The organism is Hyalangium sp. (assembly GCF_045802625.1).
Lineage (GTDB): Bacteria > Myxococcota > Myxococcia > Myxococcales > Myxococcaceae > Hyalangium.
Genome location: NZ_JBJMQP010000009.1, coordinates 1 through 56,869 on the forward strand (window position 1 = coordinate 1; position 56,869 = coordinate 56,869).

Annotated in this window: 47 protein-coding genes and 2 tRNA genes (1 of these 49 cut by a window edge); 34 read left to right on the forward strand and 15 right to left on the reverse strand. The window is 68.6% G+C overall.

Features of this window, described 5'->3' with window-relative positions; genetic code table 11:
• From ACJ8AT_RS01695 to ACJ8AT_RS01710, 4 genes are all read left to right on the forward strand, one after another.
• Positions 1–505 (forward strand): UDP binding domain-containing protein (locus ACJ8AT_RS01695; protein WP_407735755.1); only part of this gene is annotated, 505 nt, incomplete at its 5' end.
• A gap of 98 nt (positions 506–603) precedes the next feature.
• Positions 604–1,560, forward strand: coding sequence for a GNAT family N-acetyltransferase (locus tag ACJ8AT_RS01700; RefSeq protein ID WP_407735756.1), 957 nt, complete (start codon positions 604–606; stop codon positions 1,558–1,560).
• 82 nt (positions 1,561–1,642) lie between these two features.
• Positions 1,643–2,593, forward strand: a complete 951-nt coding sequence (locus ACJ8AT_RS01705; RefSeq protein ID WP_407735757.1) for a GNAT family N-acetyltransferase — start codon at positions 1,643–1,645, stop codon at positions 2,591–2,593.
• 41 nt (positions 2,594–2,634) lie between these two features.
• Positions 2,635–3,282, forward strand: a complete 648-nt coding sequence (locus ACJ8AT_RS01710) for an acetyltransferase (protein WP_407735758.1) — start codon at positions 2,635–2,637, stop codon at positions 3,280–3,282.
• A gap of 56 nt (positions 3,283–3,338) precedes the next feature.
• Here ACJ8AT_RS01710 and ACJ8AT_RS01715 read toward each other — a convergent pair whose 3' ends face one another.
• A complete protein-coding gene (locus ACJ8AT_RS01715; RefSeq protein WP_407735759.1) occupies positions 3,339–5,408 on the reverse strand; it encodes a polysaccharide biosynthesis protein in 2,070 nt (689 codons plus the stop codon).
• Positions 5,409–5,685: 277 nt separating this feature from the next.
• Between ACJ8AT_RS01715 and ACJ8AT_RS01720 the strand changes: the two genes are divergently transcribed.
• A complete protein-coding gene (locus ACJ8AT_RS01720; RefSeq protein WP_407735760.1) occupies positions 5,686–6,972 on the forward strand; it encodes a hypothetical protein in 1,287 nt (428 codons plus the stop codon).
• An 18-nt stretch (positions 6,973–6,990) separates the two neighbouring features.
• Here ACJ8AT_RS01720 and ACJ8AT_RS01725 read toward each other — a convergent pair whose 3' ends face one another.
• Entirely contained in the window at positions 6,991–8,154 is a 1,164-nt protein-coding gene (locus tag ACJ8AT_RS01725; protein WP_407735761.1) for a lipid II:glycine glycyltransferase FemX, read from the reverse strand.
• 274 nt (positions 8,155–8,428) lie between these two features.
• Here ACJ8AT_RS01725 and ACJ8AT_RS01730 point away from each other — a divergent pair, with 274 nt between their 5' ends.
• The gene (locus ACJ8AT_RS01730) at positions 8,429–9,292 is read left to right on the forward strand and encodes a hypothetical protein (RefSeq protein ID WP_407735762.1); all 864 of its coding nucleotides are present in this window, start codon (positions 8,429–8,431) and stop codon (positions 9,290–9,292) included.
• A 121-nt stretch (positions 9,293–9,413) separates the two neighbouring features.
• On the opposite strand, the gene ACJ8AT_RS01735 is transcribed toward ACJ8AT_RS01730, so the two are convergent.
• Complete coding sequence (locus ACJ8AT_RS01735) at positions 9,414–10,631, reverse strand: serine/threonine-protein kinase (RefSeq protein WP_407735763.1); 1,218 nt, start codon at positions 10,629–10,631, stop codon at positions 9,414–9,416.
• Between the two features lie 179 nt (positions 10,632–10,810).
• Here ACJ8AT_RS01735 and ACJ8AT_RS01740 point away from each other — a divergent pair, with 179 nt between their 5' ends.
• Positions 10,811–12,151, forward strand: a complete 1,341-nt coding sequence (locus tag ACJ8AT_RS01740) for an MFS transporter (protein WP_407735764.1) — start codon at positions 10,811–10,813, stop codon at positions 12,149–12,151.
• 25 nt (positions 12,152–12,176) lie between these two features.
• Here ACJ8AT_RS01740 and rnhA read toward each other — a convergent pair whose 3' ends face one another.
• On the reverse strand, positions 12,177–12,644 hold the full coding sequence (gene rnhA / locus ACJ8AT_RS01745) for a ribonuclease HI (protein WP_407735765.1): 468 nt from the start codon (positions 12,642–12,644) through the stop codon (positions 12,177–12,179).
• A gap of 76 nt (positions 12,645–12,720) precedes the next feature.
• Here rnhA and ACJ8AT_RS01750 point away from each other — a divergent pair, with 76 nt between their 5' ends.
• Both ACJ8AT_RS01750 and miaA read left to right on the forward strand, forming a co-directional pair.
• Positions 12,721–15,288, forward strand: a complete 2,568-nt coding sequence (locus tag ACJ8AT_RS01750; RefSeq protein ID WP_407735766.1) for a hypothetical protein — start codon at positions 12,721–12,723, stop codon at positions 15,286–15,288.
• 23 nt (positions 15,289–15,311) lie between these two features.
• Positions 15,312–16,202, forward strand: a complete 891-nt coding sequence (gene miaA / locus ACJ8AT_RS01755; RefSeq protein ID WP_407735767.1) for a tRNA (adenosine(37)-N6)-dimethylallyltransferase MiaA — start codon at positions 15,312–15,314, stop codon at positions 16,200–16,202.
• Positions 16,203–16,223: 21 nt separating this feature from the next.
• Here the strand turns inward: miaA and ACJ8AT_RS01760 are convergent, their stop codons facing one another.
• From ACJ8AT_RS01760 to ACJ8AT_RS01775, 4 genes are all read right to left on the reverse strand, one after another.
• Positions 16,224–17,282, reverse strand: coding sequence for a lysylphosphatidylglycerol synthase domain-containing protein (locus tag ACJ8AT_RS01760; RefSeq protein ID WP_407735768.1), 1,059 nt, complete (start codon positions 17,280–17,282; stop codon positions 16,224–16,226).
• A 68-nt stretch (positions 17,283–17,350) separates the two neighbouring features.
• Positions 17,351–19,081: a two-component system response regulator gene (locus ACJ8AT_RS01765; RefSeq protein WP_407735769.1), complete on the reverse strand. Its 1,731-nt coding sequence runs from the start codon at positions 19,079–19,081 to the stop codon at positions 17,351–17,353.
• A gap of 47 nt (positions 19,082–19,128) precedes the next feature.
• Complete coding sequence (locus ACJ8AT_RS01770) at positions 19,129–20,094, reverse strand: diguanylate cyclase (RefSeq protein ID WP_407735770.1); 966 nt, start codon at positions 20,092–20,094, stop codon at positions 19,129–19,131.
• Between the two features lie 397 nt (positions 20,095–20,491).
• On the reverse strand, positions 20,492–21,238 hold the full coding sequence (locus tag ACJ8AT_RS01775) for a tetratricopeptide repeat protein (protein WP_407735771.1): 747 nt from the start codon (positions 21,236–21,238) through the stop codon (positions 20,492–20,494).
• 100 nt (positions 21,239–21,338) lie between these two features.
• On the opposite strand from ACJ8AT_RS01775, the gene ACJ8AT_RS01780 reads away from it, so the two are divergent.
• The 5 genes from ACJ8AT_RS01780 to ACJ8AT_RS01800 all read left to right on the forward strand — a co-directional run bounded on the left by ACJ8AT_RS01780 (position 21,339) and on the right by ACJ8AT_RS01800 (position 24,155).
• Positions 21,339–21,424, forward strand: a tRNA-Leu gene (locus tag ACJ8AT_RS01780).
• Positions 21,425–21,509: 85 nt separating this feature from the next.
• Complete coding sequence (locus tag ACJ8AT_RS01785) at positions 21,510–22,178, forward strand: response regulator (protein WP_407735772.1); 669 nt, start codon at positions 21,510–21,512, stop codon at positions 22,176–22,178.
• Between the two features lie 22 nt (positions 22,179–22,200).
• A complete protein-coding gene (locus tag ACJ8AT_RS01790; RefSeq protein ID WP_407735773.1) occupies positions 22,201–23,571 on the forward strand; it encodes an RsmB/NOP family class I SAM-dependent RNA methyltransferase in 1,371 nt (456 codons plus the stop codon).
• Positions 23,572–23,657: 86 nt separating this feature from the next.
• Complete coding sequence (locus ACJ8AT_RS01795) at positions 23,658–24,026, forward strand: hypothetical protein (protein WP_407735774.1); 369 nt, start codon at positions 23,658–23,660, stop codon at positions 24,024–24,026.
• 56 nt (positions 24,027–24,082) lie between these two features.
• Positions 24,083–24,155 (forward strand) — tRNA-Ala (locus ACJ8AT_RS01800).
• 98 nt (positions 24,156–24,253) lie between these two features.
• Here ACJ8AT_RS01800 and ACJ8AT_RS01805 read toward each other — a convergent pair.
• Together ACJ8AT_RS01805 and ACJ8AT_RS01810 are read right to left on the reverse strand one after the other, a co-directional pair.
• Positions 24,254–24,952, reverse strand: a complete 699-nt coding sequence (locus tag ACJ8AT_RS01805; protein ID WP_407735775.1) for a helix-turn-helix transcriptional regulator — start codon at positions 24,950–24,952, stop codon at positions 24,254–24,256.
• A 185-nt stretch (positions 24,953–25,137) separates the two neighbouring features.
• Positions 25,138–26,061: a class I fructose-bisphosphate aldolase gene (locus ACJ8AT_RS01810; RefSeq protein WP_407735776.1), complete on the reverse strand. Its 924-nt coding sequence runs from the start codon at positions 26,059–26,061 to the stop codon at positions 25,138–25,140.
• Between the two features lie 452 nt (positions 26,062–26,513).
• Here ACJ8AT_RS01810 and ACJ8AT_RS01815 point away from each other — a divergent pair, with 452 nt between their 5' ends.
• Entirely contained in the window at positions 26,514–28,136 is a 1,623-nt protein-coding gene (locus ACJ8AT_RS01815; protein ID WP_407735821.1) for a TolC family protein, read from the forward strand.
• Between the two features lie 59 nt (positions 28,137–28,195).
• Entirely contained in the window at positions 28,196–28,858 is a 663-nt protein-coding gene (locus ACJ8AT_RS01820; protein ID WP_407735777.1) for a phospholipid-binding protein MlaC, read from the forward strand.
• Between the two features lie 9 nt (positions 28,859–28,867).
• Here the strand turns inward: ACJ8AT_RS01820 and ACJ8AT_RS01825 are convergent, their stop codons facing one another.
• Positions 28,868–29,869, reverse strand: coding sequence for an NAD-dependent epimerase/dehydratase family protein (locus tag ACJ8AT_RS01825; protein ID WP_407735778.1), 1,002 nt, complete (start codon positions 29,867–29,869; stop codon positions 28,868–28,870).
• A 171-nt stretch (positions 29,870–30,040) separates the two neighbouring features.
• Between ACJ8AT_RS01825 and ACJ8AT_RS01830 the strand changes: the two genes are divergently transcribed.
• The gene (locus ACJ8AT_RS01830; protein ID WP_407735779.1) at positions 30,041–31,861 is read left to right on the forward strand and encodes an Ig-like domain-containing protein; all 1,821 of its coding nucleotides are present in this window, start codon (positions 30,041–30,043) and stop codon (positions 31,859–31,861) included.
• 8 nt (positions 31,862–31,869) lie between these two features.
• On the opposite strand, the gene ACJ8AT_RS01835 is transcribed toward ACJ8AT_RS01830, so the two are convergent.
• Both ACJ8AT_RS01835 and ACJ8AT_RS01840 read right to left on the reverse strand, forming a co-directional pair.
• Positions 31,870–33,048 (reverse strand): N-acetyltransferase, encoded by a 1,179-nt coding sequence (locus ACJ8AT_RS01835; protein WP_407735780.1) that lies wholly within the window; start codon positions 33,046–33,048, stop codon positions 31,870–31,872.
• A 9-nt stretch (positions 33,049–33,057) separates the two neighbouring features.
• A complete protein-coding gene (locus ACJ8AT_RS01840; protein ID WP_407735781.1) occupies positions 33,058–34,608 on the reverse strand; it encodes an aminotransferase class I/II-fold pyridoxal phosphate-dependent enzyme in 1,551 nt (516 codons plus the stop codon).
• A gap of 301 nt (positions 34,609–34,909) precedes the next feature.
• On the opposite strand from ACJ8AT_RS01840, the gene ACJ8AT_RS01845 reads away from it, so the two are divergent.
• From ACJ8AT_RS01845 to ACJ8AT_RS01880, 8 genes are all read left to right on the forward strand, one after another.
• Positions 34,910–37,414: an efflux RND transporter permease subunit gene (locus ACJ8AT_RS01845; protein WP_407735782.1), complete on the forward strand. Its 2,505-nt coding sequence runs from the start codon at positions 34,910–34,912 to the stop codon at positions 37,412–37,414.
• Entirely contained in the window at positions 37,411–38,367 is a 957-nt protein-coding gene (locus tag ACJ8AT_RS01850; protein ID WP_407735783.1) for a phosphatase PAP2 family protein, read from the forward strand. Before ACJ8AT_RS01845 ends, ACJ8AT_RS01850 begins: the two co-directional genes overlap by 4 nt.
• A gap of 45 nt (positions 38,368–38,412) precedes the next feature.
• Complete coding sequence (locus tag ACJ8AT_RS01855) at positions 38,413–39,606, forward strand: aminotransferase class I/II-fold pyridoxal phosphate-dependent enzyme (RefSeq protein WP_407735784.1); 1,194 nt, start codon at positions 38,413–38,415, stop codon at positions 39,604–39,606.
• A 55-nt stretch (positions 39,607–39,661) separates the two neighbouring features.
• A complete protein-coding gene (locus ACJ8AT_RS01860) occupies positions 39,662–41,545 on the forward strand; it encodes a methylmalonyl-CoA mutase (RefSeq protein ID WP_407735785.1) in 1,884 nt (627 codons plus the stop codon).
• Between the two features lie 29 nt (positions 41,546–41,574).
• Positions 41,575–42,303, forward strand: a complete 729-nt coding sequence (locus ACJ8AT_RS01865) for a class I SAM-dependent methyltransferase (RefSeq protein ID WP_407735786.1) — start codon at positions 41,575–41,577, stop codon at positions 42,301–42,303.
• Positions 42,296–42,700: a cobalamin B12-binding domain-containing protein gene (locus tag ACJ8AT_RS01870; protein WP_407735787.1), complete on the forward strand. Its 405-nt coding sequence runs from the start codon at positions 42,296–42,298 to the stop codon at positions 42,698–42,700. The genes ACJ8AT_RS01865 and ACJ8AT_RS01870 overlap by 8 nt, the downstream gene beginning before the upstream one ends.
• Before the next feature lie 5 nt (positions 42,701–42,705).
• Positions 42,706–43,644, forward strand: coding sequence for a hydroxymethylglutaryl-CoA lyase (locus tag ACJ8AT_RS01875; protein WP_407735788.1), 939 nt, complete (start codon positions 42,706–42,708; stop codon positions 43,642–43,644).
• A 73-nt stretch (positions 43,645–43,717) separates the two neighbouring features.
• Positions 43,718–46,144, forward strand: coding sequence for a collagen binding domain-containing protein (locus ACJ8AT_RS01880; protein WP_407735789.1), 2,427 nt, complete (start codon positions 43,718–43,720; stop codon positions 46,142–46,144).
• 10 nt (positions 46,145–46,154) lie between these two features.
• Here ACJ8AT_RS01880 and ACJ8AT_RS01885 read toward each other — a convergent pair whose 3' ends face one another.
• Entirely contained in the window at positions 46,155–48,098 is a 1,944-nt protein-coding gene (locus tag ACJ8AT_RS01885; protein WP_407735790.1) for a TIM44-like domain-containing protein, read from the reverse strand.
• Positions 48,099–48,200: 102 nt separating this feature from the next.
• On the opposite strand from ACJ8AT_RS01885, the gene ACJ8AT_RS01890 reads away from it, so the two are divergent.
• Complete coding sequence (locus ACJ8AT_RS01890) at positions 48,201–48,977, forward strand: enoyl-CoA hydratase-related protein (RefSeq protein WP_407735791.1); 777 nt, start codon at positions 48,201–48,203, stop codon at positions 48,975–48,977.
• Between the two features lie 70 nt (positions 48,978–49,047).
• On the opposite strand, the gene ACJ8AT_RS01895 is transcribed toward ACJ8AT_RS01890, so the two are convergent.
• Positions 49,048–49,392: a YtxH domain-containing protein gene (locus ACJ8AT_RS01895; protein ID WP_407735792.1), complete on the reverse strand. Its 345-nt coding sequence runs from the start codon at positions 49,390–49,392 to the stop codon at positions 49,048–49,050.
• 226 nt (positions 49,393–49,618) lie between these two features.
• Here ACJ8AT_RS01895 and ACJ8AT_RS01900 point away from each other — a divergent pair, with 226 nt between their 5' ends.
• The 8 genes from ACJ8AT_RS01900 to era all read left to right on the forward strand — a co-directional run.
• A complete protein-coding gene (locus tag ACJ8AT_RS01900) occupies positions 49,619–51,148 on the forward strand; it encodes an acyl-CoA carboxylase subunit beta (protein WP_407735793.1) in 1,530 nt (509 codons plus the stop codon).
• Between the two features lie 138 nt (positions 51,149–51,286).
• A complete protein-coding gene (locus tag ACJ8AT_RS01905) occupies positions 51,287–52,429 on the forward strand; it encodes an acyl-CoA dehydrogenase family protein (protein ID WP_407735794.1) in 1,143 nt (380 codons plus the stop codon).
• A 3-nt stretch (positions 52,430–52,432) separates the two neighbouring features.
• Positions 52,433–53,302: a hypothetical protein gene (locus ACJ8AT_RS01910; RefSeq protein ID WP_407735795.1), complete on the forward strand. Its 870-nt coding sequence runs from the start codon at positions 52,433–52,435 to the stop codon at positions 53,300–53,302.
• Between the two features lie 3 nt (positions 53,303–53,305).
• Positions 53,306–54,346, forward strand: a complete 1,041-nt coding sequence (meaB, locus tag ACJ8AT_RS01915; protein WP_407735796.1) for a methylmalonyl Co-A mutase-associated GTPase MeaB — start codon at positions 53,306–53,308, stop codon at positions 54,344–54,346.
• Between the two features lie 4 nt (positions 54,347–54,350).
• Positions 54,351–55,073 (forward strand): ribonuclease III, encoded by a 723-nt coding sequence (rnc, locus tag ACJ8AT_RS01920; protein WP_407735797.1) that lies wholly within the window; start codon positions 54,351–54,353, stop codon positions 55,071–55,073.
• Positions 55,074–55,125: 52 nt separating this feature from the next.
• Positions 55,126–55,791: a peptidylprolyl isomerase gene (locus ACJ8AT_RS01925; RefSeq protein WP_407735822.1), complete on the forward strand. Its 666-nt coding sequence runs from the start codon at positions 55,126–55,128 to the stop codon at positions 55,789–55,791.
• Positions 55,792–55,854: 63 nt separating this feature from the next.
• The gene (locus ACJ8AT_RS01930) at positions 55,855–56,409 is read left to right on the forward strand and encodes a peptidylprolyl isomerase (RefSeq protein WP_407735798.1); all 555 of its coding nucleotides are present in this window, start codon (positions 55,855–55,857) and stop codon (positions 56,407–56,409) included.
• A gap of 98 nt (positions 56,410–56,507) precedes the next feature.
• Positions 56,508–56,869 carry the 5' portion of a GTPase Era gene (era, locus tag ACJ8AT_RS01935; RefSeq protein ID WP_407735799.1) on the forward strand. The gene runs 586 nt beyond the window's last position, so only the first 362 of its 948 coding nucleotides appear in the window; the start codon lies at positions 56,508–56,510; the stop codon falls past the right edge of the window.

The window sequence follows — 56,869 nt, forward strand, 5'->3', positions numbered from 1 at the left end:
CTGCATCCCCATCGATCCGTTCTACCTGACGTGGAAGGCGCGCGAGTTCGAGTTCCACACCAAGTTCATCGAGCTGGCCGGCGAGGTGAACACGCAGATGCCGTACTACGTGGTGCAGCGCACCATGGAGGCGCTCAACCAGCACAAGAAGACGCTCAACGGCGCCAAGGTGCTGTGCCTGGGCGCGGCCTACAAGAAGGACATCGACGACATGCGCGAGAGCCCCAGCCTGCGGGTCATCTCATTGCTCAAGGAGCGAGGCGCGGAGGTCAGCTACCACGATCCGTACGTGCCCAAGCTGGAGAAGGGCCACGGCTTCCACCACGAGATGAGCTCGGTGCCGCTATCGCCGGAGACGCTGGGCCGGTACGACGCGGTGGTGATCCTCACGGACCACTCGTGCATCGACTACGCCATGGTGGTGCAGAAGTCCCAGTGTGTCATCGACACGCGCAACGCCACCAAGCGGGTGGGCCCGGGGCGCGAGAAGGTCACCAAGGCCTAGCCGTCGCAAGGCCCAGCCTGGGGCCGGGAGTGGAAGAGGGCAGGGGGCCGCAAACGCGGCAAAAGCCGGGGAATCTTGGACAGGGGGCGCTGACAGGCATGATGACGATGAAGCAGCCGAGGGCCGTTCTGGTTCCCGACGGGGGCAGCGCTGCCCTGTCGGAGGACTACTTCCGCTCCGCACACCACCTGCGGGCCGAGGGGGTAACCCACACGCTCGTCATCGACGGAGGAGCGGGAAGATCGCTGCGACTCCCGCTCGTCGTGCAGCCCATCGAGGGCACGCCCTACAGCGACGCCGTCTCTCCTTACGGCTACCCGGGCGGCATGTTGGAGGGGTTGAGCGAGCTGCCCAAGGAGTCGGTGGACTGGCGAGACACCGGGCTGGTCAGCGTCTTCGTGCGCGATCGCATCTGCAGCCCGTGTTGCTTCGCGGGCGCCACCGCGCGCAACGAGGTGTTCCTGATCGATCCCCGCCTGCCCATCAAGTTCCGCGCGGAGTCTCGCAGGCAGATGCGGCGCAACACGGAGCAGGGCTTCGTGAGCACCTACCGCCCGGCTCGAGGCAGCTCGCGCGAGGAGCGGGAGGGCTTCAAGGCCATCTACCGGCAGACCATGGTCCGCGACAAGGCCAAACCCCGGTACTTCTTCTCGGAGGCGTACTTCGAGGAGGTGTTCTCCTCTCCGGCCGTCTGGCTCGCCACGACACTCGCCCCGAATGGGGAGGTGGCCTCCTCGGCGCTCGGTGTCACCAGCGACGGCGTGCTGCACTACTACCTGGGCGGGACGGCGGATGCATACCTGTCTCGCTCGCCGGCCAAGAACGCCATCTTCGGGGCGCTGCTGGAGCTGTGCCAGCAGCTCGGGCTGCCCTTCAACCTGGGAGGAGGAATCCAGCCAGGAGACAGCCTCGAGTGGTTCAAGCGCGGTTTCGCCAACGCCAGCGCGCACCTCTATACCCACGAGATCGTCTGTGATCCGGCCGTGTACGCGAGCCTCTCGGCGGGCCGCGCACAAACGGACTACTTCCCGGCCTACCGTGCGCCGCGGTCCTGAGCCGCCACGGCCCATCCCCAGAGTCCAACATCCGGCCTACCCCGGAGTTTGAGCAAGAGAGCGCGAAAGAGGGGCAGCGGGCATGACAACGAAGCACCTGAGGGCCGTCCTCGTTCCGGACGAGGGCCGGCTCGCGATGTCGGAGGACTACTTCCGCTCCGCGCACCACCTGCGAGCCGAGGGCGTGACGCACTCCCTCGTGCTGGAGGGAAGCAACGGAAGCGCGCTGAGGCTGCCACTGCTGGTGCGCTCCATCGAGGGCACGCCGTACCGCGACGCCGTCTCCCCCTATGGCTTCCCCGGAGGAGTGCTGGACGGGCTGAGCGAGGTGCCCAAGGACGCGGTGGATTGGCGAGGCACCGAGCTGATCAGCATCTTCGTGCGCGACCGCGTCTCTGGTCCGCTCTGCTTCGCGGAGGCCACGGCGCGCAACGAGGTGTTCTTCATCGATCCCCGCCTGCCCATCAAGTACCGGGAAGTGCCCAGCCGGCAGATGCGGCGCAACCTCCGGTTGGGCTTCGTGAGCACCTACCGCCTGGCCAGAGAGAGCTCGCGCGAGGAGCGGGAGGGCTTCAAGGAGGCCTACCGGCAAACCATGGTCCGGGACGGGGCGAGATCCCGGTACTTCTTCCCGGAGGCGTACTTCGAGGAGGTGTTCTCCTCTCCCGCGGCCTGGATCGCGACGACGTGGGCTCCGGACGGCCAGGTGGCCTCCTCGGCGCTCGGCGTCATCAGTGATGGCGTGCTGCACTACTACCTGGGCGGGACGGCGGATGCATACCTGTCTCGCTCGCCGGCCAAGAACGCCATCTTCGGGGCCATGGTGGAGCTTTGCAGGCAGCTCGGGCTCCTGCTCAACCTGGGAGGAGGAATCCAACCGGGAGACAGCCTCGAGGCGTTCAAGCGGGGCTTCGCCAACGCCAGCTCGCGCCTCCACACCCACGAGATCATCTGTGATCCCGTGGCGTACTCCCGCCTGTCCGCGGGCAGCTCCGTCGGCGGCTACTTCCCGGCCTACCGTGGGTCTCGCTGAACGTCCCTCTCAAGCGGCCGCAGCCGATCTGGTGAATGCCCGTGGCACAAAAGAACACAACGCCCAAGCTGGTCATCTATGGCTGTGGCGGCCACGGGAAGGTGGTCGCCGACATCGCGCTGTGCCGCGGTCTGGCCGTGGCTGGCTTTGTCGATGACGGGGCGCCCGAGGGCGGCAGGGTGCTCGGCCTCCCCGTGCTCGGAGGGGCCGGCTGGCTCGAAGCGCATCGCTCCGAAGTCATCGTCGCGCTGGGAATCGGGGAGAAGCGCGCTCGGCATCGCGTCCATCAACTGTGCGCCGCACTGGGGCTGGATCCGGTCACCTTGATCCACCCAAACGCCACGGTGGCCGCCTCCGCCCGGATCGGAGCGGGTGTCGTCATCATGGCCCAGGCGGTCATCAATCCGGATGCGCGGATCGGAGACGGGGCCATCATCAACAGCGGCGCCGTCGTCGAGCACGACTGTGAGGTCGGCGCGTTCGCTCACCTCGCGCCCAACGCCACGCTCGGGGGCGCGGTGCGAATCGGCGCCCTCGCGCACGTGGGCCTTGGCGCCTCCGTCCTGCCAGGCAAAGCCGTCGGGCCCGACGCGATGGTGGGCGCCGGCGCGGTGGTCGTCACCGATGTGCCCCCGGGCGTGGTGGTGGTCGGGATTCCCGCGCGTCTCCACCGAAGCTCGCGCTCCTGAGTTGCCGGGAGGCGCATCGCCCGGCAGGCTGCCGGGCGCTCGCGGAGGGTGAGTCCTCAGACTGGCTTCTGGGCTCCTGCCGGCTCTGGGCTGGGGAGGCTTTCCGCCACGGGCTCGCCCGCCAGCAGCGGCAGCTCTCCCGTGCGCGTCCGCACCACGTTCCGGCTCCCGCTCCGGGTCCTCGGCGCGCTCACGGCCGCACGCGCCGGAGCCGCGAGGGGGAGCTTCGACGGCGTGTACGTCGGGATCAGGCCGCAGAGGCCGAGCTTCACGCCGAACGTGTCTCCGGCCTGCGCCGCCCGGCCAAGCCGCTCGATCCGGACGTGGAAGTCCTTGGGCGGGGCGGGGCTCTGGGCCACCTTGATGCGGTTGCGGACCTGCTGGGTGCGCTCCTCCTCCTCGCTGAACAGCGTCTCCTCGAGCTTCTCGCCCGGCCGCAGCCCTGTGTAGACGATGGAGATGTCCTTGCCCGGCACCAGGCCCGCCATGGTGATCATGTTCGCGGCCAGCTCCGCGATTCGCACAGGGGCGCCCATGTCCAGGATGCACAGCTCTCCGTAACCTCCCAGCCCCGCCAGCATCACGAGCCCCACCGCCTCGGGGATGGTCATGAAGTAGCGGGTGCAGTCCGGGTGCGTCACGGTGACGGGCCCGCCGCGCTGGATCTGCTGCTTGAACAGGGGCACCACGCTGCCCGCCGAGCCCAGCACGTTGCCGAAGCGCACGGCGGTGAAGGCGGTGCGCGAGTGGGCCGCGATGTCCCGGATGACCATCTCCGCGAGCCGCTTCGAGGCGCCCATGACGGAGGAGGGATGGACCGCCTTGTCGGTGGAGATGAGCACGAAGCGCTCCACGCCACAGGCGTCCGCCATGCGGGCCACGTTCCGGGTGCCGAAGACGTTGTTCTTGATGGCCTCCTCGGGCGAGTCCTCCATCAACGGCACGTGCTTGTGCGCGGCCGCGTGGAACACGTACTGCGGGGCGTGCTCCATGCCAATGCGCATCAGCCGGCCGACGTCCCGGATGTCCGCCACGATGGAGCTCACCGGCAGCTGCGGGTAGCGCTCCTGCAGCTGGCGCACGAGGAAGTAGAGCTCGTTCTCGTTGATGTCGAGCAGCACGAGCGACGCGGGCGAGTGCCCTGCCACCTGACGGGCGATCTCGCTGCCAATGGAGCCCGCGCCGCCGGTGACGAGGATGCGCCGGCCGGCGATGAGCCGGTGGATCTCCTCCTGATCGAACGAGATCGCGTCTCGAGGCAGCAGATCCTCCGGGCTGAGATCATGCAGCATCGCGGCGGTGATCTTCTGGTCCAGGTAGGCGAAGGAGGCCGGGATGATCTTGAAGCCGACGCTCTGGTGCTTGCACAGGCCGAGGATGTGCCGGATGCGATCGGGAGACAGGCGGGGGATGGCGATGAGCACCTGGCTCACGCGGTGCTTCGCCACCAGCTCCGGCAGGGCCTCGATGGCGCCGAGCACCGGCTTGCCGCTGAGGAACGTGCCGTGCTTGCCCGGATCGTCATCCACCAGCCCGATCACGTGCCACGGGCTGCCCGGGGTGCGCAGCAAGTCCCGCAGCAGGAGATCTCCCGCGCTGCCCGCTCCGACGATGATCGTCCGCCGCGAGCCTCGCGCCCGCGAGCGGCGCTGATCCAGGTACCACTGGTGCACCATCTGCGGGGCGAAGCGGTAGATGCCCATCATCGCGGTGGAGAAGAGGAACTCGATGGCGATCACGGAGCGGGGCAGGGGCTCGAAGAAGAAGAAGGAGCGGAGCGCCTCGAAGGCGACGGTGCCCACCGCGTTGGCCAGCGCGAGCCGGCCCGCCTCGCTCAGCCCGCAGCGGTAGAACGACCAGCGGTGCAGCCGGAACCAGAGCAGGGTGATCAACCGGACCGTGAGCAGCAGGGGGAGCCGGTGCTCAATGGCCGCCTCCCAGCGCTCGGGCAGGACTCCATCGAACCGCAGGAGCACCGCTCCGAAGAGCGCGCTCGCGGTGATCGCCGTGTCCAGCAGCAGCATGAGCAACGGGCGCAGCCGGAGCCAGGAACGCGGGCTCCCCTCCAGCGGCTCCATGGAACGCCCCACCCCGGAAAGAGCCTCTCCGCCCACTCCTCGCGACATCGACTCGCCTCCTCAGATGCGCGGACACTGTCCCCCCCCGCCCCGTGTCCCCCGCCCTCATCGGAAGAGAAACGCCGCGCAGCGCTCCCCCCGAGTCGCGGCGAGAGGGTGGGGCGTGCAGGCGTGGGTTCCAACTTGCCCTCAAGAGCATGGCCCTGGAGGCTGAACCCCTGATGGGCAGTGGGCATCTGGCTTGTCCCCCAAACCGTTGCCGGTGTCAGGAGTGGATCCCTAACTCCTCCGCCGCTGTCTCGGTCTGTCTGAAACAGGGGGAAACATGTCTGGGTTTCGTGGGATCCCGGGGCTGTTGAGTCTCGTGATGATGCTCGGCTTTGGACGGATCGCGGAGGCGCAAGGCTGTACGTACGCGGCCTGCAGCGCCGCCGTCCTGGTGGATCACACCTTCACCTCGGGGTCACGGTGGAAGTTCACTGTCCAGAACTGCCCGTGTGAGGGAATGGTCATCCATGTGGCCAGCTTCACGCCTCGGGGAGGCACGGCCCGGCTGGTGCTCAGTCAGGGGAACATCGCGGAGCTCCACGTCCCCTATATCGTGGGCACGCCGCGCTTCCTGGACGTCTCCGAGAACAGCGCCGGCCTGGGCGTCAACGCCATCCCGCTCAGCGCGGCGGAGTGCGCGGGGGGGACGCTGCTGGTCAACAACCTCATCTGCGAGAACCTCGAGGATCGCGGCTACGCCTGGAAGTATCAGGGCACCTTCCAGCACGGCGAGAGCCTCTCGGTGAGCATGGCCTCGCAGGCCGGCCTGTATACATACATCAACCGGTGGGAGTTCCATGACGACGGGAGCATCGAGCCGCGGCTGGGGATGACGGGGCGGCTCGCGCGGTACGCGACGGGCGCGGCCTATGCCCCCTATGGAACGCGTGTGGATTCCGAGGCGAACGCCACCCCGACCTACGCGCTCTCCCACCTGCACAACATCTACTACCGGTTGGACTTTGACATCGGGGGCGCGGCGAACGACGCGGTCGAGCGGTTGAGCTTCCAGCCGTCCACGACGACCTCTCCGGACAACTCCTGCGCCGTGCCGGGCATCTGCGGCGTCAACGTGGTGACGCCCATCCTCACCGAGACTGCCCAGGATGTGGTGCCGGAGGCCTATACGACGTGGCGCATCTACGACAAGAGCCTCACCAACAGTGACGGGCGGACCGTCGGCTACGAGCTCATCCCCGAGCTGGAGGGGCGCTGGAGTGGCCAGCTCTCCGCGGAGCCCTGGGCCACTCACGAGGTCTGGGTGACTCAGTACAGCCCCTGCGAGACGCTCGCGGTGGGCAACTACGCGCCTCACATCAGCCCGAGCTGCACCTCGGCGCCGCGGAACGTGAGCGCCATGGTCAACGGACAATCCGTGGACGGGCAGGACGTGGTGGTGTGGTACGTCAACCGGCACCTGCACACGCCACGGGATGAGGATGAGGTGAACATGCCCATCGAATGGCTGTCCTTTTCACTCAAGCCGAGGAGCTTCAACGCCAAGAGCCCACTCGAGCTCCGCGCCTCGGAGCCCGTCTCGGAGCCCGTCTCCGAGGCCCGGTAGGCGCCCGAGCCCGAGCTGTCAGCGCGCGAGCCGCGGCGTCCGGCGAAGGGAGGCGGTGGGCCCGAAGCGGGCTCCCGCCCTGGGAGCGGAAGCCATGGCGTGGCCAACCGGAGGGCTGCGGTATGCCGGGAAGAAGGGCTCGGGGAGCGCTGAGGCGTGGTAGCGCTGCCAGGCCTGGACCATGCGCGCATACACCTCGGGTTGGTGCACCTTCCTCCCGCTGTGGAACTCGAGCGTCCCCTCCGGGTTGAAGCGGTGCTTGAACTGGAAGAGCGAGTCCCGGCCCCGGTGGCCTCCGCCCAGGTGGAAGGCCCGGAGCCCCTGGCGCTTGGCCCACTGGGCGATCTGGTGGAACTGGAAGACGTTGGTGCCCAGGTGCAGCGCCGCCTTGTCGGAGGCTCCAAGGTGGTAGACGAGCGTGTCTCCCTCGCGCAGGCACAGGGCGGCCGAGAGCATCCTCCCCTCGAGGTACACCGCGCCGAGCACGGCGTTCGAGCCGAAGCGTGAGAACAGCCGCTCCAGGTACTCGGTGGAGAAGTAGAAGTAGGGGGCCGAGCCCACCTTGTCCATCGTCGCCCGGTAGAGGCGATAGAACATGTCGAGCTGCTGGAGCGACTCGTGCGCATCGAGCACACGGAACTCCAGGCCGTGCTTCAGTGCCTTGCGGAGGTTGCGCTGGTGGTGGGGGTGGCAGCGCGCGAAGAGCTCTTCCTCCGAGCAGCTCAGATCGATGAAGACGGTCTCCCGATCGCGGATGACGTCCATCGTCTCTTCCAGGAGCCGGTGGTTGCCCAGCAGGGGGTGGAAGCGGATGAACTCGCTGACGATGTTCGCGCCGCGGCAGTACGCCTCGAACTCGGCCCGGAACGCCCGGAGCACCGGCTCGTGAGGCTCGGCGCAGAGCGGGCCGCCGTAGCCATAGGTGGGGCTGATGATGTCGTACCAGTCACCCTCGAGCCCCGCGTCGCTGGCGAAGGGCAGCGCTTGGAGGGGCCTGCGGATGAAGGCGTAGCAGACCCTGTGTCCGGCGCCATCCTCGTACACGAAGAGGAAGGGATCGCCATCCCCCATGCAGTGACACAGCTCCGCATAGGCGTGGCGATAGTAGACATCCTGCCGTGAAGCCTGTGCGTAGGCGTGCTCCCAGCGCTCCGGCTCTGCGAACGAGATGAGCTGGTGCATCGGCAGTCCACTCCTCTCAGTGGTGATCGCTCGGCCTGCATGGCTTAGTGACCACACGCGGACGTCTGGGACCATCGCCCTCCGGTTCCGGGAGGCCATCGATAAATTCACAATCCGTTGCATCACTCCGATGGGGTGACGAAAAGAGTTCCGGATCGGCAACGATCCGCGCTGTGAGGTGCGGATCGCGCGCAAGCGCCACGGTATGAGGACGGCGCGAGGACATGCGGCTTGCCATTTCCAGCCGCTCCTCGCGGAAAGGTCTGAAATAGACATGTCAGATCCCCAGGTGCGTGACGCCTCAGAGGCGGCTTTCACGGTGCTCACGGAGAAGGAGCTCGCGGAGCGCCGGCGCAAAGAGGGCGCGCGCATCATCTGCCACGGCGGGCACTACTGGGAGCAGATCGGAGCCCCTGGCTTCTTCCAGCCCGTCCACCTCCTGGCGCGGTTGCGCCCGGCGGAGGCGACCCGGCCCACCCCCTTGAGCTGGGGATACCGAGCCGCCTTGAGGCCGGAGGACTCCGAGGCCGCGAACGGCACGGTCCCCGTGGTGCGGCTGCCAAACCTCGAGAGCTACGGCATGGACGGGCTCTCCGCGAACCGGCGGAACAAGCTCCGGAAGTGTCAACGGCTCGTCCGGATCGTGCAGCTCACGGGCCCCGAGCTGCTGGTGGAGCAGGGCTACGACACGGTGGTGGATGCGCTCTCGCGGACCCGGCACAAGAAGCTCCCCTCGCGCGAGAGCTACCTCCAGGAGGTGAAGAGATACTTCCAGTCAGACCACTGGTGCGTGCTCGCGGGGCTGGTTGACGGCAAGCTGGGAGGGTACATCGACGGCTATGTGGTGGATGGCATTGCGTATGGGTTCAACGCCTTCTACGCCACGTGGGCGCTGCCGACCAACCTCTCCACGGGGCTCATCTTCGAGTTCGCGCAGATCTGCCGCAGGATGAAGAACGTTCACACGTTCGTGGGCGGGCTGGATGCGCGAGAGGTGCCGCAACTGGGTCAGTTCAAGGATGACATGGGCTTCGTCGTGGACCGCGTCCCCATCAAATGGGACATGAATGTGCTCGCGCAGACCTTCATCCGTCTGAGCCGTCCGCACACGTATTACCGGCTGACGGGCGAGGCCTGAGGCTGACCGGGGGCCGCGAGCCTCGCATCACGCGGCGAGCTCGCTCTCCCAGGCCTCACCCCAGCGCTGGCGCGCCAGCTCCCGCGTGCGGGCGTTCTCGGGCACCCGCGTCAGGAAGCGCTCACGCGCGGCCGGGTCCATCACATCCTTGGCGCGCAGGTGCAGGTGGTGCTGAGCCTTGCGCAGGGCCTTCTCCGCCACCGAGTCCTCTCCCAGGGCCAGGGCTGCCTCGGCTCTCCAGCAGGAAGGTGGCCAGCAGCGAGCCCTCCGCCAGCAGGGTGGGCCGGGCCTTGTGGCTCCGAAGCTGCTGTTGCAGGGTGTCCAGCTGCTTGCGCAGGTGAGCCGGATCCTCTGGCTTCAGCGTGACGGTCTCGCCCAGCCGCGCCGAGGGAGTGGCGAGCAGCACGCTGACCAGGTGCTGCTCGGCTCGCGTCAGCCCGGAGGAGGGGGTGCCCGGCTCCCGCGTGGGAGGCGGCAGCTCCGACAAGCCATCCAGCTCCGTGAGGGTGCGCAGCAGGTGGGCCCCGTCCGGGATGCGCCGCTCGGGCTCCTTGGCCAACATCCGGTCCACCAGCACCTGGAGCGAGCCGGGCAGCTCGGGGCGGACGCTGCGGAGCGAGGGCGGCTCGGCGAAGAGGATCTTGGCCAGCACCGCCGCGATATGCGGGGCGCGGAACGGAGACTGTCCGGTGAGACACTCGTAGAGCACGCAGCCCAGGGAGAAGATGTCGGCGCTGGGGGAGAGATCGGGCCGGCTCGAGGCCTGCTCGGGGGCCATGTACCCGGGAGTGCCCACCACGATGGCGCTGCCGGTGAATGCCTGGGACGTCGCCGAGACGCGCGCCAGCCCGAAGTCCAGCAGCACCAGCTCCTCCACGCGCCCGCCGCGCAGGAAGAGGTTGGAGGGTTTGATGTCCCGGTGGACGATGCCGCGCGAGTGGGTTTCGGCGAGCACCTCCGCGACGCGGCGCAGCAAGAGCAGGGTGTCCGAGAGCGCCAGGGGCTGGCGCCCCATCCGCCGTGAGAGGTCCTCTCCTTCCAGCCACTCCATGGCGAGGAAGGGCTGGCGCTCATCGGTCAGCCCATGGGCGACGTACGAGACGATGCCCGGGTGGTGCAGCTGGGCGAGCAGCTCCGCCTCGCGGGCGAAGCGGCGAGCCGACTCCTCGTCGGCGACGGTCTGAAGGAGCTTGAGCGCGACGGCGCGGCCACTCGCGGTGTCGCGGGCCTGGTAGACGAACCCGATTCCGCCCTGGCCAGCGAGCCGCTGGATCGTGAACCGGCCGGCGATCATCGTCCCGGGGGCGAGCGAGCCGCGCGGAGGGGGGGCAGGGTGCATGGGGCGGGGGAAGATACCGGAAAAGTTCAGAGGCACGCGAGGGCGGAGCCCCACCAGGCGAGCGGTCAGACGGCGATGGGACGGACTCCTCCGCGCGCACTACGTTCCTGGGGGGTATGCTGCGCGAGCGGACCGGCAGTTGGAGGAGATTCGGCGCGTCGAAGGAAGGAGCAGGCACGGTGGCGGCACAGGGCGCCGATGAGCGGCAGAGCCGGGGTGGGTGGAGGTTCCTGCTCCGCGCGCTGAGCCACCGCAACTACCGGCTCTTCTTCCTGGGGCAGAGCGTGTCGCTGATCGGCACGTGGCTCACGCGCGTGGCGACGAGCTGGCTGGTGTACCGGCTCACGGGCTCGGCGATGTTGCTGGGCATCATCGGGTTCTGCGGGCAGATCCCCACCTTCCTGCTGGGCCCGTTCGCGGGGGTGCTGGTGGATCGCTGGAACCGGCACCGGCTCTTGGTGGTCACCCAGGTGCTGTCGATGCTCCAGTCGTTCGCGCTGGCGGTGCTGGCGCTCATGGGGATCATCACCGTCTGGGAGATCGCCTGGCTCATGGTGTTGCAGGGGCTCATCAACGCCTTCGACATCCCGGCGCGCCAGTCGTTCGTGGTGGAGATGGTGGAGGACCGGGCGGATCTGCCCAACGCCATCGCGCTCAACTCCTCCATGTTCAACGGGGCGAGGCTGCTGGGCCCCTCGGTGGCCGGAGCGCTCATCGCCGCGGCGGGGGAGGGCGGCTGCTTCCTCATCGATGGGTTCAGCTACGTGGCGGTGATCCTCTCGCTGCTGGCCATGCGCATCACCCTGCGCCCGCGCGAGCGCAAATCCCAGCATGTGCTCACCGAGCTGAAGGAGGGCTTCGACTACGCCTTCCGCTTCCCGCCGATCCGAGCCATCCTCGGACTGCTGGCGCTGGTGAGCCTGATGGGCATGCCCTTCACGGTGCTGATGCCGGTGATGGCCTCGGAGGTGCTGCACGGCGGCCCGAACACGCTGGGCTTCCTGATGGCGGCCTCGGGGCTGGGAGCGTTCTGCGGAGCCGGTTTCCTGGCGTCTCGGCGGACGGTGCGAGGCTTTGGCGTCGTCATCATCTCCACCGCGACGCTGTTCGGAGTGGGGTTGGTGGCCTTCGCCCTGTCGCGCCACGTGGCGCTGTCGCTGCTGACGATGGTGGTGGTGGGCTTCGGGATGATCGTGACGATGGCGGCGAGCAACACGGTGCTGCAGACCATTGTCGAGGAGCGCATGCGCGGGCGGCTGATGAGCTTCTACTCCATGGCCTTCATGGGGACGGCGCCGTTCGGCAGCCTGCTGGCGGGACTGCTGGCCACGCGGATCGGCGCGCCGACGACCATCGCCATCGGAGGGGGAGCCTGCCTGCTGGGAGCGGCATGGATGAGGCTGCGGCTGCCCGCGCTGCGCGAGGCGGTGCGGCCCATCTACGTGCGGCTGGGGATCCTGCCGGAGGTGGCCTCGGGGATGCAGTCCGCGTCCAACCAAACGGGCCCGGCGGAGAGCTGAGCCGGAGGCCGCCGCGGAGTGTGTCCTAGCGGCCCAGGTTCGCCGCCAGGGCCAGCCGGGCCGCCACGGCCAGCGCGTCGGCTCGCTCGTTCTCCTCGTGCCCGGAGTGGCCTCGCACCCAGTTCCAGCTCACCTGGTGCGTGCGCGCCTGCTCCAGGAGCGCCTGCCAGAGGTCCGCGTTCTGGACGGGCTGCTTGCTGGAGGTCTTCCACCCCGTGCGCTGCCACTTGTCGAGCCACTTCTCCTCGAAGGCATTGCGCACATACTGCGAGTCCGTGAAGAGCTGCACCCGGCATGGCGCCTTCAGCGCGCGCAGGGCCATGAGCGCCGCGGTCAGCTCCATGCGGTTGTTGGTGGTGTCAGGCTCTGCGCCGCTCAGCTCCTTGCGAAAGTTGCCATGCGCCGGGGAGATGAGGATGGAGCCCCAGCCACCGATGCCAGGGTTCGGCGAGCACGCGCCGTCGCAGTAGATGTGGACCAGGGGCAGGCTCATGGAGGCGCGCACATCCTACTCCCGCGGCTTTGGTATCTGTCATCATCCAGAGCGGGGCTCACCTCGGAGGGGGTTCATGCGGGCATGGCTTCAAGTCTTCAGTCTGGAGCGGGCGGTGCGGCTCAGCCGCAGGGTGTTGCTCATGGCCCTCGCGGCCGGCCTTGTTCTCGCGGGCGCGTCGATTGTCTGGCTGGCGAAGCTCCAGCGTGAGATGTCACCGGTCCAAATCAACGATCTCGAGTTCGCCTGGAGCGCCACCAGGCTCGAGCTGCTCCTCTCTCAGTGGGGGGCGCCACCTGCCGCGGATAAACTCGCGGCAGCCCGTCTGAGCTTCCGGGTGGACTTCCTGTTCATCGCGGCCTACGTGCTCCTGCTGGCCGTTGCCCTCATCTCTGCCTTCCGGACGCGCTCCGATCAGCAGGGCTTCGTCCGCGCGGGCCGCAAGCTCCTGGCGCTGCCCGTGCTGGCGGGAGGATTCGACTGCCTGGAGAACGGCGTCCTGCTCGGAATCCTCCACGGCGTGCTGCCTCCCTCCTGGGCGCCCATCGCCAGCACCGCCGCCGCGATCAAGTTCACCCTCGCCGCGGTGGTGATTGGCTACTGCCTGGTGCTCTGGCTGAGCTGGAGTGTCACCCGAGACCTGTTTCTGCTCTTGCGCTCCATCTGGCTCCACTTCGTGTTGTTGGGAATCATCGCCGCGGTGCTGATCTTCGTCCCCCAAGGGCAGGATGTCGTGCGCGCGGCGGGAGAGTCTCTCTCCTCGGATCTTCACGAGCGGTACGGCAGCAGCAGGGCGCCGGGAGAGGCCGTGGGCCTGGGGCTCACCACGGCCCTGTGGTCCTTCGCGATGTGGTACTGGATGCGGACGCTCCTGTCCTTCCAGTTCGAAGGGGATGAGCGGCTCGACGGGAAAGCCTGGGTGGATCGAGCGGAGCGATGGCTGCCCAGCGTGACGGGGGCGTGCGCATGGTGGGTCATTGGCCTGGCCTGCCTTCGGGCCTCGCAAGCCACGCACGGCCTCATCCACCCGTGGCAGCGGATCCTCGTCACCATGGGCCTGCTCTCCTTGAGCGCTGGAGTCCTCTTCGCCTGGGCCACCGAGCGCTACTTCTCTCTGCCAAAGGCCCTTCGCTTCCGCGCCTACAAGTCCGTCCGCCGGCGCAAGGGCCGGGAGGCGGAGAGCCTGCCCCAGCACGTCCAGGTCATCCTCACGATCGGCGTGTTGCTGGGGGTCGTGGTCTTCGTCGCCTTCAGCGTGATGCCCGTGAAGACCGGCCAATGGTTTGGCGCGGCGGCAACCCTCCTGCTGGCTGTCTGTGTTTGGATGCAGGCGGGAAACATCCTCATCTACTGTGGCCTGCGCTATCACTTCCCTGCCTTCCGCCTGCTGCTGGGGATGGTGGTGCTCTTCAGCCTCGTCAATGACAACCATGGCGTCCGCCTGCTCCCGGGCAAGCCGCACCACCTCTTCACCGTGGAAGAGCGCTTGCGCGACTGGCATTCCACCCTGCATGCCGAGCCCCACTCGCAGGGAGCCACCGAGGACGCTCATCCCCTGTACATCGTGGCCACGGAGGGAGGAGGGATCCGCGCGGCCTACTGGACGGCCGCGGTGCTGGGGCAGTTGGAGGACACGAGCGGCGGACAATTCTCACGTCACCTGTTCGCCATCAGCGGCGTCTCCGGAGGCAGCCTGGGCGCGGCGGTCTTCGCGTCGCAGCTGGCGGCGGGCCTGCCTGCCTACCGCAACCACGTGCAGCACGCTCGCAGTGTCCTGGGGAAGGACTTCCTCGCGCCGACCCTGGGGGCCTTGCTGTTCCCCGACATGGTTCAGCGTTTCCTGCCGTTCCCCCTGCGTGTGGATCGGGCCTGGGCGCTGGAGAGCTCGTGGGAGTACGCCTGGCTCGGAGATCCGGACACCAACCCCCTGAAGGAGGATTTCCAAGCGCTCTGGGAGGGCGAGCGGCGCCACCATGTTCCTTCGCTCCTGCTCAACGCGACGCTGGTCGAGAGTGGCGGCCGCTTCGTGACGAGCGATCTGGTCCTGGGATCCGATTTCCCGGATGTTGTCCAGGAGGAGAGCTGGTCGAGCTCCCACCTGCGGCTGAGCACCGCGGTGCATCTCAGCGCTCGCTTCCCGTACGTCAGTCCAGGGGCCACCCTCCCGAGTGGTTTCCACGTGGTGGACGGTGGCTACTTCGAAAACTCGGGCTGCGCGACGGCGGAGGATCTCCTCATCCAGGTCTCCGCCGCGGCGAAGAAGCTGGAAGAGGAGACCCATCACCGCTTCGTCCCCCAGCTCATCCTCATCACCAATGGCGAGACAGCGGACTCCGTGCCGTCACACCTCTTCAATGAGCTCCTGCTCCCTGTGCAGACGATCCTGTCGACGCGCAATGGGCGCGTGCACTACGCCCAGAGCTCCATCCTGCGAGAAGGGGGCCCGGCGGGCAGGGCTCTCTCCTGCTCCCGGTTCGGAATCGAGGACCCCGACACGGCCGAGCAGCGCGGTGTCCGCCTGCCCCTCGGGTGGATGCTGTCGAGGCTGGCGCAGGAGTACATGGAGAGCGAGGCAAAGGAGATCAACTACGCGATGCTCCAGAATGGCCGTGCCGCTTCCTGCCCCGCGTCGCCCCCTCGTTGACCGCTGATATCCCAGACACACTCGTGAAGCCGCCACTCACCGTCATCGCGGGACCGACCGCCTCGGGCAAGACGGGGCTCGCCGTGGAGCTCGCTCGCCGCGCGGGTGGGGAGATCGTCAACGCGGACTCGCAGCAGGTGTACCGCTTCTTCGACATCGGCACGGCCAAGCCGTCCGCGGAAGAGCTCGCCGCAGTGCCGCACCACCTGATCTCCGTGGTGGAGCCGCTCGATCCGTTCTCCGCGGCCGAGTACCAGCGCCGGGCGGACGCGGCGATTGAGGACATCTCCTCGCGTGGGCGGCCCGTGTTCGTCGTGGGCGGCACGGGCCTGTACCTCCGCATTCTGCTGCACGGAGTGGTCGAGGCGCCGGGAGCAAACCCCACGCTTCGGGCCGCGCTGGAGGCCCAGGCCGCCGCCGAGGGCCGGGAGGCCGTGCACCGCAAGCTCGCCGAGGTGGATCCGGAGACAGCGGCGAAGCTGCCGGCGCAGGACCTGGTTCGCATCATCCGCGCACTGGAGATCCACGCGCAGACCGGCATCCCCGCCTCCCAGTGGCGCCGGGAGCACGGCTTCGCGCCCGACCGGTATCCGTTCCGGATGTTCGTCCTGGAGCCGCCCCGCGAGCAGCTCTACGAGACGATCAACGCGCGCACACAGGCCATGTTCGCGAGAGGGCTCGTGGAGGAGACGCGGGAGCTCCTGGCCCGCGGCTACGCGGACGCGGCGCCCATGCGGAGCGTGGGTTACGTGCAGTCGCGAGCAGTGGTGGAGGGCCGGATGACACATGAGGAGGCCATCCAGGACACGGCACAGGAGACGCGTCGCTACGCCAAGCGCCAGCTCACCTGGTTCCGCAAGGAGGCAGGCGCGGTGCACGTGGCCCCGCCGTACGACGCGCTGAGGAAGCTGTGAACCCCCTCTGCGGGAGCACAGTCACCCCGTCGCCGATCGGGCCGCGATCACGCGCGGCTGCCGGGCCCGGCCATGGAGCAGCAGCGCGAAGCCCAGCCCCATCCAGAACAGCTCCCGCGCTCGCTTGAGCAGGGCGAAGGTGGCCGCCATCTCCAGCGAGGCTCCCTTGCCTCCGGCGCTCAAGAGCGCCACATAGCTGGCGTCCTGAATCCCCAGGCCCGCGGGCACGAAGAAGGCCGCCGAGCGCGCCACCGAGATGACGGCCTCGATCGCCATCGCGTCGAAGAAGCTCACCGGAAGCCCGAGCAGGCGCAGCATAAGGTAGCCCTCGACGCCCTCGGCCAGCCACATCAAGAGGTAGTACGGGGCGGCACGTCCTCCAGCTCGCCGCTCCAGGGCTCGTCCCAGGTGCGTGTCCGTCTGGGAGAAGGCCGCGCGCCGGCGCTCGAGCCAGGCCCGCAGGGCGCGCATGGGCAGCCGCTCCAGGAGCATGCCGAGCCGAGCCGCGGTGCCACCGCCGCTCAGGGCCTTCCCAGTGCCAGCCGCCACGAGCAACAGCACGACCGCCGTGCCGCCCAGGAACACGGGCAGCCCGGGGATGCCGAGCAGATCCTTCGAGCGCGCGGAGAGGAAGCCCCAGCCGAGCGCCGTGGAGATCGCGAGGAACACGCCATGGCCCTTCAGGGCGAGGCACTTGCGCGCGGCCAGGGAGCTGACGCCCTCGGTGACGGGCACATCGCAGCGCGACTGGAGGAACATGAGCCGGGCCCCATCCGAGAGCACGGCGCCTCCGGGAACGCTGAACGTGAGGGCCTCGGAGGCGAACCGGATGCTCACCAGCCGAAGAGTCTGCGCGCCTCGGCCCAGGGCCGCGAGGATCCTTCGCAGGCCCATGCCGTCGAACAGCACGGAGACGCCATAGGGCACCAGCACCCATGTCACCGCCGGGCCCAGTCGAGCCACCTCCGCCCAGACCTGCCGGAAGTCCACATCATGGAAGGCCCACGTGAGGCCCACTCCCGCGACCCCGAGCGCCGCGCCATACAGGAGGATCTGCTTCCTGGTCAGATGACCCGCCATCGCCGCCACCCCTTCCACCGTCACTCCAGGATTCGTGCTTCGAGGGCCAAGCCCTCATGGCTCCCGCTTCAGGAGGCGTAGCGGCCAGACTCCACGTCCGCGACCGGCTCGGAGACCCGCGCAGGGACCGCAGCCGGAGGCTGGACGTCATGGCCCATCAGCAGCCGCAGCAGCCGGCTCGGCTCCACGGGCTTGGGCAGGAAGGCCTCGGCGCCGGCATCCAGCGCCCGCTGCCGGACGTGCGGCCGGTTCAGCCCGCTCATCACCACCACCCGCGTGTTGCGAGTCAGCGGGTGCTGCTTGAGGCCCTCGCACAGCCGGAGCCCATCTACCCAGTGCAGCACCACGTCCAGCAGGATGGCGGTGGGCGGCCGCCGCGCCACCGCGCAGAACAGCGCCAGCTCGTCCGCGAAGGACACCACCGTCGCTCCCGTGGACTCCAGGAGCTGGGTCATCGCCTCGCGGGCATCCGGATCGTCATCCACGACGTAGTAGAGGTCCGGCTCCAGCATGGGAATCGTCGTCGGCACCGGCTCCACCGTCGTCCGCAGCCACGAGCCCAGCACCTCGCGCATGCCGGCCCACCGCGCCGAGGCCAGCAGCGCCAGCGGGGTAGGGGCCGCCAGCCCCAGCACTCCGCCGCTGTAGACGCCACCCACGGGGCCTCGTCTCCGAGCAGCCAGGAACGCCTCCGGGGCCCGGCGGCCCGCGCGCCGCAGCCACGCGATCGAGCGAGCCCCCGCCGCCGCGTCCTCCATCAGCTCCGAGAGCCCCTCGCGGACATACCGGCGCTCCAGCGCCGAGGGCTCCAGGCCCCCATCCAGCAGCCCCACCGCCGCGCGGCTGCACGTGGCCAGCGTCTCCGACAGCCCCAGTTGCAGCGGGTGGCCCAGCGCCGCCGGCCCCACGGCCACCTGCCCGGGCGCCACCAGCGAGCGGCCCGGCCCGAAGGGCAGCCGCGTCGTCTCCAGCGCCGTCAGCTCGAAGCCCTCCTCCACGAGCCCATCCCGCGCCGCCATCATCAGCGCCTGGCACAGGTCCGCCGGAGTCACCGCCGGCCCGAAGGCGAGCGCGTACACCGAGTGCGCGCCCGGCAGCAGGAACAGTCCATCCACCGTGGGCAAAGGAGCAATCCACAGCCGGGCCAGCGGCGAGAGCGTCAACCGCGAGGAGCAGTGGCGAAGCCGGGCCTGCACCGCGGCCACCGTGGGCGCCGGCCGGAACCCGGGGAAGAACGCATCCCCGAGCAACCCTCCCGCGCCCGTGGCCAGGGCCGCCGCGTGGAAGCGCTCGCCACTGCCCTGGGCGCGGACCACCAGCGGACCACTGTTGCGCACCGCGGCCGGAGCATCCGGAGCCGGAGGCTGGTTCTCCACGCGATCCACGTGCCGCTCCACGAACCGGGCCCCCTGAGCCGTCGCGGCGGTGACGAGCGCCTCGCGCACGATCGCCAGCCCGCCCTGGCCCTGCGGCCAGCCATCCACCACCCAGAGCCCCCCCGGAGGAGCAGGCAGCAGCTCCCTGCGGCCCTGGGCCAGGATCTCCACGCCGCGAAGCTCGTGGACGCGCCACTCCATGGGGACGCGGCAGCCGAGCGCGGCCAGGCGCGAGCGGCACTCGGGGGTCAACACCACCGGAGGCGGCACCCGCTCCGGATCCCCATCCGAGTACACCCGCACGTCCAGCGAGATCCCCCGAGCCCGTCCATTGAAGAGCAGGGAAGCGGCCAGCCCCGCGCCAGCAATGCCCCCGCCGATGACCGCCACCCTGGAACCGCCCACCAGCCTGCTTCCGCTCATCCGCGCCCCCGCTCGCCCTCGGTGCGTCTGCTTCTCAATGAATCGCCTCAGTGCCGCTGCGCCACCGCCGGAGGGGCAACCCCCATGGAAGCGCCGTACACCACCACCCGGTCCCGGCCCTCTCGCTTGGCCACGTAGAGCGCCGCGTCCGCCGCCTTCAGCAGCGCGTCCGTGTTCTCCCGCGGCGTGCCCTGCGAGTGATCCGCGATCCCCACGCTCACGCTCAGCCCGAAGGGGGCCGGCCGCCCATCACTGCGCTGCACCACCACGTTGCGCAGCCCGGCGCGGATGCGCTCGGCGAACGCCGCCGCCTCGATGGCCGTCTGGTGCGGCAGCAGGGCGACGAACTCGTCCCCGCCGAAGCGCGCCGCGAAGTCCGACTCGCGCAGGTTGCCCTTCAGGTGCGAGGCGAGCGCCAGGATCGCCCGGTTGCCCACGTCATGGCCCATCCCATCGTTGATGGCCTTGAGGTGGTCCAGATCGATCACGACGATGGACAGCGGGTACTGGTAGCGGTTGGCGCGGCGGAACTCCTCCTCCATCCGCAGCGTCAGCGCCCGGAAGTTGGCCAGCCCCGTGAGGGCGTCCGTCTGGGCGAGCACTCGGAGCCGGTGCTGGTGCTCGCTCTGGCGCAGCGCGCGATCGATCCGCGCCAAGAGCTCGCGAGCGCTGGCCGGCTTGTGGATGAAGTCCACCGCCCCGCGCTCCAGGCACCTCTCCAGGGTGGCCTCGTCCGTGTCGCCCGTGAGGAAGATGACAGGCACGGCGTCCGTGCGCACATCCCCCTGCAGGGTCTCCAGCACCGACAGCCCATCCCCGCTGGGCAGGAAGCGATCCAGGAGGATGAGATTGGGCCGATGCTCGCGGGCCAGCTCCACGCCGGCCTCCGCGTCGGCCGCCGCCAACACCTCGAACTTCGCCACCAGCAGGTCCGAGAGGCTGTCTCGAACACCGGCATCGTCCTCGATGATGAGGATGAGGGCCCGCTCACTGCCAGAGCCGCGCCGTTCCATGCAACGCTCCGTTGCGCACGCCTGCTCCGAAATGGCAGGCCGAAGATCTCGAGCGCCACGCCCCGCAGAGTGCTCCTGACGCCCATGCGCCCCTCGCGCTTCTGCCGCCACCGCACCGTACTCCGAGCACTCGCTGTCCTCCGCAACCTTCACCCGAGACCTCCGGCTGCCAAGTCCGCTCGTCGCTTTTCCGTACCGCCCCTCTGCGGAGGCGTGGTGGACGTGGGAGCAAGCCGCGTGCCCTGGGGGGAGCATGACGGCCGGAGTATTTTCAGGCGGTTGCGGTGACTGCTACACCGCAAGTCTTACCGATCTGGAAGACCTTCCAGGATAGGAAGTCGTGACGCGGTAGGAATTCCCGTGCGCCGGAGAACGATGGGCGACTGAAGGTGCAGGGCTAGCGTCGGTTAATGAACTGAACGCGGCGGCCGCCGCCCCCGCCCAGGGTCTGCGGAGGCGGGGCCTCGAGCCCGAACTGCCACCAGGTGGGCTCGTACGGCTTCATCTTCAGCCGCTTGTCGTTCTGCAGCTGGGTGAGGCTGGCCTTGAGCTTCTCGTCGGTGGGGTTGGTCTCCACGGCGCGCGCCAGCACCCGCAGGGCCTTGTCCTTTTCTTTGGTCTGCACCAGGCACCAGGCATACGCGGCCCAGATGATCGCGTCCTTCTTGCCGGCGTTCACCGCCTCCTCGAAGGAGGCCTCCATGGCGGTGAAGTTCTTGCGCTGGTAGTGCAGGGCGCCCTCCAGGGCCTTGGCCATGTAGTTGCGCGAGCCGCTCTTGGAGAAGTGGACCTGGGCGCCATCCAGATCCTTCACCATGTACTTGAGCATGCCGATCTGAGCGTGGAGCTCGGGGCCGACCATGAACTGCCACTTGTCGTAGGTCAGGCCCTGCTCGAGCATCTTCACCGCGCGCTCGACCTTCTGCTGAGCATCCTTCTGGGTGGTGGCCTGGGTGGCGAACTCCTTCTGGACGGAGTCCATGAGCGCCTGGATGCGCTGCGCCACACGGCGGGCCAGGAGGATGAAGGTGGCGACCAGGGCGAGGACGCCGGGGATGATGCCGGCCCAGAGGGAGAAGCCCGCCAGCTTGACGCCCAGGGTGATGGCGATCCCCACGGCCAGGGAGATGAGAAGGTTGTACATGTGCGGACCCTCTAGCCATTTGGCCGCGAGGCCGCAATCTCCGGGTGCATAGGAGCGTCAGCCGCGCTATACGTCAGCCCGGTTTTTTGGACCCAGGCAGGGCCCTCTGTCGAAATTGGTAGACGAGGCGGACTCAAAATCCGCTGCGGCTGACCCCGCGTCCCGGTTCGAGTCCGGGGAGGGCCATTTCGGAAGTCAGGCAGTGCGCGTCGCGCGGCCCTCCTGGGCGCGCCTGGGGGGTGGACAGGACGTCCCCTCGGGGAGGAGCCCGATGAAGGTGCTGGTGGCCGAGGACGACGCGAGCCTGCGCGAGGGTATCAGCGACGTCCTCTCCGAGCTGGCGGAGGTGCACTCGGCCGGCTCGGTGGACGCGGCCCTGGCGCTGCTCCAGCAGGAGCGCTTCGAGCTGGTGCTCACGGACTTGCGGCTCGCGGGGACGGGCAAGGGCGGCCGGTCCATTCTGGAAGCGGCCCGGCGCAGGCTCCAGGCGGTGGCCATCGTCAGCGCGGCGACACCAGAGGATCTCCAGCGGGCGTTGGAGCCCCTGGAGGCGGATGCCATCCTCGCCAAGCCCTTCCAGCTCGAGGACATGATCGCGCTCGTCGAGCGCTTCCTGGCGCTGAGAGGTGACTTGGAGCGGCTGTCGAAGGCCTGGCCTCCCGAGTCCGGCTGGACGGAAGTGGCCGCGGGAGCGCACCTCCAGCAGGTGCAGTCCCCGGAGCCCGAGGAGGATGCGACCTGGATCCGCCTGCAGCCGGGGACGAGCTACGCCTGGACGCACCACAGCGGGCGGGCAGGGGTGTTGGTGGTGGAGGGAGCGCTCGAAGTGGAGGGGGAGCGGCAGCCGGCGCCGCGGTATCTCTTCCTCTCCCGGGGGCAACCTCCCACCATGAGAACCGAGCAAGGGTGCTTGGTGCTCTCGCTGGCGCTGCGCGGCTGAAGGGCCCTGGGACAATCGACTCGTGAGCACGCTCTGGCCTACTCCCCTGGATCCGGCACGTCTGGGACGTCCCTCGCGGCGCGCGGCCACGGCCGCCATCGAGGCGCATGTGGCGGTGCTGCGGGGCGAGCCGTTGAAGGCCTCGCTCGCCACGGCGCTGCGGGAGGCGGAAGGGCTGGGAGGACAGGAGCGGCGCTTCGCGGCGCTGGCGGTGAGGGAGCTCTCGCGGCACCAGCGCTTGCTGGATCTGGCGGCCCGGCTGCTGGGCCATTCTCCGGGGAAGGTGGGGCTCACGGAGGATCAGGCGCTGGTGCGCTATGCGCTCTGGCGGCGGCTCTTCTGTGGAGAGGGCTGGAGCCGGATTGGCCCCGAGGTGAAGCTGCCAGGCCCGGTGCGGCCGCGGACCATCAAGGATGATCTGCTGGCCCGGGTGGTGGGGGATCCCCTGCCGGAGCCGCCGCTGCCCGAGACGGCCGCCGAGCGCTTGGCGATCCGCTACTCGTTCCCCACCTGGCTGGTGGATCGGCTGGCCGCGCTGCACTCGGAGCAGACGCTGGAGGCCCTGCTGGCCGCGCTCGATGAGGAGCCGGCGCTGCACTTCCGGGTCCGGCCCACGGGGACGCGGGCGGAGGTGCTGGCCCAGTTGATCGAGGAGGGCGTGGCCGCCGAGCCGGTGGATTTGGCCCCGGACGCGGTGCGGATCGTGGACTCGAGCCACCGTGTCTTCGAGACGAAGGTGATGAAGACGGGCCGGCTCCAAGTGCAGGACGTGGGCAGCCAGCTCATCGCCGAGGTGTGCCGCCCGCCCGAGGGCTCGCTGGAGGGCCAAACGGTGGCGGACGTCTGCGCTGGAGCGGGGGGAAAGACGCTGGCGCTGGCGGACATGGTGGGCGCGGCGGGCCGGGTGCTGGCGGGCGATCGCTCGAAGCGGCGGCTGGCCCAGGCGCGCGAGCGGGTGAGGGAGCTCTCGGTTCGCAACGTGTCCTTCCCGCACCCGCTGCCGCTGGGAGGCGTGGACGTGCTGCTGGTGGACGCGCCGTGCAGTGGAACGGGCTCGCTGGGGCGCGAGCCGGATCAGAAGTGGAAGCTCACCGCGAAGGCGATCACGGAGTTCCAAGCCACCCAGCTCTCCCTGCTGGACGAGGTGGCGAAGGAGGCCAGGCCCGGGGCGCTGATCGTCTACGCCACCTGCTCGCTGTTGCCGGAGGAGAACGACGAGGTGGTGCGAGGCTTCCTGGAGAAGCATCCGGACTTCACGCTGGAGCCGGTGGCGCCGGTGCTGGGGCCGGAGCGGGCGGCGGCGCTGTGCGACGGCCCATTCCTGAGGCCGCTCCCCCCGCGAGTCCCGGGCGGAGGCTTCTTCGCCGCGCGGCTGCGCAAGCTCCAGGGTTGACAGGGCCCAACGGCCCACGCTACGGACACTGCTGTCAGCTCTTCCGGGGGTAGCCCGTCTTGGCAGATGCGAAGCAGACCGAGGTCATGAAGCAGATCCAGCAGGCGTTCCAGACGGCCCAGGCCCAACTGGCGCAGCTTCGCGAGGCGGTGACTCACACGGCGGAGCTGGCCCGGTTGAACTCGCGGGGAAACTCGCTGCAGATGGAGAAGGAGAAGGCGCTGCGGGAGCTGGGCGAGGCGGTGTGGCGGCAGGTGCAGAAGGGCAGGCTGGAGCTTCCTTCCTTGCTGGCTCCTCAGGTGAAGGCGGTGGAAGCAGCCGAGCAGCGGGCGGCGGCGCACGCGGCGGAGATCACCGACATCCTTCAGGAAGGAGAGGCGGTGGCAGCGCGGTTGAAGGGAAAAAACGACGGCAGGGTGCAAACACCACTGGCGCCCAAGCCGAAAAGGAAGTAGAAGGTCGCCGCTTTCGACGGTGGCCGCTCCCCAGAGCGGCGGCAGCACGAAGTTTCGGGGCTATAGCTCAGCTGGGAGAGCGCTTGAATGGCATTCAAGAGGTCACCGGTTCGATCCCGGTTAGCTCCACAAAGAAGCCCTCCGAGGAGAAATCCTCGGGGGGCTTCGGCTTTTGCGGGCACTGAAATCACTCTTCTCGCTAAGGCGAGCGATGCGGGCCAGCTCCATCAGCGCTCGTTCTCGCCCTCATCCTCGGCGAGGATCCGGTAGAGCGCTCGGCGCGCCTCCGCGAGCACCTTGCGCGCCTCGGCGGCTTGCGTGGGAGTGCCTCCCGTGCCGATCTGCATCGCGGCCGTGCCGATGCTCCGCATGAGGTTCATGAAGTCGAGCACCCCTTCACCCGCCGCGTCGCTCATCGCCTCCCAGGGAGCCGCCACCTCTTCGTGGTGCTCCTTCACGTAGGCCTGGCCTTGCTCGGTGAGCATGAACACGCGGCCGCTGCCTGACTCCTGCACCCGCACCAACCCCTCGTCCTCGAGCTGCTGCAGGGCGGGGTAGACCGAGCCCGGGCTGGGGCGCCACATCCCGTTACTGCGCTGCTCCAACTCCTGCATGATCTGGTAGCCGTTGCGCGGCTGCTCCGAGAGCAGCGCGAGGATCCCCGCTCGCACGTCTCCGCGCCGAGCCCGCCCGCCCGGACGGAAGCGATCCCACGGGAAGCCCCGGCCGAACGGGCCTCCGAAGCCGAACGGGCCTCCTCGAGGGCCATGACCACCCGGTCCGCGGCCATGCCCGCGCCCGCCCATCGCCATCCGCTCGTCATGGGCATGGTGGTGGTGATCGTGGTGATGGTGCTCGAAGCCCGGAGGCCCGAAGGGGCCATGACCGGGACGACCAAAAAAGTTCCAGAACGGTTCGCCGTGCATATGTGTCTCCTCTCGCGGCTCGTTAGCTCGCGATGCATCAACGATATATCGGAATATAACGGCGTCAAGGGGCACCTGGTGCGCCTGGAGCCGAGTTCACGCCCGGCGCGCTGCCCGCAACGCAAACGGCCGGGCCCCTGGAGAGGAGCACCGGCCGTTCAGAGCGAAGCCGCTCGAGCCTGGGTCTACGCCTTGCCGGCGAAGATGTTCATCACGTCCTTGAGCAGCTTGACGGACTCGGCGTGCGGACGCTGGAAGGCGTTGCGGCCCATGATCGAGCCGAAGCCGCCGCCCTGGTGGATCTGCTTGATCTCCTCCAGCAGCGCCGGCGTGTCCTTGGCCTCGCCACCCGAGAAGATGACGATCCGCTTGCCGTTGAACGCCGAGCGCACCACCTCTTTCACGCGGTCGGCCATCGTCTTCGTGGGGATGCCGGCCTTCTCGAAGGCCTTCTTGGCCTCGGGCTGCTCGAGGTGATCCTGCGGCGGCTTCACCTTGATGATGTGCGCGCCGAGCTGCGCGCTGATCTGCGCCGCGTACGCCACCACGTCGATGCCCGTCTCCCCCTCTTTGGACATGTTGCCGCGAGGGTAGGCCCACAGCACCGTGGGCAGGCCGTAGGACTTGGCCTCGGCGATGATGTCGCGCAGATCCTCGTACTGCTCGTTGCGAGCCCCCGAGCCCGGATAGATGGTGTAGCCCACCGCCGCGCAGCCCAGCCGCACCGCGTCCTTCACCGAGGACGTCACCGCGGACATGGGGTTGGGCACCTTCGCCAACGAGTCCGAGTTGTTCACCTTGAGGATGAGCGGAATCTCGCCCATGTACTTGCCGGCCACCGCCTCCAGGAAGCCGAGCGGCGCCGCGTAGGCGTTGCAGCCCGAGTCGATGGCGAGCTGGATGTGGTAGTCGGGATCGTACCCGGCGGGGTTGGGCCCGAAGGAGCGAGCGGGGCCGTGCTCGAAGCCCTGATCCACCGGGAGGATGACCAGCTTGCCCGTGCCGGCGAGCGTGCCGTGGTTCAGCAGGCGAGCCAGGTTGGTGAGGGTGCCCGGGCTGTCGGACGGGTACCACGAGAGGATCTGCTTCACACGATCGGTGTAGGCCATAAGGCTCCTGGGTGTCGGGGCCACGGCCATGCGGCCCGGCCCGGTCGGCAACGGCGCGGATTGTGCTTCTCGTCTCACGGAGCGCAAGGAGTTCCCGCGAAAAAGTGTCAGCGCCCATACGCCCCGGACCTGACAGGGACACGCCAGCTCCCTGAAGGCGGTGGGAAACGTAAAGAAGCGGTGACGAGGCCCGTACGAAGATGGATGCTGCTCCGCCGCGGTCCGCGTGAGCAGGAGGACCGCGAACGAGGCCATCAGTGAAACGGACAGTTCTCGGACATCTCGTGAGAGTAGGGCTGGTGCTCGCCGCCGGGACAGCGACGGCGCAGGTCGTGGTGCCAGGAGGGGCAGAGAGCGCTCCCGTCTCGGCGGGGCAGACAGCTTCGGAGTCGGCGGCTGGGACGCAGGGCACTTCCTCCTCCACGCCGGGGACGCAGGGCACCTCCACCTCCATGCCGGGGCCACAGGGCAGATCCATCCCCATGCCGGAGGCGCAGGGTACGACCCTGCCGGGGACGCAGGGCACCTCTCCGGCGCCGAGTCCGGAGACCCAGAACACGCCTGTGCCGGGCACCCCCGCGGCGTTGCCCGGACAGCCCGGGGGCGCGGGCGCGGGTCCTCCCGCGTCCCCGTTGAGGGACGTGCCCGCCAAGGCTCCCGCGGTGGGCTCCCAGAGCGCGACCCCGAAGGCCCAGGACACCGCGGCCCAGAATGCGACCCGCTCCACCGCGCAGGGTGCGGAGGTCACCCTGGGCGCGCCCGTGCCTCCGAGGACGCTGCTCACGCTCGAGCAGCTCGTGGAGCGGGCGCGCCGCTCGGACGCCCGCGTCGAGGAGTCCGAGGCGGAGATCCGCCGGCTGCAGGCGCTGCAGCGGCAGGCCCACTGGGCGTGGTTCCCCAAGTTCGAGACAGTGGTGGGCTTCGGCGGCCCCGAGCCCGAGGCGTACAACGATGGGCTCGGCGGGCCTCCCACGACGCATGCCTCGCTGGAGGGAGATTGGGACTTCGGCAAGCTCGGAGTGACGGTGCGCGCCGATGTCAGCGCCCTGCTGCCCATCTACACCTTCGGCAAGCTCACGGCGCTGGAGAAGGCGGGAGACCAGGGGCCCGTCATCGGCTACGCGCTGCGAGAGCGGGCCCGCGACGAGGCCGGGTTCCAGGCCGCGCAGGCGTTCTACGCATACCAGCTCGCACGCTCGGGCCTGGTGCAGCTCGAGGACGTGGCGAAGCGGTTGGAGGACGCGGACAAGCGCATCCATGATCTGCTCGAGCAGGAGTCCCAGCAGGTGTCCAAGTCGGACACGTACAAGGTGAACTTCTTCAAGCAGGTGGTGGCCGCGCGTCGCAGCGAGGCGCAGCAGGGCAGGCTCCAGGCGCTGGCGGCCCTCAGCCTGCTGTCGGGCGCAAAGCCCGACGATGCGCTGGAGATTGCCGAGGTGGACCTGCCGCTGGAAGAGGAGTTCAAGCCTCCCACGCTGGAGCGGGCGATCGAGCTCGCCGAGCAGCACCGGCCCGAGCTGGTGGCCATCCAGGCCGGCATCGCCGCGCGTGAGCAGCAGGTCCTCATCCGTGAGCGCTCCTACTACCCGGATCTGGGGATCATCGGCTTCGCGCGGTACACATACACCAGCAATGCCACGCCCCAGCGCTCGCCCTTCGCCTACGATCCCTATAACGACCGGACCGTGGGCATCGGCCTCGCGGCACGCGGCACGTTCGACATCCCCGTGAAGAACGCGCAGCTCGATGAGGCTCGCGCGGAGCTGGACAAGCTCAAGGCGCAGCAGCGGCTGCTCCAGTCGGCCATTCGCCTGGAAGTGACCAAGGTGCATGGCGATCTGGTGAGCGCGCTCGATCGCTCGCGGGCCTACACCGAGGCGGAGAAGAACGCCCGGCGCTGGGCCACCGCCGCCTACGCCTCCTTCGATCTGGGCACCGCGGATACACGGGAACTGATGGATGCGTTCACCGCGCTCGCACAGGCCTCGGCCGAAAAATCGAAGGGCTGGTTCGACGTCCGTGTGGGAATAGCGGCGCTGAACCGCGTCACGGGCGTGACGCACGCAGAGCAGTGAATAACGAGACGGCTTCCCCTGTCGTCCCTTCGGACAGCACTTCCAGGAGACTCGAAACGATGCTCGCACCTTTGATTGCCGCCACGCTGCTTGCCGCTGCACCTGCGACCCCGCTCGAGGTCGTCAAGGCCGGCAATGCGGATGTCCAGAAGGCCGCCAACACACCTGGAGCCACGGTCGAGCAGCTCGCCACCGTGGTGGAGAAGTTCGTCGACTTCGAGGAGCTCGCGAAGCGGGCCCTGGGCAAGAGCTGGGACACCCTCACCCCCGCGCAGCGCAAGGACTTCACGGAGACGATGAAGGGAGTCCTGCGCGCCTCGTACGCCCAGAAGGCCATCGGCCAGGCCAACGCCAACGTGACGTACGGCAAGGAGACCATCAAGGGCGACGAGGCCACCGTCAACACCACCATCAAGGTGAAGTCGGATCAGGTCCCGGTGGATTACCGGCTCTACAAGGCGGGGAAGGGCGGCTGGCGCATCTATGACATCGTCACGGATGAGGTCTCCCTCGTGGAGACGTACGCCGGCCAGTTCCGCAAGCTGCTGGCCGACAAGGGCTTCGACGGCCTGCTCTCCACGCTGAAGGCCAAGCGGGCACAGCTGGAGAAGTCGGCCGCCACCACGAAGGCCTCGGACGTCGGCGGCACCTCGGCCACGAGCGCTGGGGCCACGGATGTGAAGCCCCCGGCCGGCCAGCAGGCTCCGGCCGGTAAGAAGTAGCCGGAGGCGTCAGCGCCCTCGGGCCGCGGAGTCCAGGCCCAGGGCGCTGACCAGCCCCTGCGCGAGCGGAATGGCGGGGGTGAAGCCCAGCTCCTTCGCCGCTCGCTCCATCGAGCAGGTCCACGCGGGGTAGCTCATCTCCCGGACCTTGTCCCGGTTGAGGATGGGGATGGTGCCCCTCACTCGCGCGGCCAGCTCCGAGCCCAGCCCCACCACGTAGCTGACCGTGTCGGGCACCGGCACCACCGTTGGCTTCGCGCGGCCCATGGCCTGCGAGAGCGCCAGGCAGAAGTCCTCCCAGCGGTGCTCGGCGCCGTCGGACACCATGTACACGCCCGCGGTCGGATCATCCGCGCGCAGCGTCTGGCCGCGCTCGGTGGCCGCGAGCAGCACGGTGCACAGATCATCCACGTGGATGAGCGAGTAGTGCTTGGGCCCGAAGCCGCTCTTGAGCATCACCCCGAGCCGCGCCATGGGCAGCATGGACGGCAGGAACTCCTGATCCCCCGGCCCATAGACGATAGGAGGACGGACGATCACCGCGGGCACACGGTGGGCGAACTCGCGCACCGCCTGCTCGCCGCCCAGCTTGCTGCGGCCATAGATCGAGACGGGCGCAGGTGCCTCCTCCTCGCGCCGGGGACGCCCCGGAATGGAAGGCCCCGCGGCCGCCAGGGACGAGCAGTAGACGAGCCGCGGCGGTGAGGCCAGCTCCGCCATGGCCTTCACCAGCCGGCGGGTGCCCTCGGCGTTGCCCTGGAAGTAGCCCTCGGGCCCCTTCGCCTTGGTGACGCCCGCGAGGTGGATGACACAGTCCACGCCCTGCACGGCCTCGACGAGCCCCTCGCCCGTGAGCAGATCGCCCACCGCGAAGCGAGCCCCGATCGAGTCCAGGATGCCGCGCTTGGAGGTGCGGCGCACCAGCGCCGTGAGGGTGTCACCGCGCTCGACGATGCGGCGCGCGAGCCGCTGGCCGATGAACCCCGTGCTCCCGGTGAGGAGGATGTGCAAGATGAAGACTCCGTGTCAGACAGAGGGCGGCGCCAAGGTAGCAGGCGCCATGCTCATTGTCCTGAGCCGGGCCATTTGTCATCCTTCACGCGCTGTGGGGGGCCTCGACCCGGGGCTCCATGGGCGGCGTGGGCCGGCGCGTCCGATACCTGAATCTCTCGGGAGTCGTCGATGCGAAGCTTCGTGCTGCCTGGCCTGCTGCTCTTGCTGATTCATACCTCGGCGAGTGCACAGGGCATCCTCCAGGTGCAGATCGTCAATCCCGCCGAATCCACGACGTCCACAGGCACCCTGGATGTCCAGGTGAAGATCACGTCCACGTACCAGGTCGACACCGTCACCGCCCAGGTGGACACGCTCTCGGCGCCTCTCCAACAGTCCACCTCCGGCCCCTGGACCGGGAGCATGGACCTGCGCTCGCTGGCCTGGGGCGCGCACACCCTCACCGTGAGAGCGCACGACGTGATGGGCCAGACGGCCGAGGTCAGCCGATCCTTCAAGCTGGATCAGCCTCCGGTCATCACGCTGGCCCAGCCCTCCTGGGACACCGCCGTGAACTCCACGCTCCACCTTGAGGGCTCGTGCCAGGACGATGATCCGGGTGGCTGCTCCGGCACCCTCGAGGCCCAGGTGGTGCGCTACCAGGTTGCGAACTCCTCCGAGCCGGTGCTCGCCTCGGGGGGCCAGTCGATCTCGGCCTCCTTGGATCTGTCCCCCTTCGACGATGGCCAGTGGTGGCTGATCGTCCGGCTCCGCGCGGCGGATAACACCATCCCGGCCTTCGCCTCCCGCCGCATCTACGTCGCCAAGCCCCCGCGCTACCAGTTCGTCGGCGAGGCTCCTTCGGCGCTGATCGACTTCGACTCGGAGCACTTCCTGTCCGTTCGTGACGCCGAGGAGTTCACCCTGCAGCGGCGCGACACGGGAGCCATCGAGCAGCACTACGTCCTCACGGGAGGCGTGCCCGATCGCGATCTGCTCGTGGGAGCGCTCACGCCCAAGGGAGCGCTCTTCCGCGGCAAGGATGCGCGGCTCTACGAGTGGAGGGAGGGAAACCTCATCGACCATGGCACCGGCCCCTACGGACCGCCCGGGTTCATCGTCCAGGGGAACTGGGTGGCTATTGGTGGCGACCTGCGGCACGAGACCACGGGCCACACCTGGACGCCGCCCTACGGCATCCAAGCGCTCTCGCCGCGAGGGGACGTGGCGGCGGACTCCCGGGATCCGAACTTGCGTGGCATCACGCTCTTCAGGGCGGGGGCGGTGCGGAAGGTGGCGGACACCTCCTACGAGCCGAGCTTGAACGGCTACGTCCGGTCCCTCGCGACCGACGGCTACCACTTCGCCTGGGTCGAGAAGCCCCTGGAACGAAATGACGAGGTCGTCTACCTGTCCGAGGGTGGAACGAAGCAGGAGATTGCGCGAGCCGGAGGCGGCTTCGGTACGTACCCCGGCACTCTCTTCGTCAACGAGGGGTACGTGGCCTTCTCCAAAGGCTCGACGGATCAGATCCAGGTCTTCCTGCGCAGGCCGGACGGGGTGGTGCAGCAGCTCTCGTTCTTCTCGAAGAACGCGGTGGTGGAGGCGCTCGGCTCTACCGGAGAGGTGATGCTCGACAGCGACGGCCGCCGGTACCTGGGCCGTCCGGAGCTGCTGCCGCTGGAGATTGGCCCCGTCTTCGGCCGGCTGAAGTTCTACCAGGGCGAGTGGTACCTGATGGCGGGCCGCGGCCTGTTCAAGGCGACCTTCCAGACCGGCGAGCGCCCAGCTTCCGGGCCCGCGTGGACACCGCCCACGGGCGATGCGGACTCGGACACCGACGGTGGCACGCCGGGCAATGACGGCGGCATTCCAGACGATCCGGGCGGCACACCCGAGAAGCCGCCCCATCACTCCTGCGCCACCGGGGGCGCCGCCGCCCCGTCATTGCTGGGATGGGGCGGGGTGCTGGTGCTGCTAGCCCTTCGGCCCCGCCGCAGGCTGCGCTGACTCGAACCTCAGAGCGCGCGCTCGAAGATGCGGTGCGTCTTCGAGCGCTTGCCGCCCATGGACTCGATGGCGCGGTTCACCAGGTGGTTGTTCTCCAGCGTCCAGGAGATCTCACCGCCCTCGTAGCCGAGCTGGTGCGCGGTGCGCAGCGTGTCCAGGTACAGGATGGCGTCCAGGCCCCGGCGGCGGTAGCCCTCCTTGATGCCCAGGGTGATCAGCCGCAGCCGGCGGATCTTCCGCGAGGCCAGCAGCAGCTTCGCCAGCCCGATGGGCAGCCCGAACGTGGTGAGGCGACCGTGGGCGACCTTGAGGGCCTCGTTGGCGTCCGGGATCGTCATGGAGAAGGCCACCGGCTCGCCCTTCACCTCGGCGATCAGGAGCAGCTCCGGCTTGACGATCTGCTTCATCTCCCGCGCCAGGTGATCGAACTCGTGGTCCGTCATCGGGACGAAGCCCCAGTTCTTCTCCCAGGCCGCGTTGTAGATGCCCTTGATGAGGGCGACCTCTTGCTCGAAGTTCTTCAGGTTCACCGAGCGCACGGTGATGCCGTCGCGCTGGCGGATCTTCTCGGCGATGCGCGCCACCTTCTCCGGCGGCTGGACCGAGGAGGACAGCTCCCAGGACCACAGATCCATGGCCTTGGTGAAGCCGTTCGCCTCGATCAGCGACGCGTAGTAGGGCACGTTGTACGTCGTCATGATCGCCGGCGGCTTGTCGAAGCCCTCCACCAGCAGGCCACACTCCTGGTTGGTGGAGAAGTTCATGGGCCCCAGCACCTTCACGAAGCCCTTGGCGCGCAGCCACTGCGCCGCGGCGTCGAACAGCGCTCGCGCCACACCCGCATCGTTGATGCACTCGAACAGGCCGAAGAAGCCCTCGTTGGTGCCGTGGAACTCGTTGTAGTGCGGATCCTTCACCGCGGCGATGCGGCCCACCACCTGGCCGCCGCGCCGCGCGAGGAACAGCTCCACCTCGCCGAACTCGAAGAAGGGGTTCTTCTTCGGATCGAGGAAGTCCCGGCGCTCCATCTCCAAGGGCGCCACCCAGTTCGGGTGGCCCTCGTAGAGCGGATAGACCATGCGGATGAAGGCGGTCTTGTCCGCGTTGCCCCGCACGGGCGTCACCGTCACGTCAGGAGGCACGGCGGGCAGGGGAGCGGCGGTCGACGGCTCGGCGGGGAGGGCCATGGCTGGAGCCTAGTTCCTTTCGGCCTGGTTGGTGTTCTGGTCGTGGCCGTTGCGCATGAAGAAGTTGGCGCCCTTCTCCAGCAGCAGCCCCGTGAGCTCGCCGCGCTTCTCCCACAGGCGCTTGGAGGCGCCGGGCAGCTTGCGCAGATCGGCCGGCTGCAGGTTGGCCGCGCGCCAGGTGAGGTGCTCCACCGCGTCGAAGAGCTTCCCGGCCATCTCGCGCGAGGACATCCGCGAGAGCTGATCCAGGGTGAGGCCGCGCTCCATGCCGTTGCCCTCGGAGGTGGCCGCCCACCGCTCGGTGGCCTTGTTGGCGCGCACGCCCGTGCCCGGCCGGGCGATCTGCACCTTCTCGTACGTGGTGGGGCGCGTCTCGGGGATCACGTCCATGCGCCGGCCGATCTTCTCGAAGGTGTCCAGCACCCGGTCCAGCTGCGCGTCCGTGTGCGTGGCCATGAAGCTGGTGCGGATGAGCGCGTGGCCCGCCTCCACCGCCGGAGGGATCACGGGGTTGGCGAACACGCCCGCCTCGTGCAGCGCCTTCCAGAAGCGGAAGCACTTCACCTGCTCGCCGATGTGCACCGGCACCACCGGCGTGACTGACACGCCCGTGTCGAAGCCCATGGCCCGGAAGCCGTTGTGCATCTTCTCGGCGATGTCCAAGAGGCGCGCGCGGCGCTGCGGCTCCGTCTCGATGATCTCCAGCGCCTTGAGCGCCGCCGCGATGGACGCGGGCGTCATGGAGGCCGAGAAGATGACCGAGCGCGCCTTGTGGCGGATGTAGTTGATGACCTCGAAGGGGCCGGCCAGCACGCCGCCCAGCGACGCGAAGCTCTTGGAGAACGTCCCCATCGTCAGGTCCGTGTCCGCCTCCAGCCCGAAGTACTCGGGCACGCCGCGGCCCTTCTCGCCCAGCACGCCCATGGAGTGCGCGTCATCCGTCATCACCCGGGCGTTGTACTTCTTCGCCAGCTCCACGATCCGCGGCAGGTTGCAGAGATCCCCCTCCATGGAGAACACGCCGTCGGTGACGATGATCTTGCCCGCGCCGGGCTCGGCCGCCGCCAGCAGCTGCTCCAGGTGATCCATGTCGTTGTGGCGGAACTTGCGCTCGGTGGAGAACCCCAGCCGGATGCCGTCCACCAGCGAGGCGTGGTTCTGCCTGTCGCTGAAGACGATGTCGTGCCGGCCGAGGATGGACGCCAGCGCCAGGTTCGTCTGGAAGCCGGTGGAGATGACGAGCGCCGCCTCGCGGTTGAGGAACTTGGCCAGGCGCGCCTCGAGCTCCTCGTGCAGCGCCAGGGTGCCGTTGAGCAGGCGCGAGCCGGAGCACGTGGTGCCGAACTTCTCCACCGCCTTGGTGGCCGCTTCCTTCACCCGGGGGTCCGCGGACAGACCCAGGTAGTTGTTGGAGCCCACCATGATGACGCGGCGGCCCTCGATCTCGACCTCGGTCGCCCCATGGGAGGCCTCGATGGAGCGGAAGTAGGGATAGAGGCCTGTGGCCTTCGCGATGCGGAAGTCCTTCCAGTTACGGCACTTGTCGAAGACGTCGCTCATGGTGGTCCTTCTGTCTGCGTCGGGGGATCGTGGAGCGGACTGGGGCGCACATTGTTGCCAGGGCGCGTACCGGCCTGACGCACCGTGGTGCTGCGTGCGACCTCCTAGGGGCGACGCGGGGGCCGTGAATAAAGAGGGTTGCCGGGACTGTCAAGGCGCCAACCTTCAGGACCATGGCAATGGTGTCAGGGTGCGGCACCGGCTCAGGCACCTCTCAGCCCCCAGAAACAGCGGGAGGGGGGGCTGGCTTGAATTGTGGCCAGAAGTTTGCTTTCCGCAGATGCCAGCGAGGTGGTGGGAGGTGAACAGTTTGCGACAGCGGTGGTTCGAGCGGTTCATTCAGTCAGCCCTGGTGAGGCCCTGGTGGGTGTTGGCGTTCTTCGCCGCGCTGGGGTTGGGCGGAGGGCTGCTGTCGACGCGGTTGGAGTTCCGTGGCTCCTTCGTGGAGCTGCTGCCCGAGGGGGCGCGCGAGGTACAGGATCTGACGCGCGTGTCGCAGAAGGCGGGCGGAGACGGGTACCTGGTGCTGCGCGCGCAGGGGGCCTCGCCCGAGACGCTCCGGGCCTACGCGCAGGATCTGCAGGGCAGCCTGGAGAAGCTGCCGGATGTCCGCTACGTGGAGCACCACTTCGACGTGGCCTTCTTTCTCCGCAACGGCCTGCTGTTGATGCCGGCCGAGCGCCTGCACTCGCTGTACACGGATCTCTCGGCCCGGCTGAGCTACGAGCAGCAGCACCTCAACCCCCTCTATGTGGAGCTGGTGGACACGCCGGCGCCGCCCACCTTCGAGGAGCTCCAGCACCAGTACCTGCCCGAGTCTCCGGTGAAGGAGACGCTGGCCTCGGCGGATGGCAAGGAGGTGTACCTGCTCATCAAGCCGGGCGGGACGGCGGCGGATCTGGACTTCGCGCGCCGGTTCGTGGACGAGGTGAAGGCCATGGCCGCGCAGGTGGCGCAGCGCTACCCGGGCGTGGAGGTGGACGCGACAGGCAACTTCCAGAGCCGCATCGAAGAGGACACGGTGATGCGGAGGGATCTCTCCAACGCCGGCATCCTGTCCGCGGTGTTGGCGGTGGTGATCATCCTGCTGGCCACGCGGCGCGTGTCGGCGCTGGCGGTGGTGGGGTTGCCGGTGATGGTGGGCGTGCTGCTCACGTTCGCGTTCACGCAGGTGGCCATTGGACACCTGAACGTGGTGACGGGCTTCCTGGTGGCCATCCTCATTGGCCTGGGCATCGAGTACGGCGTCCACCTGTCCATGCGGTACTGGGAGGAGCGCGAGCAGCAGGACGTGCGGGGCGCGCTCACCGAGGCGGTGCGAGGCACCTTCTCCGGCGCGTTGACCTCGGCCATCACCAACGCGGCGGCCTTCCTCGTGCTGCTGCTGGCGCAGTTCCACGCGTTCCAGCAGTTCGGGCTGATCGCGGGCGTGGGCGTGATGCTGGCGGTGCTCGCCGCCTACGGTATGGGGCCCGCGCTGCTCTCCATCGCCGAGCGCATCCGTCCCTTCCGCCGTCAGGCCCAGGCCCCCGAGGCTGCCCCCGCGAGCGCTCCCCGGGCGAGCCCACAGAAGGCTCCGGGGTCCCCCTGGCCCACGTCCGCGGTGGTGGGGATCGCGCTGTGCGTGGTGGCGTTCGCCGTCTTCTCGGCCTTCGTGGCGCCCCGGCTTCGCTTCGAGACCGACATGCGCAAGCTGAAGGGGGAGTCGCCTTCCTCGAACCTGAGCGATCACATCACCGAGCAGCTGGGCACTCCGCTCAACCCGGCGATCCTGCTGGTGGACAATCTGGAGCAGGCCCGGACGGTGCAGCAGGTCATCTCGGGCATCCAGGCCCGGCATGGCGCGGACTCCGTGTTCCTGCGCTCCGCGTCGCTGGTCGATCTGCTCCCCACGGATGTGGAGCACCGCCAGGCGGAGCTCTCCCACCTGCGGGAGCTGATGGCCAAGGTCCCCCAGTCCCTGCTCGAGGACCCGCGCGTGAAGACCTTCCAGGACATGCTGGGGGCCAGGCCCTATGGGATCGACGAGCTGCCGATCGAGGCGCGCCGCCGCTTCGAGGCGCTGGATGGCAAGGGAACGTTCCTGCTGCTGTTCCCCTCGGTGAGCAACAACGACACGCGGGAGCTGCACCGCTGGGCGGCGCAGCTCGACGAGGTGGTGGAGGGCGCCCGGGCGAAGGGCATTGATCTGTCGGTGCTGGACAGCAACCGGATCGCCTCGCGCATCTTCGCGATGGTGCTCGGGGACGGCCCGTTCATCCTGGCGGCGGCGGCGCTGGTGGTGTTCCTGGCCATCTTCGCCAGCCTGCGCAGCCTCACGCGTGCGCTGCTCGTGGCGGGGCCGCTGTTTCTGGGCATCGTGTGCCTTGCGGGCGGCATGTACCTGTTCGACGTCCAGCTCAACTTCATCAACGCCGTGGTGCTGCCCAACCTGCTGGCGATCGCGGTGGACAACTCCGTGCACCTGTTCCACCGCTACGAGGAGGAGGGGCCGGGCTCGCTGGGCTTCGTGGTGCGGACCACGGGACTGGCGGCGGTGGTGGCCACGCTGTCCAACGCCGCCGGCTATGGCGCGCTGCTGGTCGCCAGCCACCAGGGGCTGCGCTCCATTGGACAGATTGCCATCCTGGGAGTCGTGTGCACCTTCCTGGGGACGACTGTGTTCTTCCCGGCGTTGCTGGCGCTCATCGAGCGCTGGAAGCTCCGTCAGGGACAGGGGGAGGGGGAGGGAGCGTTGGTGCGGAATATCGATATCGGCACGGAGGGTGCGCCTGCCGCGAAACCCGTGGAGCGCAATTCGGCATGAGCCCGTGGTCCACCGAGAGCCTGCGGCTGCTCGACAGCGGAAGGAAGGTTCGTTTCCGCGAGGTAGATCTTGTCCTCATCACCGCCTGCTCGCTCGCCGCACTGACGCTCGTGGGACCGGCGCGCTGGGCGCCTAGGGCGCTGCCCTGTGCAGCCGGCTTCACCGTGCTGGCGCTGGGGCCGCTGATGCTCCGGATGCTGCAGGCCACGTGGCCGAGGAAGCGGCTGCTGCGCTGGGTGGCTGACTTCTGGCTGCTGCCGGTCGCGCTGGTGGGCCACGAGTTCCTCAACCCCCTCGTGGACGCGTTCAACCCGGTGCTGAGGGATGGGCGGCTCGCCGAGATGGAGCATCGGCTGTTCGGCTTCCAGGTCTCGGTGCTGGTGTCGAACTCGGTGCCTCCGTGGCTGATGGACGTGCTGATGGTCTGCTACTACGGCCACTTCATCTGGGCCCTGGTGCTGGGGGTGGTGCTGTACCTCCACAAGCGCGTCGCGGAGTTCGATGAGTTCCTGCTGGCGCTCGGCCTCTTCTTCACGCTGGGGTATGCGGCCTACATCTTCGTGCCCGCGATCGGGCCGCGGCTCTTCCTGCTGGGAGCGTTCTCGGGGCCGCTCGGCGGAGGGGTGATCACTCCGTACCTGGACTCGCTGATGCGCACCCCCGGCTTCATCCGGGACTGCTTCCCCTCGGGGCACACCGGGGCGACGCTCCTGGTGCTCTTCTACGCGTTCCGGTTCTCGCGGCGGGTCTTCTGGACCATGCTGCTGCCGGGGCTGGGCCTCATCGTGGCGACGCTGGCGGGGCGCTTCCACTACGCCACGGACCTGGTGGCCGTGCTGCCCCTGGTGGTGCTGGTGGTGGGGCTGGCCATGAGCTTCTCCCGGGTGGGCAGCCGCCGCCGCACCTACGCATCCGAGCGTTCCGTCCCCATGGACGCTATCGTGCGTCCCTAGCGCGCCGGGTGTCGTCTCGCATTGCCGGCCGCCAGGAGCCTCACGATGAGCCGGCCACACGCCGCGGAACGCGTCACCCGCTTCGGCACCACGGTCTTCTCCGAGTTCAGCGCGCTCGCCCAGAAACACGGGGCGGTGAACCTGGGCCAGGGCTTCCCGGACTTCGACGGCCCCGAGGCCGTGAAGGAGGCGGCGCAGCGCGCCATCCGCGACGGCATCAACCAGTACGCCATGGGCATGGGCGCCAAGGACTTGCGCCTGGCCATCGCCGAGCACGCGGCGCGCTTCTACGGCCAGAAGGTGGACCCGGACACCATGGTCACCGTCACCAGCGGCGCCACCGAGGCCATCCTGGATGTGATCCTCGGGCTGGTGGATCCGGGCGACGAGGTGGTGGCCTTCGAGCCCTTCTACGACTCATACGACGCGAACATCACCTTCGTGGGAGCCAAGGCACGCTACGTGCCGCTGCGCGCTCCGGACGCGACGCACCCCGAGTGGTGGATGGATTGGGCCGAGCTGGAGGCGGCCTTCAGCCCGCGCACGCGGCTGCTCATCATCAACTCGCCGCAGAACCCCACGGGCAAGGTGTTCACCCGCGAGGAGCTGGAGCGCATCGGCGAGCTGTGCGTGAAGTACGACGTGAAGGTGCTCTCGGACGAGGTGTACGAGCACATCGTCTTCGCGCCGGCCCGGCACGTGCGCCCGGCCACCATTGCTTCGCTGGCGGATCGCACCGTCACCGTGAGCAGCATGGGCAAGTCCTTCAGCCTCACGGGGTGGAAGATCGGCTGGGTGATTGCTCCGCCGCCGCTGCGTGACGCGGTGCAGCGGGCCCACCAGTTCGTGACGTTCGCCACGGCCTCGCCGCTGCAGGCGGCCACGGCCACGGCGCTGCGCTTGCCGGACAGCTACTTCCAGGAGCTGGAGGAGGGCTACCTGGCGCGCCGGGAGAAGCTGCTGCGTGGCCTGAGGGAGGCGGGCTTGCCCTCACACGCCCCCGAGGGCAGCTACTTCATCCTGGCGGACATCTCCCATCTGGGCTTCGCGGATGACGTGGCCTTCTGCCGGCACCTGGTGACGCAGGTGGGCGTGGCGGCCATTCCCCCGAGCGTCTTCTATTCCCCCGAGCACAAGCACCTGGGCCAGGGCTTCGCCCGCTTCGCTTTTTGCAAGACGGACGGAGTGCTGGAAGAGGGGGTCCGCCGCCTGCGTGATGGGCTCGCGAAGCACCGCTGACACCCACGGGCCACTCGGCTTGCGACCCCTGGGAGCGGGTGCTACATCCCGCGCCATGACTGCGCGCCCCGCTTCGAAGACCGTCGCTCGCTCCGTCTCCTCTCAATCTCCGAAGAAGGCCGTTGCCAGCCCGAAGGCTCGCAAGCCCTCGAAGCTCGCCAAGGTGGCCCAGAAGGTGGCCAAGGCGGGCAAGGCGGCGGCCAAGGCCAGCAAGGCCGCGGTGAAGAAGGCCGCGCCGAAGAAGAAGGTCGCGGCGCTGAAGAGCTACGACGCGGCGGCGGTGAAGGCCGCGGCGAAGCAGGCGGAGAAGTGGGCGAAGGAGGAGCTCGCCCAGGTGACGTCGAAGATGCCGCTGCGGCGCAAGCAGTTCGTCACGGACTCGGGGATCCCCATTCCGGACGTGATGACGCTGGCGGACCGCAAGGACGAGCAGGCCGAGAAGCTCGGGCTGCCGGGGCAGTTCCCGTTCACCCGCGGCACGCAGCCCACCATGTACCGCGGCCGGCTCTGGACGATGCGCCAGTTCGCGGGCTTCGGCACCCCGGCGGACACGAACAAGCGCTTCAAGTACCTCATCAGCCACGGCGTGATGGGCTTGTCCACGGCCTTCGATATGCCGGCGCTGATGGGCTACGACGCGGACCACTCCATGAGCCGTGGCGAGGTGGGCAAGGAGGGCGTGGCCATCTCCACGCTGAAGGACTTCGAGATCCTCTTCGACGGGATCCAGCTGGACAAGGTCTCCACCTCGATGACGATCAACGCGAGCGCGATCGTGGCGCTCTGCATGTACATCGCGGTGGGCGAGAAGCAGGGCGTTCCGATGGAGAAGCTGGCGGGCACCATCCAGAACGACATGCTCAAGGAGTACATCGCGCAGAAGGAGTGGATCGTCGCGCCTCGGCCGGCCGTGCGGATCGTCACGGACATGATCGAGTTCTGCACGAAGCACATGCCCAAGTGGTACCCGGTGTCCATCAGCGGCTACCACATCCGCGAGGCGGGGGCGACGGCGGTGCAGGAGCTGGCCTTCACGCTGGCGGACGGCATCGGCTACGTGGAGGAGTGCGTGAAGCGCGGGCTGGACGTGGACACGTTCGCCCCGCAGCTCAGCTTCTTCTGGGACGTGCACAACGACTTCTTCGAGGAGATCGCCAAGTTCCGCGCCGCGCGCCGCATCTGGGCGAACGTGATGCGCTACCGGTTCGGAGCGAAGAACCCGCGCTCGTGGCAGCTGAAGACGCACGCGCAGACGGCGGGCGTGTCGCTCACGGCGCAGCAGCCGTACAACAACGTGGTGCGCACGGCGCTGCAGGCGATGGCGGCGGTGCTGGGCGGCACGCAGTCGCTGCACACCAACTCGCTGGACGAGACGTACGCGCTGCCCACCGAGGAGTCGGTGACGATCGCGCTGCGCACGCAGCAGCTGATCGCGCACGAGTCCGGGGCGGACCGGGTGGTGGATCCGCTGGCGGGCAGCTACTTCGTGGAGTACCTCACGGACGAGGTGGAGAAGCGGGCGCTGGAGTACATCCGCCGCATCGACGAGATGGGCGGCATCATCCGCGCGGTGGAGGAGCAGTACCCGCAGAAGGAGATCGGCGAGAGCGCCTACCGCTTCCAGCGCGAGGTGGAGCAGGGCGACCGCCTGCTGGTGGGAGTGAACGCGTTCAAGTCGGACAAGGACGCGCCGATCGAGCTGCTCCACATCGACGAGAAGGTGGCGGAGGAGCAGAAGGCGCGGCTGGCGCAGGTGAAGGCCGAGCGCAACAACGAGGCGGTGCAGGCGGCGCTGGCCAAGGTGGAGGCGGCGGCGCGCGGCACGGACAACCTGATGCCGCCGGTGCTCGAGGCGGTGAAGGCCTACGCCACGCTGGGCGAGGTCTGCGACGTGTTCCGCAAGGTCTGGGGCGCCTACCGCGAGGGCGGGGCGTTCTAGACGGCTGCGGGCCTCCGGGTGCGCCACCCATGAGCTTCTTCGGGGAGCTGTACCTGCGCAGCACCCAGCCCTTCCTCTCGCCGGAGATCACCGCGCGGGAGGTGGCCTACCTGGAGCGCGCCTTCTCTGGACTCACGCTCCCGGGCCCGGTGGTGGACCTGGGCTGTGGCCATGGGCGCCACGCCGCTCCGCTCAACTCCTCGGGGCCGCTGAAGGGCAGGGTGGTGGGCCTGGAGCTGGACCCCTACTCGCTGGCCCACCGCCTCCCGGGCTTCCAGGCCATCCAGGGCGATCTGCGCGCCCTCCCGTTCCACGCCGGCTCGCTGGCTGGGGCTTATGCCTGGTACTCCACACTGTTCGCCTTCTCGGAGACGGAGCACCGCGTCATCCTCCAGGAGGTGGCTCGGTGCCTGCGGCCCGGCGGGCTCCTGGTCTTCCAGACCGTCCCCTATGAGCGCCTCAGCGAACAGCCAGGCGCCGCCTTCCAGCGCACCCTCCCGGATGGCAGTGTCCTGGAGGAGCAGAGCCAGTTTGATCCCGACACCGGCATGGACCACGGGAGAAGGCGACTCACACTTCCAGATGGGCGCGTCCTTTCAGGGGTTTACACCATTCGTTACTATCCCCTTGCGGAACTGACCCAACTGTTGGAAGCGACAGGCCTGACGACGAAGTGGGTGCACGGCGGCTTGGAGGGTGAGCCGTTGTCAGCCACCTCGACCGACCTCATCGTGGGAGCTGAGCTGCGACATGGCTGAGAGGAAGCTTCGAATTCTGGTGGCCAAACCGGGCCTGGATGGGCACGACCGCGGGGCGAAGATCATCGCCCGGGCCTTGCGCGACGCGGGCATGGAGGTCATCTACACAGGGCTGCATCAGACGCCCGAGATGATCGTCAACGCCGCCATCCAGGAGGACGTCGACGCGATCGGCATGTCCATCATGTCCGGCGCGCACATGACACTCTTCCCCGCCGTCATCGATCTGCTGAAACAAAGCAAGGCCGAGGACATCCGAATCTTTGGTGGAGGGATCATTCCGGACGACGACATCCCCAAGCTCAAGGGCATGGGGGTGACGGAGATCTTCACTCCCGGAAGCTCAACGCAGGACATCGTCCAGTGGATTCGAACGAACATTCCAGCACGCGCGTAGGCGGCTTGTTCGGCAGCCTCCCTCGGCGGGTCGACGTGTACGAGGTCGGCCCCCGGGACGGCTTGCAGAACGAGCTGCGCACGCTGCCCACCAAGGACAAGGCCCGGCTCATCGAGGCCTTGATCGCCTCGGGTGAGAAGCGGATCGAGGTGACGTCGTTCGTGTCACCCAAGTGGATCCCCCAGCTCGCGGACGCCGAGGAGCTGCTGCGCCTGGTGGGAAAGCGGCAGGGCGTCACGTTCTCGGCGCTCGTGCCCAACCTCAAGGGGCTCGTCCGAGCGCGCGAGGCCGGCCTGGAGGAGGCCGCTGTCTTCATCTCGGCCTCCGAGGCCCACTCGAAGAAGAACATCAACAAGACGATCGCCGAGGCGCTGGAGACCTCGAGAGAAGTCACCACCGCGGCCCGGCAGGCGGGCATGCGCGTGCGCGGCTACCTGTCCACCGTGTGGGGCTGCCCCTACGAGGGCCATGTCCCGGTGGAGCGCGTGGTGGACATCTGCCGCCAGCTCGTGGACATGGGCCTCTACCAGCTCAGCCTGGGAGACACGATCGGCGTGGGCACGCCGCGGCAGACCGAGGAGATCCTCACGGCGCTGACGAAGTACATCCCCGTGGAGAAGCTGGCGCTGCACATGCACGACACGCGGGGCACCGCGCTGGCCAACTCGCTGGTGGGGCTGTCCGCGGGGGTGACGACGTTCGACGCCAGCATTGGTGGGCTCGGCGGCTGTCCGTATGCGCCCGGTGCCGCGGGGAACCTCGCCACCGAGGACGCCGTCTTCATGTTGCACGGCATGGGCGTGGAGACGGGCATCAACCTGGACAAGCTCGTGGAGGCGGGGGAGCTGGCCCAGGAGCTCATCGGCCGGAAGCTCGCGGGCAAGTACCTGCAGGCGGCCCTGGGCGAGCGCGAGAAGCGGGCCTCTCGCCGCGCGAAGACCTGAGCGGCCCCTCGAGAAGAGCTGGGATAGAATCGCGCCCTTGGGCACGGATGGACGCAGCCCCACGGAGAACTCGATGCGGCGTGGGTGGGCGCTCGGCGTAGGCCTGGTGGTACTGGGAGCCGTGGCGTGGCTGGCCCTCCCGACGTGGACGGGCGTCGGAAAGTCCACCCCCGAGCCTTCGCACGGCACTGCCTCCGGTAGTTCCCGAGTGCACCGGGCCGCGCCGCAGACGCCTTCCACGGCCAGCGCTCCGGAGCCCGATCGACTCGCCATTCAAGGCACCGTGCGAGGGCAGAAGGGACTCGTCCCTGGCGCTCGGGTCCTGGCCTCCGTGGCCGTGCCGGCGGAGACGCTCTCGACCCTTGCGTGTGACAGGCGCTCGGAGCGAAGCCTGCTCGATTGCGTCACCCTCGGACGGCCCCATCAGCAGCAGATCCAACAGTGGGTAGAGGCGCGGCACGGAGAGGCGCTCGTGCGAGCCGAGACCGTCACCGCCGAGGATGGAACCTTCACGCTCTCGGGCCTGGAGGCGGGGACATACGCGCTGTGGGTGGAGAGTCCGGAAGGCGCGGGGTTCCGGCCCGAGGTGCTCGCCGGCTCCGCTTCGGTGGAGCTGCGCCTGGGCGTGGGGCTTCGGTTGTCGGGCACCGTGACCGATGACGTGAAGGCTCCCGTCCCCGGGGCGCTCGTGACCGCCGTCTTCGTGGAGCACAGCCGTTTCTTCGAGGCGCTGACCGACGCCACGGGCCACTACCAGCTCGGGCCCCTGCCATTGGGCTCGTTCGTGCTCGTCGTCACGAAGGAGGGCTTGCTGGGTTCTCCCGAGCCACTCGTGGCGTACACGCCCGAGGTGAAGCGGAACCTCCAGCTCTTCCGGCCCCGCAGCCTCCAGGGCCGCGTCCTGCTCTCGAACGAGCCGGTGGCGGGGGCGGAGGTCCGTGCCACGGATGATTTCGGACAGGAGGTCTCGGCCACCACGGATGGGCAGGGGCGCTTCTCGTTGGCGGGACTGGCTCCGGAGCGCTACGCGCTCAGCGCGAGGCACTCGGGGTATGGGGCCTTGAAGAGCGTCGATCTGGAGCATCTCGACGGAGAGTCGGGCATCACCCTGGAGCTGCGGCCCGCCGTCTTTCTCGAGGGCGTGGTTCGCGGCGAGAACCACCAGCCTCTGGGCAAGGCGGACGTCGAGGTCTCGGAGCACCTGGAGCCCGAGGGCCCGGAGCAGCGGACCGAAGAGCAGGAGACTTCGCTGGAGCCAGAGGAGGAGTCGTGGATCATGCAGAGCGTGACCACGAACGAGGAGGGGCGATATCACCTCGGGCCGTTGCGCCCTGGCACGTACGATCTCCAAGCCAGCGCTCCGGGATATCGGGGGCAGAAAGAGGAAGCTCGGAAGTTGGCAGCCGGCGTGACGGCCTGGGACTTCACGCTGCCGCGAGCGATCATCGTCGAAGGCGTGCTGGTGGACTCGGCTGGCTTGCCCGTGGCGGACGAGCTCGTGGAGCTGCGCTCAACCGCCTCGGAGGACGGGGGAGAAGATGTGGAGGCGACTGGAGCAGAGGGGCACTTCTCCCTGGCGGTCCCTGAACCTGGGACGTTCCAGCTGAAGGTGCTGGGGGAGCGGGTCCACCCCTTGGAGTTGAAAGTCACCGTCCCCTGCGAGCCGCTTCGGATCGTTGTGGAGCGGCTGCTCCGTCTGGAAGGCGAGGTCGTCGACGGGGAAGGCACGCCCCTGCCGCAGATTGAAGTGGGCCTCTGGCCCGAGGGGGCTGCCCCGGAGGAGTGGCGGATCGAGCAGGGCTCTACGAATGGCCGGGGCCGGTTCTCACTGCCGGTCTCCAACCCTGGCCGCTATGTCGTGGTCGCCGAGCTGTCCCTGGGAGAGATCGTCCGTCACGCGTCCCAGGAGGTGGAGATGGATGGGAAGCGGGAGGCTCGGGTCCAGCTGCGCTTGGAGACGGGCCGCCGTTTGTCAGGGGTGACGGTGGACTGGCGCGGGCGGCCCCTGGCCAAGATCCCCGTGCAGCTCATGTCCGCGCCGAGGAGCCTCAATCCCTACCGGTGCAGCAGAGTTCCGCAGCTCTGTGTGGAGACGGATGCCGAGGGCCGGTTCAGCTTCCAGGAGGCCTCTGGCGATCAGTTCGACGTCTGCGTCCAGAGAGAGGGGTTCACGCCCCTGGCGACGGTACATGAGGACTCCGGGAACCCGAGCTGTGTCCGCGTGAAGAACGATGGGCGGGAGGTCCGCATTGTCGTCGGCAGGGATGTCTTCGTCACGGGCCGGGTCGTCCACGTGGATGGCTCGCCCGTGACGCAGTTCCGGCTGAACGGGCGCGAGGTGCGCAGGGAGGACGGAGAGATCTCCCTGCTCATCCATCAGCCCGGCGTGGAGCAGCTCGAGCTGTCCGCTCCAGGCCTCCAGACGGTGCGGCGCACGGCGCCCGAGTTCGCGGACGGAGTGGAGATCGAGGACTTGGGCACCATCGTGCTCAGCCCTTGAGCGCTCCTCCCTACTTGCGGAGCATCGACTCGAGCTGGGGCAGCAGGTCCAGGTGCGCGGCGGCGGCCTCGAGCATCCGGCGCTCCTTGCGGTCCACGCGCCCGTCCACGAGCGCCATCTGCACGAGGTGTCTCAGGAACACGGAGGCCTCGGGGCTGCCTCGGGAGAGGAGCTTGGTGAAGAGCTGGGAGCCGGAGTTGAGCGCCATCTCCACGTTCTGCCAGGGGATGTTCCAGCGGGTGGCGCACAGCTTCAGGAGCTTGCGCTCCGAGGCATCCACCACCCCGTCCGCCGCGGCGATGGCCGCCATCATATAGAGGAGCCGCTCGCGCTCGTGCACATCCAGGACGTCATCCATCCCCGTACCCGCCATGGCCGCGACAGGAGCCTCCGCGGGGCTCACCGGGCGGGCAGGGGAGGGAATCGCCGTGCCGGAGAGCCGCCGCTGACGCTCGCGTACCTCCCACGTCTCCGAGAGGAAGGCGAACGCCAGCACCCAGTCCTGCTCGCCCGAGCCCAGCCGCGCCCCGCAGAAGTCACAGGTGCTGGAGCCGCTGCTGGTCAGGGGCGCGTTGCACTGCGGGCAGCGATCCGTGGACATGCCGTTGGAGGTGTTCGTCTTCGCCCCGTGCTTGCGCGTGAGCGTGAAGACCCAGCGCTGGGGCACCGTGGGCAGCTCCGGCGGCCGCTTGTTCGCGGGCCCCACGCCCATCCGCGCGCTCCAGCGGATCTCCACGTGGGCCATGTCATAGCCCTCGGGGTGGATCTCGAAGGCCCGGGTGGTGACGGCGCCCACGGCACACTCCAGGATGGCGCGGCGCTGGCCCTGCTTGCCGAGCGACTCCACTTCCTGCCCCACCTGGGAGACCATCTCCGAGGTGGCCACCTGGGCCAGCCGGTTCGCGTCGGCGCGGCTCTGCGCGTCGATCCATTTCCAGAACACCAGCGAGGCGCGATCCTCGAGGACCTCCAGGTTGAGCGCCGGATCCGCCTCGCGCGCCTCGCGCAGGCCGCTCACGTTGGATAGGTAGCGGTTGAACTCGATGCCCTGGGTGATCTCCGAGAGCGTCCAGTCGTAGTTGCCCGAGTTGACGATGGCGTTGCAGTACTCGCAGGTGTTGGCGGCGCCTCCTTTATAGGGAGCACCGCAGTTGGGGCACTTGCCCTGGTAGAGATCCTGGCCAATCCGCGTCTGCGCGCCGGGCTTGCGCACGAAGGTCCATACCTCCGTGAAGGGCTCGGGGGAGGCTTTGCTGGCCGCGGCCCGGGCCTGCTCATCCGAGAAGCTCGCGGGCACGTCCGTGTCGCGCATCTCGGCTCGCACGCGGATGTGGACGCTGTCGAACCACGGGCTCTGCTCGATCCCGATGAGCTGCAGGCCCCGCAGCCGCACGTTGGCGATCGCGTCCCGCACGCCCTGGGCCGCCATGAGCTGGAGCTGCACGTTGAAGCGCTGGTACGTGGCATCCGAGAGGAACGGGCGGACAGGGGTGAGCTCCCGCTGGAACCAGGCCTCCTGAAGCGCGGGAAAGAGCTGGCGCACCTTGTTGAAGAGGGCCTCCAGCTCGAACTGTGGATCCTTGCTCTTCAGGGACTGGACCCAGCTCTGGACGTCCTGCTCGGAGACCTGGGTGCGCTGCTCGGCCTCCCGGCGCTCGATGGCGCGCTGGGTAGCGCCCGTGGGGTGCAGGTTCCGCTGGTAGAGGTAGTAGGCGACACAGCAGATGACGAGCAGCGGGACACCGATCTTCGGGTAACGGATCACCAGCTCGAGCAGGCGGAAGACGATGTAGAGCAGCTCGCCAATGTCCCCGCCGCCCCCGTCATTGTCCCCGCTACCCCGGGAGTAGTGTTCTCCACCGCCCGCGCGGGCCAGGGCCACGAGCGGGACCAGGGCCACGAGGAACAGTCCCCAGGGGGCCAGGCGGAGCAGGCGTCTCGACGCGGTGCGCATACCTATTCACTCTAACCGCTTCGACCTTGCCAGGTGCGCGTCAACGCCGCAGGCTCCCCCGGTCAGCGGCGGCCCAGCACAGGGCCTGGAAGGGGAGAGCACATGAAGGAATTCAAGGTCGACGCCCGCGGAGCCATCGAGATCTGGACCATCGACGGGGCAGACCGTCGCAATGCCATCAGCCGGGCCATGCTCCGGGAATTGGGCGAGATGGTAGGGCGCGTCTCCACCGGGCGTCACGTCCGAGCCGTCATCATCACCGGGGCCGGGGACAAGGCCTTCTGCGCGGGCGCGGATCTCAAGGAGCGCGCCACCATGAGCGAGCCCGAGGTGCGCGCCTTCCTCGACGGGCTGCGGCAGACGTTCCGCGCCATCGAGAAGAGCGACTGTACCTTCATCGCCGCCGTCAACGGAGCGGCCTTCGGAGGCGGCACCGAGCTGGCGCTGGCGTGCGATCTCCGGGTGGCGGCGCCAGCGGCGGAGCTGGGGCTCACGGAGGTGAAGCTCGGCATCATCCCCGGAGGCGGAGGCACCCAGCGGCTCGCGCGGCTGATCGGTCCGGGGCGGGCCAAGGATCTCATCCTCACCGGCCGGCGCATCAACGCGGCCGAGGCCTTCGGCGTGGGGCTGGTGAACCGGCTGGCGCCGGAGGGCCACCTGTTGGAGACGGCCTTCTCGCTGGCGGAGGCGATTGTCGAGAACGCGCCCATCGCCGTGTCCACCGCCAAGCACGCCATCAACGAGGGCCTGGGGCTGGAGCTGGACGCCGCGCTGGCGCTGGAGCTGCGCAAGTACGAGGAAGTGCTGAAGACGGAGGATCGGCTCGAGGGCCTGCGCGCCTTCGCGGAGAAGCGGCCGCCCGTCTACAAGGGACGCTGAGCCCTGAAAACGTCCAGAGCCGCCGAGGTCATCCCCCGACGGCTCCGTCCGCCCCAGCCAAACCGTCACGCTAGGCGTGCGCGGTCTTCTCCTGCCCGATGCCGATGTTCTGCTGCTTCAGGTAGCCCATGGCCTTGTCCTTGACCTGGGTGCGCAGATCCGCGCCCGGCGTCGGCGCCAGCATCAGCGCCACCACGCTGCCCACCGCCGCGCCGATGATGAACACGCCGAGGCTGCCGAACCCCGCCTTCACCGGCTTGTGGGTGGTGAGCCCCACGTAGTGCAGCACGTCATCTGGGTCGAAGTCCTCCCACCTGTTCTTGGCGAACTTGGGAATGTCGCTCATGATCTTCCGAGCCAGCCACTTCCGGTACAGGCTGCTCTTGGCAGCCCACGTTGCCTTCTTCGCGAACATGGATTTCCCTCCTGGGCCGATCGTACGAGGAGCCCCGCGCCCCAACGGTTTTGCTCCCCGTTGTGGAATCAAGGTAGGCAGGGGGGCTCACCGCGTCATCCCTGGGAAAACTCTTTCCCTATTCACCCACCGGTCGGTCGGTCGGTCGCGCAGGCGACGACTCGAGCTTCCGCCGAGGCTGCGGAGAGCAGCCAGCCGAGCCCCTTTCTGGTATGTGGCCCCGGCCATGTCCTACGACCAGAAGCTGCTCCAGAAGATCGCCGAGGTAGAGAAGGGTGGCGCCGAGAAGTACCACGCCAAGAACAAGGAGGCGGGCAAGCTCTTCGCTCGCGAGCGCATCCGCCTGCTCGTGGATGCGGACTCCTTCATCGAGGACGCCAAGCTGGCCAACAACGCCGATGCCGAGCTGCCCTCGGACGGCGTGATCATCGGCCTGGGGAAAGTCGCCGGCCGCACGGTCGCCATCATGGCCAATGACTCCACCGTGAAGGCGGGGAGCTGGGGCGCTCGGACGGTGGAGAAGATCCTCCGCATCCAGGAGACGGCCCGCACGCTGCGCTGCCCGCTGTTCTATCTGGTGGACTCTGCTGGCGCGCGCATCACCGACCAGGTGGAGATGTTCCCCGGCCGACGCGGCGCGGGCCGTATCTTCTACAACGAGGTCCATCTGTCCGGCTTCGTGCCGCAGATCTGCCTGCTCTTCGGGCCGTCGGCGGCGGGCGGCGCGTACATCCCCGCGTTCTGTGATCTGGTCATCATGGTGGACGGCAACGCCTCCATGTACCTGGGCAGCCCGCGCATGGCGGAGATGGTGATTGGCGAGAAGGTGACGCTCGAGGAGATGGGCGGCGCGAAGATGCACTGCTCGGTGTCCGGCTGCGGCGATGTGCTGGTGAAGACGGAGCAGGAGGCCATCGAGACGGCGAAGCGGTACATCAGCTTCTTCCCGGAGAACTTCAGCCAGCTGCCTCCCGCCGTGGAGGCCAAGGCGCCCAAGGCCAGCGGCAAGCGCGTGGATGAGATCATCCCCGCGGACCAGAACAAGCCGTTCGACATGTACGCCCTCATTCACGAGCTGGTGGACGAGGGCAGCTTCTTCGACGTGAAGAAGCTGTTCGCCCAGGAGCTGATCACCGGCCTTGCGCGCATCAACGGGCGGGCGGTGGGCATCGTCGCCAACCAGCCCAAGTACAAGGGCGGCGTGCTGTTCGTGGACTCGGCGGACAAGGCCGCTCGCTTCATCTGGCTGTGTGATGCCTTCAACATCCCGCTGCTCTACCTGGCGGACGTGCCGGGCTTCATGATCGGCACCAAGGTGGAGCGCGCCGGCATCATCCGCGCGGGCGCGAAGATGATCTCCGCCGTCTCCGAGGCCAGCGTGCCGCGCATCTGCGTGGTGGTGCGCAAGGCCTACGGCGCGGGCCTGTACGCCATGTCCGGCCCGGGCTTCGCGCCGGATGCCACCCTGGCGCTGCCCCAGGCGATGATCGCCGTCATGGGCCCCGAGGCCGCCGTCAACGCCGTGTACTTCAACAAGATCCAGGAGAAGCCCGAGGCCGAGCGCGCCGCCTACGTGCAGCAGCTGCGCGACGAGTACCGGGCGGACGTGGACATCTACAAGCTGGCCAGCGAGCTGGTGGTGGACGAGATCGTCCCCGGTGACCGGCTGCGTCAGGAGCTGGCCCAGCGCTTCGAGGCCTACTCGCGCCGCCACCAGCCCCGGCCCGAGAAGAAGCACGGCGTGCTCCCGGTCTGAAGCCCGCCGAGCGTCCACGCCTGGACGCTTCTCCGGGCCTCCATGAGCGCGGCCGGACGTTGCCAGAAGAGTAAGTTGGATTCATGCCCGCCGGGCTACCGCCGGGACCACCCACTGCGATTAGATATTTCGGTCACCATGGACTTCGAACTTCCGGAAAGCCACCGAGCCCTCAAGGCCTCCCTCAAGGACTTCTGCGAGCGCAAGGTGAAGCCCTACGCCCGCGAGTGGGACAAGGACGAGAAGTTCCCCATGGAGGTGGTGCGCGAGCTGGGCCAGCTCGGCGTGCTGGGCATGCTGGTCTCCGAGGAGTACGGCGGCGCCGCCATGGACAGCCTGGCCGTCGCCGTGGCCGTGGAGGAGATCGCTCGCTACGACGGCTCGCTGGCGCTCACCGTGGCCTCGCACAACGGCCTGGGCACCAGCCACATCCGTGTGTTCGGCAACGAGGCCCAGAAGAAGAAGTACCTGCCCAAGCTCGCCACCGGCGAGTGGCTGGGCGCATGGGGCCTCACCGAGCCCGGCTCCGGCTCGGATGCCGCCGGCATGAAGACCACCGCCGTCCGCAAGGGCGACAAGTGGATCCTCAACGGCGCGAAGATGTTCATCACCCAGGGCACCGTGGGCAATGCCTTCGTGGTGCTGGCGATCACCTCGCCGGAGAAGAAGCAGAAGGGCATCACCGCCTTCATCCTCGAGAAGGGGATGCCTGGCTTCAGCCAGCGCTCCATCCACGGCAAGCTGGGCATGCGCTCCTCGGACACCGCCGAGCTCATCATGGAGGGCGTGGAGGTGCCGGACTCGCAGCGGCTGGGCGAGGTGGACCACGGCTTCATCGACACGCTGAAGATCCTCGACAAGGGCCGCATCACCATCGGCGCGCTGGCGGTGGGGCTCGGCCGCGGCGCGATCGAGGAGTCCGTGCGCTACGCCCGCGAGCGCACCGCCTTCGGCCAGCCCATCGCCGAGTTCCAGGGCCTGCGCTGGATGTTCGCGGACATGCGCACCGAGATCGACGCGGCGCGCCTGCTCGTCCACCGCGCGGCGTGGATGGCGGATGCCGGCCAGCCGTACACGCAGGCCGCCTCGCAGGCCAAGCTGTTCGCCTCCGAGGCCGCCATGCGCGCCTGCAACAAGGCCGTGCAGATCCACGGCGGCTACGGCTACACCCGCGAGTTCCCCGTCGAGCGCTACCTGCGCGACGCCAAGCTCTGCGAGATCGGCGAGGGCACCAGCGAGGTCCAGCGCACCATCATCGCCCGAGAGATTTTCAAGGGCTGATGCATGGACACCTCCCGGCTCGAGCAGCTCGGCCTGCGCGTTGAGCAAGGTCCCTCCGGCACGCTGGCGACGCTGGAGCTGGGCGATGGCGCCCGGTTGGAGAACCCCGTCACCCGGCAGCCCATCACCCAGGTCGCCTTTCAGATCTCCGAGGAGCGGCTGGTGCCCGCCGCGCCGCCGGCCGTGGTGGGGCTGCCGCCCATCTTGCTCAGCTCGCTGGGGACTCGCGCGGACCTCTCCGTCCTCTTCGGCAATACCTTCGACGAGTACCTGTTCCACATCGATCGCCGCTCCACGCAGCTCCAGGCCATGGGGCTCCAGCCGAGCCTGCATCCGGAGACGCTCGAGCTGTCCACGGAGCTGGAGGCCGGGCCGCTCTCGCTGTCGCTGTCCTCGGATCGGCAGGGCCAGTTCCGCGTCAGCCGCGTGAGGCGGGAAGGGCGCGAGATTGGCGGCCTGCCCACCTACCGCTTCGAGCTGTTCGACTTCCGGGATCGGGCCTCGCTCGCCAGCTACCTGAGCGCCCTCGTGGACGAGCGGCTTGCTCAGCCTCAGGCTCCCGTCACCGGTGCGGCCGGGATGGTGCGCTACGAGGAGCTCGCCCAGGCCTTTGGTTCGCAGGCGATGGTCCCCCCGCGCAGTCCCGTGGAGCTGCTCGTGCAGCTCCGCGTGAAGGGCGAGCTCTACCGCTTCGCCGCCGCCCGGGTGCAGGGCCGCACCTTCCGTGGCCTGCTGGCCGGCGCGAAGGGCAAGGTGTGGGCGGAGCGCTTCGAGCTCGACAGCTTCCCCGGAATCATTCAGCTGGCGGCGGACCTCTTCCAGGTTCCCTCCGAGTCCGTGCAGCTGCTCGGCCCGGACTCGCCACAGGAGTGAGCATTGGCAACGGCGACTCAACTCTCTCAGCGGGTGCTCGACGGCGACGTTCGGGCGGCCTCGCGCTTGATGCGCAACATCGATGATGGCGTGGAGAGCGCCACCGCGGACCTGCGCGCCCTGTTCCCCAAGACGGGCCGGGCCTACATCATCGGCATCACCGGCTCGCCCGGCGCGGGCAAGTCCACGCTGACCGACCGGCTCATCGCCCGGTTCCGCAAGCAGGGCAAGAGGGTGGGCGTGCTCGCGGTGGACCCCACCAGCCCGTTCACCGGCGGTGCCATCCTCGGCGATCGCATCCGCATGCAGGAGCACGCCACGGACCCGGGAGTGTTCATCCGCTCGCTGGCCACCCGCGGCAACCTGGGCGGGTTGTCTCGCGCCACCGGCGACTGCATCCGGGTGATGGACGCCATGGGCCAGGACATTGTCCTGGTGGAGACGGTGGGCGTGGGGCAGGACGAGATCGACATCGCCCAGATGGCGCACACCACCCTGGTGGTGACGGTGCCGGGCATGGGCGACGACGTGCAGGCCATCAAGGCCGGTATCCTCGAGGTGGCGGACATCTTCGCGGTGAACAAGTCCGATCTGGACGGCGCCGACCGCATGGTGCGCGAGCTGCGGATGATGCTGGAGCTGCGCCACGCGGTGAAGGCGCCCCCCATGGATCATGACGCGCACCACCGCATGGTCCGCGCCAAGGCGGAGGGCCGCCACGTGGAGGAGGCCCCGGGCCCGCGCGAGTGGGAGCCTCCCATCATCAAGGTGGTGGCCGCCAAGGATCAGGGCGTGGACGAGCTGGTGGAGGCGGTGGAGCAGCACCGCGCCTTCCTGGACGAGACGGGGCTGCGCCAGAGCAAGGAGCGGGCCCGCGCCGCGATGCAGTTCGTGGCCCTGCTGCGCGAGCGGCTGCTGCGCGGCGCGCTGTCGAAGCTGGAGCGGGAGCGGGGCCGGTTGGACGAGGTGGCGGGCCGCATCGCCGAGCGGAAGGCCGATCCGTACGCGCTCGCCGAGGAGCTGGCGAGCCAGCTGGCGGAGTGAAAGCGTGGAGAAGCTGAGCCTTCAAGAGCGCGTCCAGACGCTGGAGACCCGCCTGGGAGTCCCCATGCTCCGCAAGGATCTGGGGCTGGCGGCGCTCACGCACAAGAGCTACTTCAACGAGCACCGCGAGGCTGGACTCCAGGACAACGAGCGGCTGGAGTTCCTCGGGGATGCGGTGGTGGATCTGGCCATCAGCCACCGGCTCATGGAGCGCTTTCCCCACGCCTCCGAGGGCGAGCTGTCCAAGCTGCGCGCCCTCATCGTCAACGAGGAGGGGCTGGCCCGCATCGCCCGCGCCCTGGCCCTCGGCGAGCTGCTGCTGCTGGGCCGCGGCGAGGAGATGACGGGCGGGCGGGACAAGAGCTCCGTGCTCGCCGATGCCATGGAGGCCGTGATCGGCGCGGTGTTCCTGGGCGCGGGCATGGAGTCGGTGATGGCGCTGGTGGACAAGCACTTCGCCGACGCCCTGGAGGGAGTGGCCGAGGGCCGCAGCGGCCTGGACTACAAGACCAAGCTCCAGGAGGACGTGCAGAACCGGCTCAAGCTGTCGCCGCGCTACCGCGTGGTGGCCGAGGCGGGACCTGACCACGAGAAGACATTCGAGGTGGAGGTCTCCATCGGCTCGGAGCTGTACGCCCGCGCCACCGGCCGGAACAAGAAGGAGGCGGAGCAGGCCGCCGCCCGCGCTACGTTGGACATGCTTCGGAAGGACGACACCCCGAAGTGAAACCCCTTTGACGAGGGGAGGGTGGCGAATAAGGTCGCCCGCCATGTTCCGGATGATCGCGACCGCCCTTGTCCTGGCTGCCACCGTGGCCAGCGCCCAGTCCTCTCCAGGCCCGTGGATGAAGAAGGCCGAGGAGGGCAAAGATCTCTACGCCACCATCAAGACCAGCCAGGGCGACATCGTCGTCCGGCTGTTCTCCAAGGACGCCCCGAAGACGGTGGAGAACTTCGTGGGGCTGGCCGCCGGCGAGAAGGAGTGGCGCCACCCGTCCACGGGGCAGAAGTCGACGAAGCCCCTCTATGAGGGGACGATCTTCCACCGCGTCATCCCCAACTTCATGATCCAGGGGGGCGATCCCACCGGCACGGGCTCGGGCGATCCGGGCTACAGCTTCGCCGACGAGTTCCAGAGCGGCCGCACCTTCAACAAGCCGGGCATTCTGGCCATGGCCAACGCGGGCCCCAACACCAACGGCAGCCAGTTCTTCATCACCACCTCCACGCCGGCCCACCTGAACAACCACCACACCATCTTCGGCGAGGTGGTGAAGGGCTATGACGTGGCGGTGAAGATCTCCAAGGTTCCCCGGGACGCGGCGGACAAGCCGAACACCCCGGTGGCCATCACCAAGATCGAGCTGAGCGACAAACCTCCCAAGGGAGTTGCCGCTCCGGCGCCGGCCAAGGGCGGCGCGAAGAAGGCCGCCGAGAAGAAGTAGTCACGCAACCACTCACGCGGGCCCAACCCAACCCAAGGGCCCCAACCGTAGCGGGAGATGCACATGGGCATGATGGACGAGGCGCGCTCTGGGAAGGACCTTTACGCCACCTTCGACACCACCGAAGGCAAGATCGTCGTGAAGCTGTTCTCCAAGGACGCCCCGAAGACGGTGGAGAACTTCGTGGGCCTGGCCACCGGTGAGAAGGAGTGGACCCACCCGGCCACCGGCGACCGCAAGGTCGGCGAGCCCCTCTACGACGGGACGATCTTCCACCGCTGCATCGGCGAGTTCATGGTCCAGGGCGGCGATCCGCTCGGCAGGGGGACGGGCGGTCCGGGATACCGCTTCGCGGATGAGTTCCAGAGCGGCAAGCGTTTTGACAAGCCGGGCCTGCTGGCCATGGCCAACGCGGGGCCCAACACCAACGGCAGCCAGTTCTTCATCACCGTGGTGCCCACCCCCCACCTCAACAACCGCCACACCATCTTCGGCGAGGTGGTACAGGGCTATGAAGTGGTAGACCGCATCGCCAACCAGATCCCCAAGGGCCCGGGTGACCGGCCCACCCAGGAAGTGCGCATCAACAAGCTGTCCGTCTCGACGACCGCGCCGTAGCCCTCGCCTGCCCAGCAGGCAGGGAAGTCCCAGGCAGGTCGTGCAGTCCCACGGGCCCCTCCTCCTCGTGAGGAGGGTGCCAGATCACCTTCTCCAAGATGGCCTCGAAGAACTATCGCAGCGGCTTCGCCGCGCTCATCGGCCGGCCCAACGTGGGCAAGAGCACCCTGCTCAACCAGCTCACGGGCGAGAAGATCGCCATCGTCTCGCCCAAGCCGCAGACCACCCGTAACCGCATCCTCGGGGTGGTGACTCGGCCGGAGGGGCAGGTGGCCTTCATCGACACGCCCGGCATCCACCAGGCCAAGGGAGAGCTCAACCGCTACATGGTCGAGACCGCCCTCCAGGCCGCCGAGGAGGTGGACCTGGTCCTCTTCCTCATCGAGCCGCCCGGCGGGGAGAAGCCCGAGTCCTGGGTCGGCCCCGGCAACCGGATGATCCTCGAGCGGCTGCAGAAGAT

Excerpts from the sequence above, each read along its gene's own strand:
- ACJ8AT_RS01700 (WP_407735756.1), top strand. The coding sequence starts at position 604 with ATGATGACGATGAAGCAGCCGAGGGCCGTTCTGGTTCCCGACGGGGGC.
- ACJ8AT_RS01705 (WP_407735757.1), top strand. The coding sequence starts at position 1,643 with ATGACAACGAAGCACCTGAGGGCCGTCCTCGTTCCGGACGAGGGCCGG.
- ACJ8AT_RS01715 (WP_407735759.1), bottom strand. The coding sequence starts at position 5,408 with ATGTCGCGAGGAGTGGGCGGAGAGGCTCTTTCCGGGGTGGGGCGTTCC.
- ACJ8AT_RS01720 (WP_407735760.1), top strand. The coding sequence starts at position 5,686 with ATGTCTGGGTTTCGTGGGATCCCGGGGCTGTTGAGTCTCGTGATGATG.
- ACJ8AT_RS01725 (WP_407735761.1), bottom strand. The coding sequence starts at position 8,154 with ATGCACCAGCTCATCTCGTTCGCAGAGCCGGAGCGCTGGGAGCACGCC.
- ACJ8AT_RS01730 (WP_407735762.1), top strand. The coding sequence starts at position 8,429 with ATGTCAGATCCCCAGGTGCGTGACGCCTCAGAGGCGGCTTTCACGGTG.
- ACJ8AT_RS01735 (WP_407735763.1), bottom strand. The coding sequence starts at position 10,631 with ATGCACCCTGCCCCCCCTCCGCGCGGCTCGCTCGCCCCCGGGACGATG.
- rnhA (WP_407735765.1), bottom strand. The coding sequence starts at position 12,644 with ATGAGCCTGCCCCTGGTCCACATCTACTGCGACGGCGCGTGCTCGCCG.
- ACJ8AT_RS01750 (WP_407735766.1), top strand. The coding sequence starts at position 12,721 with ATGCGGGCATGGCTTCAAGTCTTCAGTCTGGAGCGGGCGGTGCGGCTC.
- ACJ8AT_RS01760 (WP_407735768.1), bottom strand. The coding sequence starts at position 17,282 with ATGGCGGGTCATCTGACCAGGAAGCAGATCCTCCTGTATGGCGCGGCG.
- ACJ8AT_RS01765 (WP_407735769.1), bottom strand. The coding sequence starts at position 19,081 with ATGAGCGGAAGCAGGCTGGTGGGCGGTTCCAGGGTGGCGGTCATCGGC.
- ACJ8AT_RS01770 (WP_407735770.1), bottom strand. The coding sequence starts at position 20,094 with ATGGAACGGCGCGGCTCTGGCAGTGAGCGGGCCCTCATCCTCATCATC.
- ACJ8AT_RS01775 (WP_407735771.1), bottom strand. The coding sequence starts at position 21,238 with ATGTACAACCTTCTCATCTCCCTGGCCGTGGGGATCGCCATCACCCTG.
- ACJ8AT_RS01785 (WP_407735772.1), top strand. The coding sequence starts at position 21,510 with ATGAAGGTGCTGGTGGCCGAGGACGACGCGAGCCTGCGCGAGGGTATC.
- ACJ8AT_RS01795 (WP_407735774.1), top strand. The coding sequence starts at position 23,658 with ATGAAGCAGATCCAGCAGGCGTTCCAGACGGCCCAGGCCCAACTGGCG.
- ACJ8AT_RS01805 (WP_407735775.1), bottom strand. The coding sequence starts at position 24,952 with ATGCACGGCGAACCGTTCTGGAACTTTTTTGGTCGTCCCGGTCATGGC.
- ACJ8AT_RS01810 (WP_407735776.1), bottom strand. The coding sequence starts at position 26,061 with ATGGCCTACACCGATCGTGTGAAGCAGATCCTCTCGTGGTACCCGTCC.
- ACJ8AT_RS01815 (WP_407735821.1), top strand. The coding sequence starts at position 26,514 with ATGCCGGGGCCACAGGGCAGATCCATCCCCATGCCGGAGGCGCAGGGT.
- ACJ8AT_RS01820 (WP_407735777.1), top strand. The coding sequence starts at position 28,196 with ATGCTCGCACCTTTGATTGCCGCCACGCTGCTTGCCGCTGCACCTGCG.
- ACJ8AT_RS01830 (WP_407735779.1), top strand. The coding sequence starts at position 30,041 with ATGCGAAGCTTCGTGCTGCCTGGCCTGCTGCTCTTGCTGATTCATACC.
- ACJ8AT_RS01835 (WP_407735780.1), bottom strand. The coding sequence starts at position 33,048 with ATGGCCCTCCCCGCCGAGCCGTCGACCGCCGCTCCCCTGCCCGCCGTG.
- ACJ8AT_RS01840 (WP_407735781.1), bottom strand. The coding sequence starts at position 34,608 with ATGAGCGACGTCTTCGACAAGTGCCGTAACTGGAAGGACTTCCGCATC.
- ACJ8AT_RS01850 (WP_407735783.1), top strand. The coding sequence starts at position 37,411 with ATGAGCCCGTGGTCCACCGAGAGCCTGCGGCTGCTCGACAGCGGAAGG.
- ACJ8AT_RS01855 (WP_407735784.1), top strand. The coding sequence starts at position 38,413 with ATGAGCCGGCCACACGCCGCGGAACGCGTCACCCGCTTCGGCACCACG.
- ACJ8AT_RS01860 (WP_407735785.1), top strand. The coding sequence starts at position 39,662 with ATGACTGCGCGCCCCGCTTCGAAGACCGTCGCTCGCTCCGTCTCCTCT.
- ACJ8AT_RS01865 (WP_407735786.1), top strand. The coding sequence starts at position 41,575 with ATGAGCTTCTTCGGGGAGCTGTACCTGCGCAGCACCCAGCCCTTCCTC.
- ACJ8AT_RS01870 (WP_407735787.1), top strand. The coding sequence starts at position 42,296 with ATGGCTGAGAGGAAGCTTCGAATTCTGGTGGCCAAACCGGGCCTGGAT.
- ACJ8AT_RS01880 (WP_407735789.1), top strand. The coding sequence starts at position 43,718 with ATGCGGCGTGGGTGGGCGCTCGGCGTAGGCCTGGTGGTACTGGGAGCC.
- ACJ8AT_RS01885 (WP_407735790.1), bottom strand. The coding sequence starts at position 48,098 with ATGCGCACCGCGTCGAGACGCCTGCTCCGCCTGGCCCCCTGGGGACTG.
- ACJ8AT_RS01890 (WP_407735791.1), top strand. The coding sequence starts at position 48,201 with ATGAAGGAATTCAAGGTCGACGCCCGCGGAGCCATCGAGATCTGGACC.
- ACJ8AT_RS01895 (WP_407735792.1), bottom strand. The coding sequence starts at position 49,392 with ATGTTCGCGAAGAAGGCAACGTGGGCTGCCAAGAGCAGCCTGTACCGG.
- ACJ8AT_RS01900 (WP_407735793.1), top strand. The coding sequence starts at position 49,619 with ATGTCCTACGACCAGAAGCTGCTCCAGAAGATCGCCGAGGTAGAGAAG.
- ACJ8AT_RS01905 (WP_407735794.1), top strand. The coding sequence starts at position 51,287 with ATGGACTTCGAACTTCCGGAAAGCCACCGAGCCCTCAAGGCCTCCCTC.
- ACJ8AT_RS01910 (WP_407735795.1), top strand. The coding sequence starts at position 52,433 with ATGGACACCTCCCGGCTCGAGCAGCTCGGCCTGCGCGTTGAGCAAGGT.
- ACJ8AT_RS01925 (WP_407735822.1), top strand. The coding sequence starts at position 55,126 with ATGATCGCGACCGCCCTTGTCCTGGCTGCCACCGTGGCCAGCGCCCAG.
- ACJ8AT_RS01930 (WP_407735798.1), top strand. The coding sequence starts at position 55,855 with ATGGGCATGATGGACGAGGCGCGCTCTGGGAAGGACCTTTACGCCACC.